This window comes from Enterobacter cloacae complex sp. IR53041 (assembly GCF_049238285.1).
Taxonomy (GTDB): Bacteria; Pseudomonadota; Gammaproteobacteria; order Enterobacterales; family Enterobacteriaceae; genus Enterobacter; species Enterobacter roggenkampii.
Genome location: NZ_JBMKHB010000010.1, coordinates 1 through 56442 on the forward strand (window position 1 = coordinate 1; position 56442 = coordinate 56442).

Sequence of the window (56442 nt, forward strand, 5' to 3'; positions counted from 1 at the left end):
TGAACAGGAGGGACAGCTGATAGAAACAGAAGCCACTGGCGCACCTCAAAAACACCATCATACACTAAATCAGTAAGTTGGCACCATTACCAGAAATGGTTATATACTAACTTCCAATATAGTGTCGTTATCTTCTGGTGTTTACGGGTATTTTAACGCTGTTGAAGATGCCTGTCGGAAAAATTTTCACATAACTAATTCATATCCATTGGTAAACATCTCAAACATTCGTTACTGTCACAAATGTATTGTTGAAGATATACACTCTAAAGGCATTGGTTATCTGCGTCATAGATGGTTGTTTGAATCTAAATGTGCAGTTCATAGTACCAGTTTATATGAGGTTTGTTTTGATAACTATTTGAATGCAGTGAAAGGACTTAGTGACTTAATTATAAGTGGAATAAATCCTCATGGTTATTGTTCCCTTGTGGTTGACGTTTCAAACCCTTTCAAAAATCCAGTGTATATATTACCATGTGCACGTAATAAAATTTTAAAATGGATTTTGGACAATAAAAATATGCTGATTTACTTTCTCTTTGATCTCTTCAAATGTAAGTCGCATTCAAGTTTATCTAAGGTTATCGAAGTCAAGATAATGCATGATAGATATATTTCTGCGGTGTTCAAGATGTTAAGTGAAGTTAATTTTTGTAATTTCAACTCATTTATTTCTGATATTTTTGAGGACGTAAGTTATGCCTCTATCGGACTTGATGATTATTCTGTTAATGTGCATTTTCTCAGGCTAAGGGCTGCAGATTGTAAATTTTGCCAGTTGAATGGTAAATATTTTTGCTCACTTTACAATGTAAAACTTCTTCGCTAATTTCACTTCATTTATAAAATACTAAGAAAGCTAGTTAGATAAGGTTTTATATTTTGACTGGGGCAGGAATAAATTATCACTCATAGAGTTTCCCTGGGGGTTACCACCTGTGTATGATGCCGGTTAGCAACAACGTCTAAAAGACCTGCGATCACGTGGGTCCCTCTCCAGCAAAGGGGCAAGGGGTGCTATATAACGGTGTACTGCTTACCCAATACGGCCTTGTATTTGAAAGATGCCGCATCTTGGCAGGATTCGTATTACAGCCTATAGTCTGTTAATGAGCATTACAGCCTATATGCTGTAAATCCCTGCGTTATGCTTGTTAACCCGTCGATACGGAAGGTCACTTATGAACACTCAATACGCTTTGAAGACTTTGAATCAGTTACGTCCTGTTTTAATCGGCTTTCGCAAAGCCAATGGACTGACGCAAAAAGATGTTTCTGAACGTTTGGGTATAACACAGCAAACTTATGCCCGACTAGAGGCCAACCCTGCAAGTGCGGGTTTTGAGCGTTTGTTTAGGGTGTTCAGCGTCCTTGGAGTGGAGATCGTACTTTCATCCAGGGAACCATTGTCAGATGCAAAGCCCGAATACGGAGCTATGCACAATTATTCTTCACTTCCAGCCAGGCGGGAGAAATGGTGACGCCTGGCGCTTCCCGGTCTAATTTTTCTTCAACAAGATTAACCCCTTAGCGGCCTGAAGTATCAGGTTGCGATAGAGCCTTTCATTTCTTCTGTTATGTTAAATACACCATTTTGAGCTATTTCGCTCGGCCTTAAATTATCTCTTCATTCTTCAGTGAAAATTTTATGTCGATCACATTATCGATGAATTTAGGAAATAATCCGTAAATGAAAATCTATCTTCTTTTAAATTCATCAGTGTCAGTAGCAAATATTACGCATAAAAGAATGGTTATTATTATCATTTAAATTATAAAGCTCATGAGTCAATTCCAAAAAATATAATAAGCATTGAAATCATTACCCGTGATTCTGGAGTTTTAACTTTGCCATGTAACCAACCACAAGTTAGTTTCCGGTGTTTTGAGGGGCAGTAAAGTTCTGAAAGCGCGACCAGATCATAATCCCGAAATGTCGTTAAGATATTCTGAATAACGGTTATCCCTGCTTGTTGGCAGGCATTTGAAAATATATTTTGTATTCAGGTTGCAGCAAAACGCTTTCTTACACACAGGACTTCATATGCGGCTCAGAAAATTAAAACTGAAAAACTTCAGAGGCTACAGAAACTCTACTGAAATCATTATTGATGAAAGCATGACGGGTATTGTCGGTCGTAATGACTTTGGGAAATCAACGCTTCTGGAAGCGCTGGCTATTTTTTTTGAAACAGAAGGAATGAAGGCTGACAAGAATGACATGAACTGTTTCAGCCTAAGAGAAGGGGACGGCCGTTTTGAAATAGCCTGTGAATTTGATGACCTGCCCGATTTTATCATGATCGACGACAGGGTGCAGACCACGCTCGCCTCAGAACATCTGCTGAATGAGGACGGCAATTTTGAAATCGTCAAAACGTTTAAAGCAACGACCTCAGGAAAACCGGAGCAGACCTGCATCCGCTGCATCCACCCGGATGAGGAGCCCCTGAGAAATTTACTGGGCATGAAAATTTCTGAGCTCAAGGCGGTGGGAAAAGAAGTTGAAAAAAATGTGGCGGATAAACGCACTGCATCGTTATGGCGTCAGGCCATCAGGGAAGCCGCAGCCCCCTATACCTGTTCGGAAATTATGCTGGATGTCGATAAAGAGTTCGGAACCGACACAAAATCATTATGGGGTAAGATCCTCGATTTGCTGCCCACGTATGCGATTTTCAAAGCCGACAGGGAAAGCAGCGACGGGGATTCCGAAGCTAAAAACCCCTTACAGCAGGCCGTAAAAGACGCTCAGGCTGCGCTGCAGGACAAAATTACAGCGCTGGAAAATGAGATTCAGGACAGCGTCCTGGATGTCGCACAGAGAACGCTGGATAAATTACGTGAAATGGCCCCCGAACTCGCCAGTGAACTGACTCCACGATTTAAGGAGAAACCCAAGTGGACCTTCAATTTCACCCTGGACGGGGAAAATGGCATCCCCATCAATAAGCGCGGCAGCGGGATAAGGAGGCTTATCCTGTTGAATTTTTTTCGGGCTGAGGCTGAAAAGAATGTCGCGGGGACGCCCAGAAATGTGATTTATGCCATAGAGGAGCCTGAAACGTCACAGCATCCGAACTATCAGATGATGCTGATGAAAGCGTTACTGACACTGGCAGGCCAGCCGCACCGTCAGATTATCGTCACCACCCATGTCCCGGCGCTGGCCGGATTAATCCCTGTCGAAGGCGTACGTTATGTTACCCGAAATGAGGCGGGTGAACCCGTAGTAAAAATGCCGGATGACGCAGTGCTGAAGGAAGCCACTGAAAGCCTGGGGGTGCTGCCAGAGACCGGTATGGAAAGGGCGCAGGGGATTGTTCTGGTAGAGGGAAAGTCGGATGTTACTTTCCTGAGGCATGCGGCCAGTTCATTAAAACAGTCAGGTGCGCTGCCAGCCTCTCTGGAGGACGTGAAAATAGTGCCAGTCCTCATAGGAGGGTGTGGTAGCGTCAAACACTGGGTTACATTGAATCTGGCCAAAGATCTGGGGCTTCCCTGGTGCGTATTTCTGGACTCCGATATTGGGGGAGACCCTGCACAGGTTCTGTCCATCCAGAAGCGTAAAAAAGAAGTAGAGGAGGCCGGTAAGGTATTTTTCGCTACGCGCAAACGTGAGATAGAAAACTATCTGTGCCCGGATCTTATCGAGGAAATTACTGGTGTAGCCGTCACGTTTACGGACACCTGTGACGCTAAAAAAATAATCGGCCGGGCTGTGGGAATGAAACCCGATAATGTACTAGATAAATTCTGGCCTCAGATGACATCAGAAAGAATCATCTCAAGATCAACCTATCATGACGGAACGCAGGAGAGAAGCGAGCTGGTTGAGATCCTGAGCGACATTGTATCCATGACGAGATAATGTATTAAATAAGCATCTCAGGTGCATATATTCCGGTCCTCAACAAAGGACCGGAGTACAGAGTAGTAAAAACCCGAAATTAATCGGGTTTGAATTATATAAAGATTAACCGACTCCCGCGCCCAGGAACGATGTAAAATCACGCTTGTCGTGACATTTCTACAATGTTTACTTTTGACTATCAAGCCATTTATTCATCTGCTCAATTTCACCTTTTTGAGCTTTAATGATGTCCTGCGCGAGCTTTCTCATTTTCGGATCTTTTCCGTATTTGAGCTCGGTCTCAGCCATTGCTATTGCCCCTTCATGGTGCGCTACCATGCCTTTCGCAAAAGCCTTGTCGGGATCGGACTCATTTACGGCAGCCATCATTTTGTCATGCATGTCTTTCATGCCAGCCATATATTCCTGTGACGAAGCCGAGGTAGACATATCAGTCATTTTCATTTCTGAATGTTCTGCTGAAATCGCTGGCAGGGATAACATTAATACTGCAAATAAAGTGTTTCTGGCTTTCATAAAAAATATCCTTTTAGCGTTGATGCCCGTTAACTGTAGCAGAATCTGATAAAAATGCCCCCTGTAGGGGGCAAAGATGTTGCCATATATCCGGTTACGGAAAAATCTATCAAGGAAATAAGGACAGCACAGATACTTCCCTCGCCGTCAGCCTGCACTGAGCATGCGACGATGCGCTTCGGCCATGGCCTGATGTGGGCCAGACTGACCGTTATTCATAAATTCATGGGCAACTGCAGCTCTTTCATGCTCATTCATTGCCGCTAATGACTTCGACGGCCCGGTAGGGGAAACGGTCTGACTTCCCATCATCCTCTGATGACTTTCCACCATTTTCTGGTGCGCATCCGCCGACCCGTTCGTCATGGTTTCATGAGCAATAATGGCCTGTTCATGCTGGTCCATACCGGCCATACGAGGTGCAGTCCCCTGGATCCCGACAGGAGCCGCAGCAGACTGCATCTGGTGAGCAGGTGCCTGTGCATTGTTGACCCGCTCATGGATATTCACGGTTTCAGTGGCCCAGGCCGAAGAAATTAAGCCAAAGCCCAGCAAGGATGCTAATACGATATTTTTCATGATAACTCTCCATTTCTTAATTAGTGATGTCCGGGGGAGTACAACCGGTGTTTTCAGTTCCATAACTGAAACAGGTTCGGAAGTGTTTATTTCTCCGGGAGGGGACTGGATATTCATTTCCTGGCGTCCACTGACGCCGGATATTGATAAAGCAATCCAGCCTTCCTGATAAGTTGCACTAATTATATCGAATGGCTTCTGTTTGCTGCATGACAGGCTAATGACATCTTTGTCATTTAAATCTTTATTCCCAGCACTGGGTGTCCGGAATCATTTTCTCCAGTCTGGGCACGGATAAGATAAAACGCGTTGAGTGTACGTCCGATTCCACCTGCACTCTTCCGTGATGTGCTTCCACGATTGACTTCACAATCGCAAGGCCGATGCCGCTGCCTTCTCCTTTTCGTTGTCTGGACGGATCCACCCGATAAAAACGGTCAAACAACCTTGATAAATGCTCTTCAGGGATTGGTTTCCCCGGATTTTCAATCACAAGGTCAAAAAAGCTCTCCTGCTCTCTTATTGAGACGGTGATTGCCTGTCCCTCTGGGGTATAACGCAGGGCGTTGGATAACAGATTATTGATCGCTCTTCTGAACATTTGTGGATCTCCCTCAACCAGGCAGGGCATCCCGTTAAATTTGAGCATAATATTGCGTTCTTCGGCCCAGGCTTCGAAAAACTCGAAGACTTTCATGACTTCTGCTCTGAGGTCAAACCGAACCCTGTCAGGTATCAGCTGATTATTGTCCGCCTGTGCCAGGAACAGCATGTCGCTGACCATTTTGGTCATCCGGTTATACTCTTCAAGGCTGGAATAGAGGACATCCTCAAGTTCCTTCTGCGTTCGATCCTGACTCAGAGCGATTTCAGTCTGCGTCACCAGATTGGTGATGGGTGTTCTGATCTCGTGCGCGATATCGGCAGAGAAATTGGCCTGGCGGGTAAAAACATCCTCAATCTTTCCAATCATATGATTGAACGAGATAACCAGCTGCTCCAGCTCAATGGGAACGCGTGTCGGTTCCAGCCGCGCATCAAGATTCTCGGAGGTGATGTTTTTAATGGCATTGCTGACATTACGAAGGGGCAGGTGCCCCTGACGGACAGCAATGCGAATGATCAGAACAATCAGCAGGCTTATCACGACGGCAATCGCAATCAGATTTTTTTTCAGCGCATCGAGGTAATGGAGATGGAAATTAATGGAGAGGCCAGTCAGCATGACATAGTTCTGCTGTTTGCCCTGAAATGTCGCCTGGCCAGAGGAGGCGATAATCCGGTACGTTTCCATCTTCATTCCGGACCCGGTATCCATCGCTCTCGCAGTATCCTCCACCGTCCAGAGAAAGACATCCCGTGCGCGGCTGTGCTCGCTAAAATCGGCTGAATTCACGGCCGGGCGTAGTGCTGCCCCCTGCGCAGAGCTGTACAGCACCTCACCCCGGGGATTGAGGAGCAAAAGGGCAACGTTGCGGTAGCTGGCGATCGATTCCTTTATTTTGCTTACTTTTTTTTCATCCGGATCTGCCGGGGACTGGAGTATACGGCTCAGTGTGGTGCTGATTTGTTGCAGATCGCTGACATCCTGCTCGGCAAAATGCTTTTCAACAGAATGCAGCATAAACCAGGTGAAGGCGATAAACGCCAGTATTGTGGACAGGCTGATAAAAAAGGTCAGCCGCAGAGCGAGTGAGAAAGGTCGTCTGGACGGTTTGCTATGCATCCGGGATCTCCAGCATGTAGCCCACGCCCCGCACTGTCTGGATCAGTTTTGTCCCGTAATCGTTGTCTATTTTAGCGCGGAGTCGCTTTACTGCGACATCAATCGCGTTAGTGTCGCTGTCAAAATTCATGTCCCAGACCTGAGAGGCAATCAGGGAGCGGGGAAGAACTTCTCCCTGATGGCGAATGAAGAATTCCAGCAGGCTGAACTCTTTACTGGTGAGCACAATGCGGTTCCCGGCGCGGCTGACTTTTCTGGATACGAGATCAACCGAGAGGTCAGCCACTTTAAGCTGGCTTTCCGTGATCATCGTGTTTCCCCGCCTGAGGAGGGTTCTTACCCGGGCGAGCAGTTCAGCAAACGCAAAGGGCTTCACCAGATAATCGTCCGCACCCAGCTCAAGTCCTTTGACCCTGTGTTCAATCGTGCCAAGGGCCGTCAGCAGTAATACCGGCATCCCCTTTCCGGCACTGCGCAGCATACGGATGATATCCCAGCCGTTTACATCAGGCAGCATGATATCCAGGATGGCTAAATCATACTCGGCTGTCATGGCAAGATGATATCCGGTCAGACCATTATCAGCGTGATCCACGACGAACCCCGCCTCTGTCAGCCCCTTGCTGAGATATTCACCTGTTTTAATTTCGTCTTCAACGATTAATATTTTCATCATGCTCCCCGGCTGGCTGCTAATGTCATTTTATTGCGCCCACGATCGTTATCAACGGATTACAGCAAAAATGACAACATTGTCATTATCCTGTCACCCGGCAAACAGAGAGCGTTCGGTAAAGTATCCCTATCAATACTCTGGACTTCGTTTGAACCATTTACCAGGTCTGCCTGTACGAGAAGCGTTATGTTCAAATTAAAATTACTCAGCATCAGTACCATATTCATCCTGGCTGGTTGTGTTTCTCTGGCACCTGAATATCAGCGTCCGCCAGCTCCGGTTCCCCAGCAGTTTTCATTGTCTAAAAACAGTCTGACGCCTCCGGTAAACAGCTATCAGGATACGGGCTGGCGAAACTTTTTTGTCGATCCCCAGGTCAGCAGGCTGATCGGTGAAGCCCTGAATAATAACCGTGATTTGAGAATGGCTGCCCTGAAGGTTGAAGAGGCCCGGGCCCAGTTCAACGTCACGGATGCAGATCGTTATCCCCAACTGAATGCCTCATCCGGGATCACATACAACGGTGGTCTGAAAGGTGACAAGCCGACCACACAGGAGTACGACGCGGGTCTGGAGCTCAGCTATGAGCTCGATTTTTTTGGCAAACTTAAGAACATGAGTGAGGCTGATCGCCAGAACTACTTTGCCAGCGAAGAAGCCCGTCGTGCCGTACACATCCTGCTGGTCTCCAACGTTTCACAGAGCTATTTCAGCCAGCAACTGGCGTACGAACAACTCCGTATTGCGCGGGAAACGCTGAAAAATTATCAACAGTCTTATGCATTCGTTGAGCAACAACTGGTGACCGGGAGTACGAACGTTCTGGCGCTTGAACAAGCCAGGGGGCAAATCGAAAGTACCCGCGCCGAAATAGCCAAACGAGAAGGCGATCTGGCTCAGGCAAACAATGCCCTGCAACTGGTGCTGGGAACGTACCGCGCAGTTCCGTCAGAAAAAGGGATTAAAGGTGGGGAGATCGCACCAGTAAAATTGCCACCAAATCTGTCGTCACAAATATTGCTGCAGCGTCCGGATATTATGGAAGCGGAATACCAGTTGAAAGCGGCTGATGCCAATATTGGCGCAGCGCGAGCGGCTTTTTTCCCGTCCATTACCCTGACCAGTGGTCTCTCCTCAAGCAGTACGGAGCTGTCCAGCCTCTTTACGTCAGGAAGTGGAATGTGGAATTTTATTCCTAAAATTGAAATTCCTATATTTAATGCTGGCAGGAACAAAGCCAATCTGAAGCTGGCTGAAATTCGCCAGCAACAGTCCGTGGTTAATTACGAACAAAAAATTCAGTCAGCCTTTAAGGATGTTTCCGACACGCTTGCGCTGCGCGACAGCCTTAGCCAGCAACTTGAGTCACAGCAGCGTTATCTTGATTCACTTCAGATAACTCTACAGCGTGCCAGAGGATTGTATGCAAGTGGTGCTGTCAGTTACATCGAAGTGCTGGATGCAGAACGTTCCCTCTTCGCGACGCAGCAAACCATTCTCGATCTTACCTATTCCCGACAGGTTAACGAAATTAATCTGTTTACCGCGCTGGGTGGCGGTTGGGTAGAGTAAATTTATTCAATTAATCAGGAAATTAAAATGCGTAATTCACTTAAAGCCGTTTTATTTGGTGCCTTCTCTGTCATGTTTTCTGCCGGTCTTCATGCTGAAACACATCAGCATGGCGATATGAATGCTGCCAGTGATGCTTCGGTACAGCAGGTTATCAAGGGCACCGGTATCGTTAAAGACATTGATATGAATAGTAAAAAGATTACCATTTCGCACGAAGCAATCCCGGCGGTGGGCTGGCCTGCAATGACCATGCGCTTCACTTTTGTTAATGCAGACGACGCTATCAATGCCCTGAAAACCGGCAACCATGTCGATTTCTCGTTTATTCAGCAGGGCAATATCTCCTTACTCAAAAGCATTAACGTTACGCAATCCTGATTAACAGTCCGGAGCGAATACATCCAGTGCGCCTGAACATTCATTATGGGATTACTGTGAATGAATAATCGTGCGCATATGCCAGGTGTTTTGATTTTTCAGCGAGAAATTGTATGGCTTCTTTAAAGATAAAATATGCTGCAATAATTATCAGCAGCCTCATAGCAGGGGGGCTGATATCGGTTACTGCCTGGCAGTATTTAAACTCATCACAAAAAACAGTACCAGCAGAACAAAAGGCACCGGAGAAAAAGGTACTTTTCTGGTATGACCCTATGAAACCGGATACCAAATTTGATAAACCCGGAAAATCGCCTTTTATGGATATGGACCTTGTGCCGAAATATGCTGATGAAAGTGGCGATAAAAGCAGTGGCGGGATCCGTATCGATCCAACTCAGGTTCAGAATCTGGGATTAAAAACGCAAAAAGTCACGCGAGGAATGCTGAATTATTCTCAGACAATCCCGGCTAATGTCAGTTACAACGAATATCAGTTTGTCATTGTGCAGGCGCGTTCTGACGGTTTCGTCGAAAAAGTGTATCCCCTGACGATTGGCGATCATGTGAAGAAAGGCACTCCGCTTATCGATATCACCATTCCTGAATGGGTTGAGGCACAAAGTGAGTTTCTGCTGTTATCCGGTACAGGCGGTACGCCAACCCAGATAAAAGGGGTTCTGGAGCGACTTCGTCTGGCTGGTATGCCGGAAGAGGATATTCAAAGGCTGCGTTCAACCCGCACAATCCAGACCCGTTTTACCATTAAAGCACCTATTGATGGTGTCATTACTGCATTTGACCTGCGCACCGGCATGAATATTTCCAAAGATAAGGTGGTGGCTCAGATTCAGGGGATGGACCCGGTCTGGATCAGCGCTGCAGTGCCAGAATCTATCGCCTATCTGCTGAAAGATACGTCGCAGTTTGAAATTTCGGTACCGGCTTATCCGGATAAAACATTCCATGTCGAAAAATGGAACATTCTTCCCAGCGTGGATCAGACAACCCGCACGCTTCAGGTCCGCCTCCAGGTTACTAACAAGGATGAGTTTCTCAAGCCGGGCATGAATGCCTATCTCAAACTGAATACCCAAAGTCAGGAGATGCTGCTGATACCAAGCCAGGCCGTTATCGATACCGGCAAAGAACAGCGCGTGATTACTGTTGATGATGAAGGCAAGTTTGTGCCGAAACAGATCCACGTTCTGCATGAATCACAGCAACAGTCCGGCATTGGCTCCGGTCTTAATGAAGGCGATACCGTGGTGGTCAGTGGCCTGTTCCTCATTGACTCCGAAGCCAATATTACGGGCGCGCTGGAACGTATGCGCCACCCTGAAAAAACAGAAAACAGTATGCCAGCAATGTCTGAGCAGCCTGTAAATATGCATTCAGGGCACTGAGGAGACGACGATGATTGAATGGATTATCCGGCGCTCTGTCGCCAACCGTTTCCTGGTCATGATGGGCGCACTGTTTCTCAGCATCTGGGGCACATGGACGATAATTAACACGCCGGTCGATGCGCTGCCTGACCTGTCAGATGTGCAGGTCATTATTAAAACCAGCTATCCCGGACAGGCTCCGCAGATTGTAGAAAACCAGGTCACCTATCCGCTTACCACCACCATGCTGTCCGTACCTGGCGCAAAAACCGTGCGTGGCTTTTCACAGTTCGGTGATTCGTATGTGTATGTCATTTTTGAAGACGGGACCGATCTGTACTGGGCCCGTTCGCGCGTGCTGGAATACCTGAATCAGGTTCAGGGCAAACTGCCTGCGGGTGTGAGCTCTGAAATCGGTCCGGACGCCACGGGAGTGGGCTGGATATTTGAATATGCCCTGGTCGATCGCAGCGGAAAACACGACCTTTCAGAACTGCGTTCTTTGCAGGACTGGTTTCTGAAATTTGAACTGAAGACCATCCCGAACGTGGCTGAGGTAGCCTCGGTTGGTGGCGTGGTGAAGCAGTACCAGATTCAGGTCAATCCGGTAAAACTGTCCCAGTATGGGATCAGCCTGCCCGAAGTGAAACAGGCTCTTGAATCGTCTAACCAGGAGGCCGGTGGTTCATCCGTTGAAATGGCCGAAGCGGAGTATATGGTCCGTGCCAGCGGTTATCTTCAGAGCATTGATGATTTTAATAACATCGTCCTGAAAACAGGTGAGAACGGCGTGCCGGTTTATCTGCGGGATGTTGCCCGCGTGCAGACCGGGCCCGAAATGAGGCGTGGTATTGCCGAGCTGAACGGCCAGGGAGAAGTCGCTGGCGGCGTGGTGATCCTGCGGTCGGGTAAAAATGCGCGCGACGTTATCACGGCAGTGAGGGATAAACTGGAGACGCTGAAGGCCAGCCTGCCGGAAGGCGTTGAAATCGTGACCACCTACGATCGCAGCCAGTTAATCGACCGGGCGATTGATAACCTCAGTTCCAAACTTCTGGAAGAGTTTATCGTGGTGGCCATCGTCTGTGCTCTGTTCCTGTGGCACGTACGTTCTGCCCTGGTGGCGATTATCTCTCTGCCGCTTGGCCTGTGTATCGCCTTTATCGTCATGCACTTCCAGGGACTGAACGCCAATATCATGTCGCTGGGAGGGATAGCGATTGCCGTCGGTGCGATGGTGGATGCCGCCATTGTGATGATTGAAAATGCGCACAAACGGCTTGAGGAGTGGGATCATCAGCATCCGGGTGAGCAGATTGACAACGCCACCCGCTGGAAGGTGATTACCGACGCCTCCGTGGAAGTGGGACCCGCGTTGTTCATTAGCCTGCTGATCATCACCCTGTCCTTTATTCCTATCTTTACCCTGGAAGGGCAGGAAGGTCGTCTGTTTGGCCCGCTGGCATTCACGAAAACGTACTCCATGGCGGGAGCGGCCGCACTGGCCATCATCGTCATTCCTATTCTGATGGGATTCTGGATCCGGGGGAAAATTCCTGCAGAGACCAGTAACCCCCTGAACCGGGTGCTGATCAAAGCGTATCATCCTTTGCTGCTGCGGGTCCTCCACTGGCCAAAAACAACCCTGCTGGTTGCGGCCTTGTCCATTTTCACGGTTATCTGGCCACTGAGTCAGGTGGGCGGTGAATTTCTGCCGAAGATTAACGAGGGCGATCTGCTGTATATGCCGTCGACCTTGCCTGGCGTCTCTCCGGCAGAAGCTGCAGCGCTCCTGCAGACAACAGACAAGTTAATCAAAAGCGTTCCTGAAGTGGCTTCTGTATTTGGCAAGACCGGTAAAGCAGAGACCGCAACGGATTCCGCGCCGCTCGAAATGGTGGAAACCACGATCCAGCTCAAACCTGAGGATCAGTGGCGTCCCGGCATGACAATTGACAAGATTATTGATGAACTCGACAGGACAGTCCGTTTACCGGGTCTGGCAAACCTCTGGGTGCCGCCTATCCGTAACCGTATTGATATGCTCTCAACCGGGATCAAAAGCCCGATAGGTATCAAAGTGTCCGGGACTGTTCTGTCCGATATCGACGCGACGGCGCAGAGTATCGAGGCGGTAGCCAAAACCGTGCCTGGCGTGGTGTCTGTCCTGGCTGAGCGACTTGAGGGCGGGCGCTACATCGATATCGATATCAACCGGGAGAAAGCCTCCCGCTACGGGATGACGGTAGGTGATGTCCAGCTGTTCGTCTCTTCAGCAATCGGAGGTGCTATGGTGGGTGAGACAGTTGAAGGGGTGGCCCGGTACCCTATTAACATTCGCTACCCGCAGGATTACCGGAACAGTCCGCAGGCGCTGAAACAGATGCCGATCCTGACCCCGATGAAGCAGCAGATCACGCTGGACGATGTCGCGGATATTAACGTCGTTTCTGGACCAACCATGCTGAAAACCGAAAATGCCCGGCCAGCCAGCTGGATTTATGTTGATGCCCGCGGCAGGGACATGGTGTCGGTGGTTAACGACATTAAGACGGCCATCAGCGAGAAAGTGAAACTGAGACCGGGAACCAGTGTGGCATTCTCCGGACAGTTTGAACTGCTTGAGCATGCCAACAAGAAACTGAAGCTGATGGTGCCGATGACGGTGATGATCATTTTCATCCTGTTGTATCTGGCATTCCGCCGGGTTGACGAAGCCCTGCTGATCCTGATGAGCCTGCCGTTCGCCCTGGTTGGCGGAATATGGTTCCTGTACTGGCAGGGCTTCCATATGTCAGTGGCGACCGGAACCGGGTTTATCGCCCTGGCCGGGGTGGCAGCAGAGTTTGGCGTGGTCATGCTGATGTATCTGCGTCATGCCATTGAAGTGCACCCGGAATTGTCCCGTAAAGAGACGTTCACACCGGAAGGTCTTGATGAAGCCCTTTATCATGGTGCCGTGCTGCGTGTCCGGCCGAAAGCCATGACCGTGGCGGTGATCATCGCGGGTCTGCTGCCGATACTCTGGGGAACCGGCGCAGGTTCAGAAGTCATGAGCCGTATTGCGGCCCCCATGATTGGCGGGATGATCACAGCTCCGCTGCTGTCCCTGTTCATTATTCCTGCCGCCTATAAACTCATCTGGCTGCGCAGACATAAAAAGAGCGTGTCATAACCCTGAAAGGACACCCCTGCGGGTGTCCTTTTGCATAAATTCACCCTGACGTCAGGGTTTACATCGATAACATACAGAGGTGAGTATGAAAAAAATAATTTTAATGGCCCTGGCTTTTGGCCTTTCACTTCCGGCAATGGCAGGTGAAAAAGTAATAGACATGTACAAGTCTGAAAACTGTGGTTGCTGTTCCCTGTGGGGCAAGGCGATGGAAAAGGACGGGTTTGAGGTACGGACCCACGTCATGAATGATCAGGCTCTGTCAGCCCTGAAAGAAAAATATGCTGTTCCTGCTGAGCTGAGAAGCTGTCATACCGCAGTTACTGGTAATTTGATCATTGAAGGTCATGTGCCTGCCACAACGATACATAAGGCAATGCAGTCTGGTTCAGGGATTTATGGCCTTGCCACCCCCGGTATGCCTGCGGGAAGCCCGGGAATGGAGATGGGGGCCCGTAAAGAGGCTTACGATGTTATCGCATTCTCTCCGGAGGGCAGTAAAAAGATCTTCCAGCGAATCGAATAGTCAGCGGAACGGCTGATAACGGGACGTCGGCAGCAGGCACTCCTGTGCCGGCGACATTCGTGGTAATCGCATCCATGACATACCCTGAAGACAGAAAATGCTTCAGGCATGCATAAGGAGAGTTATTGTGAAAAATGACAATGTAGTGCAACACAACAACCAGACTGCTTCTGAACAGACATTATCCCCGGACGAGAGCCACGTATTGCATAAGGTGAGAGATCCCGTGTGCGGGATGGCATTCCTGCCCGACAAGGCGCACAGCAGCATTCGATACCAGGACCATCAGCTTTATTTCTGCTCTGCCAGCTGTGAGAGTAAATTTACAGCCCATCCCGACCGTTATCTTACCGAAGATGCCAGTGAACATTCCCACCACCACCACCACGATCACCACGAAGTCAGCCCAGACCAGATAAAACAGCCTCACCATCAGGCGGAGAAAGATATTTCTGAAGGTGTGTGGACATGTCCGATGCACCCGGAGATACGCCGCAGTGGTCCCGGAAGCTGTCCTGTCTGTGGAATGGCACTGGAACCGCTCGTAGCCACGGCATCGACGGGGCCGAGTGATGAACTTCGCGACATGACAAGACGCTTCTGGCTGGGGTTGTTGCTGGCGTTTCCGGTTCTGATACTCGAAATGGGATCTCATCTGTTTCCCGCCTTGAGGAATACAGTACCGCCACAATACAACACATGGCTGCAACTGCTTCTGGCCTCTCCAGTCGTGTTGTACTGCGGCTGGCCATTCTTCGCCCGGGCCGGAATGTCGTTGCGTAACCGCTCCCTGAATATGTTTACCCTTGTTGCAATGGGGACCGGCGTAGCCTGGGTTTACAGCGTCATTGCAACCGTCTTCCCCTCCTGGTTTCCTGCATCGTTCAGAAACATGGATGGCCTGGTGGCCGTTTATTTTGAAGCCGCAGCAGTAATTACGGTGCTTGTTCTGCTGGGACAGGTTCTTGAACTGCGGGCACGGGAACAAACCTCAGGTGCCATTACTGCGCTTCTGAACCTTGCCCCCAAAACAGCCAGGCGGCTGGATCATGACGGTCATGAAACGGATATTAATGCAGAAGATGTCCTGCCTGGCGATAAGCTCCGCATCAGACCTGGAGAGAGTATTCCGGTCGACGGTATCGTGGTCGAAGGCAAAACAACTGTTGATGAATCGATGGTGACCGGGGAGTCTATGCCGGTTACCAAAAAAGAGGGTGAACCTGTCATTGGGGGGACGATTAATCAGACAGGTAGTCTTATCATCCGAGCAGAGAAAGTCGGTGATGAAACGATGCTCTCACGAATTGTTCAGATGGTCGCTGATGCACAGCGTTCGCGAGCCCCCATCCAGAGAATGGCTGACAGCGTTTCAGGCTGGTTTGTTCCTCTGGTGATACTTATCGCGGTTGTTGCTTTCGTGATCTGGTCTGTCTGGGGGCCCGAGCCCAGGATGGCGCACGGTCTGATTGCGGCTGTGTCGGTCCTGATTATTGCCTGTCCCTGCGCGCTGGGGCTGGCCACGCCGATGTCGATAATGGTGGGGGTGGGCAAAGGAGCCCAGGCCGGGGTGTTAATCAAAAATGCCGAAGCCCTTGAGCGTCTTGAAAAAGTGGACACGCTGGTTGTCGACAAAACAGGCACGCTCACGGAAGGTTCGCCTACGGTGACAGGAATTATCAGTCTCAGTCCGGGTGGGGAAGCCTCTCTTTTGCGTGTAACGGCCGCAGTGGAAAAAGGCTCGCAGCATCCGCTGGGTATGGCAGTCGTCAGAGCAGCACAGGAAAAGGGGATCGCAATACCCGCAGTCACTCATTTCGATGCGCCGTCGGGTAAAGGTGTCACAGGCGATGTCGAAGGTCAACGGATTGTTATTGGTAATGAACTGGTTATGCAGGAAAACAGTATCGTTGTTGATAATCAAAAGGCCGTTGCGGATACGTTGCGGATGGAAGGCGCTACCGTTATCTATGTGGCCACGGACGGGGACCTTGCAGGCCTGATAGCTATTTCGGATCCCGTGAAAGCAACCACGCCGGATGCACTTAAAGCGTTGCGTCAGGCGGGGATCCGCATCGTTATGCTCACCGGGGATAACCAGCTTACCGCTGAAGCAGTCGCACGGAAACTGGGAATAGATGAGGTTGAAGCCGGGATTCTGCCGGATGGCAAAAAAGCAGTGATAACCCGACTGAAAGCGTCTGGCCATGTGGTTGCGATGGCCGGAGACGGTGTGAATGATGCCCCGGCGCTGGCAGCGGCTGACGTGGGAATAGCCATGGGAACGGGTACAGATGTGGCAATTGAAAGTGCCGGAGTCACCCTTCTCAAAGGCGACCTGATGATACTGAACAGGGCCCGTCATCTGTCAGAGATCACCATGAAAAATATCCGACAGAATCTGTTTTTTGCATTTATCTACAACGCACTTGGTGTGCCGGTGGCTGCAGGCCTGCTTTATCCTGTGTATGGAATACTGCTGTCGCCAGTTATTGCGGCGGCGGCCATGGCTCTTTCTTCCGTCAGCGTCATTGTGAATGCGTTGCGTCTGAAAAGTGTCAGGCTCGGGAAATAACACTGAGTGAAGGGTCTGTTATGAACAGAAGGAGTCCAGTATGAAAAGTACCACCTATGCGCTTATTGCTGTCGCCGCGATCGCGGCATTTGCCCTCCTGCGAGAACACTGGTCACATGTGGCAGGTTACTGGCCATATCTGTTATTGCTGGTCTGCCCGCTAATGCATCTTTTCCACGGCCACGGAGGGCATGGGGATCACCAACATCACGGAAGTGAAAACAATAAAAAAAATTAATCCGGCAAACGGGGCCGCGTCGCGGTCCCGTTATCAGTCCAGGTATCGTTCGTAGTCTCTGGCATGCGCAAAGGCATGCTGTTCGAGTTTGTTATCAGCGGGTGCCGATGCCCGGAACGCCAGTGAATTAACAGGATTGTTATTGATGACCAGCTCGTAATGTAAATGAGGACCGGATGAACGTCCGCTGTTACCGGATAACGCAATAGCACCTCCCCGGGTAACTCTGGCCCCTTTAGTAACGAGTATTTTATTGAGGTGGAGATAGCGAGTTTTAACACCGGCTTTTCCCGTTACTTCAACAAAATATCCCATGGTACTGTTGTATTCGGCCCGGGTGATTTTTCCGTCGATGACGCTGACTATTTTCGTGTTCATGGGCATGGAATAATCAATGCCATTATGGGGACTCACTTTTCCCGATACCGGGTTAAGTCTTGCAGGATTGAAAGGTGAACTGAGTCTTGCTGTGGCTGGTAACGGATAATCGAGACTGCCTTTCCCGGAAGTATCGGAAAGATTATAGAACTTTTTGTCTGATATACGATACGCCGTGTAATTAAATGAGCCGGACGTAAATTTATAAGCCACTACACGTGATTTTCCCGCTTTCTTTTGCAGTACGAGTTTTAATGATTCATTTTTTTTCAAATGCCGAAGATTAAAGCGGGAAGGCAAAGAGCGCTGAAGGATAGCGATCTCGTTCGATTCCAGCCCCGAGCGGGTGGCTGAAAGGTAAGCATTTTCTTTTACGACATCGGTAGAATACATTTACTGGAATTCGCCGTTAGCATGAACACTGCGGCGTATGCTAGGGGTTTTCAGGAGGCGTGTCATCTGCCAGTTAATCGGGAGCACCGTTGATGGTCGTCATTTTTGTAACATATCTTGTTTCCCGTTTGCTCCTGAAGATCTGGGAACTGTATGACCAGCCTGACGGTGATGATTAACGGGACTGAAACAGGTTACGGCAGAGCAATATGGGGCTCATGTCCTGCTACGTAACCCGTCAGTAAAGCCCTGCTAAGCACTAACCCGCCTGCAGTTACCTGGAGGAATACAGGCCGCGAAGCTTTCTTGCCTGTGTCTGATGAGCTTCCGCACCGGCATTATTGACCTGCTCATGCACGAGGGCGGCTTTCTCTCCGGCATTCAGTTCGTTAAAAGAAGAAGAGGAGGTCTTTGAATTTGCACCACTGTCGGACAGCATTTTTTTATGTTCCTCAATCATTTTCTGATGTGCATAGGACGCGCTGTTGTTCATAAATGAATGAGCAACAATGGCCCTTTCATGTTCATTCATTTCAGAGAATGAGGGCGTGTTGTTTTTATTAACCCTGTCCGGTAAGTTTTCATGCGTCGAGGAATTCACATGACTGACGGCTGAGGCATTATTAACAAATCGATGTGCTTCATGGGCAATATCACTGGACTGAGCAAAAGCTGCCCCACAAAATAAAGCTGTAAACGCAGTGGCCGTGATTAATATATTCATGTGTAATTACCTTCTGAGGTACATAAAAGATGTCCTTATGATCATATATAAAAATAATCAACCTGTGGGGAAGATGACGTAAATGTAATACAGCTATGTACATTACACGATTGTAATGAATTTGTTTCTTAAGGTGTGCTAGATTCATTTCATTGTAAGTGGATGAACCAGTAATTTAATTTAAATCGGTTCTCGAATTCTGTCAGTAACCATACTTTAAATAAGGGAATGCGCATGCTGTTGAAAACGTCTCGACGAACTTTCCTGAAGGGGTTAACCCTCTCTGGCGTAGCCGGAAGTCTTGGCGTATGGAGTTTCAATGCGCGTTCCAGTCTGAGCCTGCCAGTTGCCGCATCCCTGCAGGGTACTCAGTTTGACCTGACCATTGGTGAAACGGCCGTCAATATCACGGGCAGTGAGCGTCAGGCCAAAACAATCAATGGAGGCCTGCCGGGGCCCGTTCTTCGCTGGAAAGAAGGTGACACCATTACCCTGAAGGTCAAAAACCGTCTTAATGAACAGACGTCCATTCACTGGCACGGCATTATTCTTCCGGCCAATATGGATGGTGTTCCGGGGCTGAGTTTTATGGGCATAGAGCCTGATGATACCTACGTTTACACCTTTAAGGTTAAGCAGAACGGGACTTACTGGTACCACAGCCATTCCGGTCTGCAGGAACAGGAGGGGGTATACGGTGCCATTATCATCGATGCCAGGGAGCCAGAACCGTTTGCTTACGATCGTGAGCATGTGGTCATGTTGTCTGACTGGACCGATGAAAATCCTCACAGCCTGCTGAAAAAATTAAAAAAACAGTCGGATTACTACAATTTCAATAAACCAACCGTTGGCTCTTTTTTCCGCGACGTGAATACCAGGGGGCTGTCAGCCACCATTGCCGATCGGAAAATGTGGGCTGAAATGAAAATGAATCCGACTGACCTCGCGGATGTCAGTGGCTACACCTACACCTATCTCATGAACGGGCAGGCCCCGCTGAAAAACTGGACCGGACTGTTCCGTCCCGGTGAAAAGATACGCTTACGGTTTATCAACGGCTCGGCAATGACCTATTTCGATATCCGTATCCCCGGGCTGAAAATGACGGTCGTGGCTGCAGATGGCCAGTATGTAAACCCGGTTACCGTTGACGAATTCAGGATTGCCGTTGCCGAAACCTATGATGTCATTGTGGAGCCTCAGGGTGAGGCCTATACCATCTTCGCACAATCCATGGACAGGACCGGTTACGCTCGAGGGACACTGGCCACGAGAGAGGGGTTAAGTGCTGCCGTTCCCCCCCTCGATCCCCGTCCTCTGTTGACCATGGAAGATATGGGTATGGGGGGAATGGGACATGATATGGCAGGAATGGACCACAGCCAGATGGGAGGCATGGATAACAGCGGAGAGATGATGTCTATGGACGGTGCTGACCTTCCGGATAGCGGGACATCCTCCGCGCCCATGGATCACAGCAGCATGGCCGGTATGGATCATTCCCGGATGGCCGGAATGCCGGGTATGCAAAGTCATCCTGCGTCAGAAACGGATAACCCACTGGTTGATATGCAGGCGATGAGCGTCTCTCCGAAATTAAATGATCCGGGTATTGGTCTTCGAAATAACGGAAGAAAGGTTCTCACGTACGCGGATTTGAAAAGCCGCTTTGAGGATCCTGACGGACGTGAACCTGGCCGTACCATAGAACTGCATTTAACCGGCCACATGGAAAAGTTTGCCTGGTCATTTAACGGAATCAAGTTTTCAGATGCCGCACCGGTGCTGCTGAAATACGGTGAGCGGCTCAGGATCACGCTGATCAACGATACCATGATGACTCACCCCATTCACCTGCATGGTATGTGGAGCGATCTGGAAGATGAAAACGGTAATTTCATGGTTCGTAAACACACAATAGATGTTCCCCCTGGTACAAAACGCAGTTACAGAGTGACAGCAGATGCGCTTGGCCGCTGGGCGTATCACTGCCATTTGCTCTATCACATGGAAATGGGAATGTTTCGTGAAGTCCGGGTGGAGGAATGATGCGAATGAAGAGAAATTTGAAGGCCATACCTGTTCTGGTCGCCGGTTTGTTTACCTCACAGCTTTCTATTGCGGCGGGCTCCGTCTCTGCAGATCCCCACGCCGGGCACGACATGTCTGCCATGCAGATGCCAGCAGATGAGAATTTCACTGAGATGACGTCAATGGAGCCCATTGTAACTGAGAGCAGAACGCCAATTCCGCCTGTTACCGATGCCGACCGGAAGGCTGCATTCGGCAATTTACAGGGGCATGCGATTCACGACAGTGCGATTAATTATCTGGTTCTGCTGGATCAACTGGAATGGCAACGGTCGGATAACACCAACAATTTCAGCTGGAGTGTTAACAGCTGGATTGGAGGCGACACAGATCGGATTTGGCTAAAGAGTGAAGGTGAACGAAGCAATGGGGAAACGGAGGCGGCTGAAGCGCAGTTACTCTGGGGACATGCGGTTGGCCCATGGTGGGATTTGGTTGCGGGTGTCAGGCAGGATTTCAGACCTGCTTCTGCCCGGACCTGGGCTGCTGTCGGTTTTCAGGGGCTGGCACTCTATAATTTTGAGTCTGAAATTACGGGTTTTGTCAGTAATGGCGGAAAAGCAGCCCTTCGTCTGGGAGGAGAATACGACGTTTTACTGACTAACCGGCTCATACTCCAGCCATCCTATGAGGTGAATTTCTACAGTCAGGATGATGAATCGCGGGGTCGCGGCAGGGGACTGACTGACACAGAGCTGGGGCTCCGGCTGCGCTATGAAATACGCCGTGAGTTTGCACCCTATATAGGCGTTTCCTGGAATCAACTTTACGGGAAAACATCCGATATGGCGAAAAGAGAAGGTGAGAAAGACCATCAGGTAGTATTCCTGGCGGGAGCCAGAATCTGGTTTTAACGCACTGATATAAAACACTCAACTAAACAGGTAAATAAAATGTCGATTTTAAATAAAGCCATTCTTACAGGTGGCCTCGTTATGGGCGTTGCTTTCTCTGCTATGGCCCATCCGGAATTAAAAAACTCTGTGCCACAGGCTGATTCAGCCGTAGCGGCCCCGGAAAAGATTCAGCTTAATTTCTCGGAAAATCTGACCGTGAAATTCTCAGGTGCAAAATTAACGATGACGGGTATGAAAGGCATGTCATCACATTCTCCGATGCCGGTCGCGGCAAAAGTGGCGCCAGGCGCTGACCCTAAATCGATGGTCATTATTCCGCGAGAGCCTTTACCCGCTGGCACTTATCGTGTTGACTGGCGCGCGGTTTCTTCAGATACGCACCCTATTACCGGTAATTACACCTTTACAGTGAAGTAATATTATGAACGACCTGATTATGATTGTTATTCGTTTTCTTCTTTATCTGGATTTGATGGTAATATTTGGATTGCCATTTTTTCAGATATATGGAATAAGCGGTGTCAGACATGAAACCTATAACCTGACTAATTTCAGGTCGTTTATAACCTTTGCTGTTGTTACAGGCATCATTCTTACTGGCATTAATATGCTCCTGGTATCTAATGCCATGAGTGGAGTAACTGACCTCAGAGAATTATCCATCCATGTTATCGAGATGGTGATAGAAGAAACTGATGTGGGTATTAGCTGGATTGTCAGGCTCTGTGCCCTGTTTACCACACTCGGTGCTTTGTTCCTTTACACTAATAAGAGAGTATTGTCCTGCCTGCTGATGACGATGAGTGGGGGCGTGGCGCTGGCTACACTTGCCTGGGGAGGACACGCCGTTATGCATGACGGTCTGCATTACTATCTCCATTTACTGAGCGATCTGACCCATCTCGGCGCTGCAGGTGCCTGGACAGGTGCTCTGGTTGCATTTGCTATCCTGCTGATGCGCAGAAACGAGCATAATGCACAGAGCGTCATTGTGATATCTGACTCCCTGGCAAAATTTGCCACGGCAGGAACGGTGATTGTTGTAGCCCTGATCCTGAGTGCGCTGGTCAACTATCTGTATATTGCTGAGGGTAACTTAACTCCCTTATTCAACAGTTCCTGGGGGAGGATATTGCTTGCCAAGACGGCTCTGTTTGTTCTGATGCTTCTTCTGGCTGCAGCAAACCGGTTTCACCTGGGTCCCCGGCTTGAAGTTATGGTCAGGGAAGGGAATTATGATCGCAGCGTTGCCCTGATGCGAAACAGCATCCTGACAGAATTCGTTGTTGCGATTATCATTCTGGGCGCCGTAGCGTGGCTCGGAATGCTTGCTCCGTCTCAGGTCAGCTAGGGGACAGCCAAAGCTCATGCGTGAGATTTTTACTTTCATATCAGCGAGTTGACCATGCAGCGTATTTTAATCGTTGAAGACGAACAAAAAACAGGTCGTTACCTGCAGCAGGGACTGGTTGAGGAAGGCTATCAGGCCGATCTCTTTAATAATGGCCGCGATGGTCTCGGGGCCGCGTCGAAGGGACAGTATGATTTGATAATACTGGACGTGATGCTGCCTTTCCTCGACGGGTGGCAAATCATCAGCGCACTGAGGGAGTCTGGGCACGAAGAACCGGTCCTGTTTTTAACCGCAAAGGACAACGTGCGGGACAAAGTGAAAGGACTGGAGCTTGGCGCAGATGACTACCTGATTAAGCCCTTTGATTTTACGGAGCTGGTTGCACGTGTAAGAACCCTACTGCGCCGGGCACGCTCGCAGGCCGCAACAGTCTGCACCATCGCCGATATGACCGTTGATATGGTGCGCCGGACCGTGATCCGTTCGGGGAAGAAGATCCATCTCACCAGTAAAGAATACGTTCTGCTTGAGTTGCTGCTGCAACGCACCGGAGAAGTGTTACCCAGGAGTCTTATCTCGTCCCTGGTCTGGAACATGAATTTTGACAGTGATACGAATGTGATTGATGTCGCCGTGAGACGTCTGAGAAGTAAAATTGATGATGACTTTGAGCCAAAACTGATCCATACCGTTCGCGGTGCCGGATATGTCCTGGAGATCAGAGAAGAGTGAGGTTCAAAATTTCCCTGACCACACGCCTGAGCCTGATTTTTTCTGCGGTGATGCTTACGGTATGGTGGTTATCAAGTTTTATCCTGATTAGCACCCTTAATGGCTATTTCGATAATCAGGACCGCGATTTTCTGACAGGTAAACTTCAGCTCACCGAAGAGTTTCTTAAAACAGAGACGTTCAGGAACAAAACGGATATTAAGTCATTATCAGAAAAAATAAACGATGCGATGGTGGGGCACAATGGCTTATTCATTTCTATAAAAAACATGGAAAATGAAAAAATTGTTGAACTCTATGCCAAAAATTCTGTTGTTCCAGCGGTCCTGCTTAATAAGTCGGGTGATATTCTCGACTATATGATCCAGACGGAAGAAAATAACACCGTGTACCGCAGTATCTCGCGGCGGGTTGCCGTGACGCCGGAACAGGGTAAAAGCAAACATGTCATCATTACGGTTGCCACGGATACTGGGTATCACACCCTGTTTATGGACAAACTCAGTACCTGGCTGTTCTGGTTCAATATCGGTCTGGTCTTTATTTCTGTTTTTCTGGGCTGGCTGACCACACGTATTGGTCTGAAACCGCTACGGGAAATGACCAGTCTGGCTTCCTCCATGACCGTACACAGCCTGGATCAGCGTCTAAATCCCGATCTGGCTCCGCCGGAAATCTCTGAGACCATGCAGGAGTTCAATAATATGTTTGATCGCCTGGAGGGGGCATTCCGGAAACTGTCAGATTTCTCGTCTGACATCGCGCATGAGCTGCGCACACCAGTCAGTAATCTGATGATGCAGACGCAGTTTGCACTGGCTAAGGAAAGGGATGTTTCGCATTACCGCGAAATTTTATTCGCTAACCTGGAAGAACTGAAAAGGTTGTCACGAATGACCAGTGACATGCTTTTTCTGGCACGTTCAGAGCATGGTCTGCTGCGGCTGGATAAACATGATGTGGATCTGGCAGCCGAACTGAATGAATTACGTGAGTTGTTCGAGCCCCTGGCAGACGAAACAGGAAAGACAATCACGGTTGAAGGAGAGGGCGTTGTTGCCGGAGACAGCGATATGCTCCGACGTGCTTTCAGTAACCTGCTTTCCAATGCAATCAAGTATTCTCCCGATAACACCTGTACAGCGATACACCTTGAGCGTGACAGTGACTGTGTGAACGTGATGATTACGAATACGATGTCCGGCCAGGTTCCCGCTAATCTGGAACGTTTGTTTGACCGGTTCTATCGCGCAGACTCATCAAGGTTCTACAACACGGAAGGCGCGGGGCTGGGATTATCAATTACAAGGTCGATCATTCATGCTCACGGCGGCGAGCTGTCAGCAGAACAGCAGGGGCGTGAAATTGTGTTCAAAGTGCGCCTGTTAATGGATTAATCCCGTTGTTCAGGAGAAACCTGGAAGGTGACAAAATTGTCATCATTCAGTCACGCGATAAACAGAGGCGGTTTTTTATAATTATTCATAAATCAGGAGCAGCGTGATAACACAATCACCTGGTTCCTGGAGTGATGATTAACCCGCCCTGAGATCAACTGCTTTCTCTGTTATAAGCCATTGATTGTTTGGGTATGTAAACACCGGAGACCCAACCATGAAAAAGATTCTCGTATCATTTGTTGCCATTATGGCTGCCGCTTCATCTGCCATGGCTGCAGAGACAATGAACATGCATGACCAGGTAAATAATGCACAGGCACCTGCCCACCAGATGCAGTCATCTGCTGAAAAAAGTGCAATTCAGGGAGACAGCATGACAATGATGGATATGAGCAGTCACGATCAGGCCGCAATGTCCCATGACATGATGCAAAACAGCAATTCTGCTGCCCACCAGGACATGGCTGAAATGCATAAAAAAATGATGAAAGCTAAACCCGGAGCTACCAACGAAACAGCAAAGTCATTTTCTGAAATGAGCGAGCATGAGAAGGCCGCAGCTGTACATGAGAAGGCGAATAATGGTCAGTCTTCCGTTGTTCACCAGCAGCAGGCTGATAAGCATCGCAGTCAGATCACCCAGAATTAACCCGCAGCTCCACTTGTTAGACCCTCATTTGACGCCGAAGTCACTGGCTTACGCTCCCGTCCGGGAGCGTTTTTTTTTCCCATATATCAAACTTTAACTCTGAAGAGGTGGAAGTATCTGACCAACACTGTCACGTAACGCCAGATAACTACAAAAACACCTTTTTCCTCCTGTAAATTGCAGTTCCTGCAAGAACATCAAGGCATAATGTTGGAACAGCGTGTGATACACACTTAGCATCATGTTTTGTATGTGTTTTTTTTAAAACTTTACAACTTTAAAGTCTTTTTCAGGTTAAAGGATACAACTTTAATGTCTCTACACAGCAGAAGACAAGTGACACCAGCGCGCTGCCACTCATCGCGCTTGGCTTTACGAGCTGACGGTGGTGGCGTCCGTCACGGCCAGAATATTGCCCGCGGCCACGGTCCCCATCTTGATGTATGACGCGGCGGTAACGCCGCCAATATGCGGTGAAATCACCACGTTTTCTACGGACTGCCAGAGGTGCGGCGCCGTCAGCGGCTCCTGGGTAAAGCTGTCCAGCGCTGCGCTGTGCAGCGTGCCATCCCGGAGCGCCGCCAGTAACGATTCACTGTGGATCAGTCCACCGCGTGCCGTATTGACCAGAATGGCGTTCCGTTTGCAGTGTGCGAGCGCCTCGCTATTGATCATTCCCCGATTCTCATCGGTTAGCGGACAGTGCAAAGAGATGACATCGGAACGGGAAAGAAGTCCGGTCAGCGTCTCTGCACGTTCGCACAGGGCAGGCATCGATTTAGCATAGGGATCGTAAGCCAGCACCTTCATGCCGAAGGCATGACCAATAGTTGCCACGCGCGAGCCGATAGCGCCCAATCCGATTAGCCCCAGGGTTAATCCTTCCAGCTCAATGGATTTATGCGTTGCCTTATCCCAGTGCCCGTCCCGCAGCCGCTTGTCCAGAGGCACCACGGACTTTGCGCAGGCGAGGATCAGCGCCCAGGTATGTTCAGCCACTGCCGCCGCGTTTGCGCCTGGGGCAGCGCGGACGGCGATATTGCGCTCGGCCGCTGCCGTCTGGTCTATCACATCGATCCCGCTTCCGTGCTTGGAAATAACCTGCAGAGCCGGGGCGGCATCCATGACTTTCGCGGTGATCCGGCCGTAACGAACCAGAATCGCCACGGGATTGTGTCGTTCACACAGCGCGATCAGGTCATCTTCTGTCGGCTGGCGGCCCGCAAACACCACCTCAAAGCCCTGCAGCATCACCATGGCCTGCTCCGCCAGGTCGCTTCCGGTAACCAGAATTACGTCTTTGCCCCCCATCACAGCATCTCCCCGTCAGCTAACATACCTGCCTTACGAAGCGCGTCATCAAGCCAGTGTGGACGCAAATCGCCTTCACGGATGGCGGCAAGACGCCGGGTCTCCATCTCCAGCTTTTCTTTTGCCAGCGCGATAACCTGCTGAACCTCATCGCGCGGGATGACGACCACGCCGTCGATATCCGCGACAACCAGATCCCCTGCCTGAACCGTCGCCCCGGCGACTGAAATGGGATGATTAACCCGGCCAGAAATTAACTTTGTCGGGCCGCAGGGGTTCAGACCGGCAGAAAAGACAGGGTAGTGGCCTTTGCTCAGGGAATCGGCGTCACGTACAGCGCCGTCAATGATGATGCCCGCAATGCCGCTCGCCTGAGCCTGGGTGGCCATGATTTCGCCCAGCAGCGCGCAGCTCAGGTCGCCTTTGCCATCGACGACCAGGACATCGCCGGGTTGCGCAACCGCCATCGCGGCATGAATCGCCAGATTATCACCCGGACGGACTTCCACGGTGATGGCCGGACCCGCAACGGACATGTGAGGAGCCAGTGGTTTGATGCGGCCGTGAAGCGTACCGCGGCGACCGGCCACGTCGGCCAGAATGGCTGCCTGATACTCGGCAGCCCGACGAACGTCCTCGGCAGAAACGCGTTCGAACTGGCGATTAATCGCTTTTTTTTCAGAAACGGACATGAATGCCTCCATATTGTTTTACTAAGTACAACGCAGGTGTACAGAGCAAAACAACTATAGCGGTGTTGCTTTCCTTTTAGCCAGACCCGAGGTGGCGTTTGTGATGTAAACACGAAGTGACTCACAAAATTTGAGGTACACTCACTGCCGGGCTAACAAGGAGATAATGATGGGGAATGAAGGCGTTGTAGCGGTTGAAAAAGCGCTGGCTTTACTGGATTGCTTCCGTCCTGGGGATGAGAGCCTGACGCTGACCGCGCTGGCACAGCTGTCGGGTTATCACAAAACCACGGTTTACCGCTTGATGAATTCTCTTGAACGGATGAATTACGTCGTCAGGCATGAAGACGGCAATTATGCGCTTGGCCCACGTCTGCTTTACCTCGGCAAGCTGTATGAACAATCTTTCCATCTTTCGCGGGTGGTTCAGCCAGAGCTTCAGGCCTTATCCCTGGCGTCTCAGGAGAGCGCCAGCTGGTATGTGCTGGAGGGCGGGCAGCGCCTTTGCCTGTTTCGCGCGGAAGCGTCGCACGGCCTGCGACACAGCAATCTTCCCGGCAGCCAGTTCCCGCTCGATAATTCGGCCATCAGTAATGTCTTGCGCCACTGGGGGCTCAATGAGAGCCTGCCGGAGGGCGACGCTGAACTCCCTTTCTACACGTCAGGCGCACGCGATCCCCACACCGCGGCGTTTGCGATGCCTGTCTTCGGCGTTCACGACAAGCTGGTTGCGGCGTTAGCCCTGACCGGCCCCATCTCACGGCTGACGGAAGATCGTCGTGAGAAGGAGATAGGCCCGTTGATGAAGGCGGCGGCCAGCCGTCTGTCGCAGAAAATGGGAGCCAGTAAGCCCTTCTGTCAGCAGTTCTTTGGTGAAACGAGCGACGCGGCGGAAGAAAATCTTTAAACGCAGAAGCGGGACATGTGTCCCGCTTCTGTCATCATGAATGTGTGACCTGTTTTTCGTGTAGCTGAGCGTTGCGGGCCTGCCGTCCCATAATGAGTACCGCGATACCCCCGGCCAGGCACAGCACGGCCAGCGGAAGCATAGCCAGCGTGTAGCTGCCCGTTTGCTCGCTGATCATGCCGTAGGCATTTACCATGACCGCCCCGCCAATCAGGTTCGCGATGGCGCCAATCGCGGCCAGCCCTGCCGCCGCCGAGGAGCTGCTCATCCAGCCGGACGCCAGCGCCCAGAAAGGCCCTTTCATCGAATACGCGCCCGTCAGGATAATGCTCAGGATCGCGAGAGTGGCAAAGAGCGAGACGCTGACAAAGGCAGCGAACACGCCGGCGGCAATCATGAACAGCGTCAGCGCAGTATGCCAGCGGCGTTCATTGGTGCGATCGGAGTGTCGTCCCCAGACAATCATCAGAACCGATGCCAGACCGTAAGGAATGGCGTTAAACAGACCGGTTTGAAGATTATCAAGATGGAAGGATTTCAGCAGCTGAGGAGACCAGACGCTAATAGTGGTGCCCGCGGACGATGCGCCCGCGTAAATCAGCGCCATCAGCCAGATTTGACGATGCTTCAGCAACTGCCACGTCGTCTGGTGTCCAATGTTCTTTTGCTGGCTACGCTCGGTCTCAAGGGTGGTTTCCAGCCACTTTTTCTGTTCATCGCTGAGCCATTTCGCCTGATGAGGGCGATCCCGGAGAATAAACCAGGCCGCAATACCCAGCAGCACCGCAGGTAAGCCTTCAATAATGAACAGCAGATGCCAGCCGCGAAGACCCAGCCAGCCATCCAGCGACAGTATCAATCCGGAAAGCGGGGAGCCGATGAAGTTAGCGAGCGGGATGGCGACCATAAAGGACGCAATAATGCGCGCGCGGTAGCGGGCAGGGATCCACCAGGTCAGATACAGCACGACGCCGGGGAAGAAGCCTGCTTCCGCTGCTCCGAGAAGAAAACGGACGATATAGAGCGACGTGGTATTTTGAACCAGCGCCATGCCCATGGAGACGATGCCCCAGCTGATCATAATGCGCGGGATCCACAGCCGGGCGCCGACTTTCTGCATGGCCAGGTTGCTCGGCACCTCAAACAGGAAATAGGCCACGAAGTAGAGGCTGCTGGCGAAGCCAAACGCCGCTTTGCTGAGGCCAAGGTCCTCATTCATCTGCAGCGAAGCCATGCCGATATTCCCGCGATCGATAATCGAGACCAGGTAACTGACAATCAGAAACGGGAGAATACGCCAGATCACCTTCCGCATCGTCTCTCTTTCTATGTCCTCGGTGGCGGTCGCGCCGTTACGTAAATGTTCTGTCATTGTATCCTCGCAGGGTGTGTTCTTTGTTTTATTAGGTACAACTTAGTTTTATTAAACAAGACCACTATAGCGACGGTGCGTTCTTTTTATCCAGTTAATGGAAGGTTTAAATGATGTAAATAAGAGGTGACTCACAGATAGTGCGCTGCGGATATCGCTCAAGGCTGCTGACCAGCCGCAAGCAGGACGTGCCGGCAGAGAAATAATCACGTAACGCAATTATTGCACCAACTTTTCCTCTCCCTTCGACTAAGCTTCGACCAGATGCCCCGCCGCGCTCGCGGGGCCATATCCCTTTTGGTCAGAGCACGTACCATGCAGCTACTCAGCATTATTATTTTGCTTACCCTAACCGTGGTCATTCATTCGCTGTGGATGTTTGGCGTTTTAAAATTCATCACGTTAGACGTCGATTCTGCGGTACGCATTGTTTTACGCAATGTCGGTATCGTGATCTCTATGATTTTCGCCCATCTTCTGGAGGCCGGGCTGTTTGCTGCCTTTTATTTTGTCATCGACGCGTTTAATGACTGGAACACCAGCTTCTACTTTTCGCTGGTGAGCTATGCGACGGTAGGGTACGGCGACGTCACGTTACCCCAGCACTGGCGGCTCATCGGCGGGGTGGAAGGACTGGTGGGCGCGTTGATGGTAGGCTGGTCTGTGGCGGTTCTGGTCGCAGTGCTGCAGCGTTTGCGTGGCATGAGCGCCTAAACGGTAGATGTGCAATCCCCATCTGGTAAGGTAAAGTACACCCCTTACGCGGCCGTCACGCTGCGGTTTTGAGGGGGGATGTGATAAACAGCCCACCCTTTTTCTCTGCTGGTTTACGCCAGCCTGCATGGTGCTGTGCTTTGCCTCTATAAAAGGGTTTTGTATGTCTGCTGCTCATCTCGGTTTCCCGACGGAAACCGTTGTTGTCTTTGTAGTGATGGCCGTTGGGGCGATGTTTATCGACCTCTTTATGCACCGTCACGATAAACCGATCTCGCTGAAAAGCGCCGCAATGTGGTCCCTCTTCTGGGTCATGATGGCGATGGCCTTCGCCGGGTTCCTGTACGTTCACCACGGCGCCGAGATGGCGAGCCTGTTCCTCACCGGTTATGCGCTGGAGGAGGTGCTCTCCGTCGATAACCTGTTTGTGATGATGGCGATCTTCGCCTGGTTCGGCGTGCCGGATAAGTACCGTCACCGCGTGCTCTACTGGGGCGTGCTGGGGGCGATTGTCTTCCGCGGTATTTTCGTGGCTATCGGCACCAGCCTGTTAAGTCTGGGGCCTTACGTCGAGGTGATTTTCGCGCTGGTCGTCGGCTGGACGGCGGTAATGATGCTCCGACGCAATGAAGAGAGTGACGAAGTGGAAGATTACTCGGGTCATCTCGCCTATCGCCTGGTGAAACGCTTCTATCCGGTCTGGCCGAAAATCAGCAGCAACGCCTTTATTCTGACGCAGAAAGAGGTGGATGCGGAGCTTGAAAAGCCGGAAAACCAGGACGTGATGGTTGGGCGCGTGAAGAAGGCGAAGCGCTATGCGACCCCGCTGCTGCTCTGCGTGGCGGTGGTGGAACTCTCAGACGTGATGTTCGCGTTTGACTCCGTGCCGGCCATTATCGCCGTCAGCCGCGAGCCGCTGATTATCTACAGCGCCATGATGTTCGCTATTCTCGGCCTGCGTACCCTTTACTTCGTGCTGGAAGCGCTGAAGCAGTATCTGGTGCATCTCGAGAAAGCGGTGGTGCTGCTGCTGTTCTTCGTGGCGTTCAAGCTGGGGTTAAATGCCACCGATCACTTCTGGCATCACGGTTACAGCATTGGCGCGACCGCCAGCCTGTTTGTGGTATTGGGCGTGCTGGCGCTGGGAATTATTGCGAGCGTGATGTTCCCGGGTAAACAAGAAGCCTGATGTACCGCCCGGTGGCGCTTTCGAATGTAGGCCGGGTAAGGCGCAGCCGCCACCCGGCAAAAAGGCTACTTGATGGGTGAATTCCGGCGCTTGCGCGGCGGGTGGAAGTGCCGCCAGTGCGGATCCTGCGCCGCCGCCAGCAGCTCGTGGTCGCCGCGGGTGTCCCCCCAGGCGCGCAGGTGATAGGCGTTCAGATCGCCATACACTTTTTCCAGCCTGGCCACCTTCTGGGCGCAGCGGCAGTTATGGCCCGTGATGCGCCCCGTCAGCTTGCCGTCTTTCACTTCCAGCTGCGTGCCAATCAGCTTAATGCCCAGTTTGTCAGCCCACGGCTGGAGCACCAGCGCCGGAGACGCGGAACAGATGGTCACCTCCGCACCGGAATTCACCTCGGCCGCCACGGCCAGAACCCCTTCGGGGCGCATCAGCTTGCTCCAGTATTTTTCGCAAAACGCTTCCGCCTGCTGGCGCAACCAGTGTTCATCCACGCCCGTCAGGAACGTTTTGATCAGCACTTCCTTTAGCTCATCGCGCGTCAGCTTGCGACGCACGCAGTGGAGCGTAGGCAGCGCCATACGCACCAGACGGCCCGCGAAGTAGCGTTTCCCGAAGGCAAAGCGCAGGAAAGGAATAAAGCTGTCGTGGTGTGTTAACGTCCCATCAAAGTCAAAGACAGAGAGCACGCTGGATTTCGCCACCGTCTCGTCGGCAATCATATTGGTCATAAATACGTCTTAGCTGAAATACACATTCTGTGGATCAGTTTACCTGCTTTACCAGGACAGTCCTTACATCACCACCATTTTTTTCTCGATCTTGCGATCTCAAAGTGAGTCCATTTTTGGCCTCGATAAGAATTGGTGAAAAAACGATCTGTCTATATTATCGCCACATCGCACGATATTCAGGGGAACCCTTTGGCCCCACAGGTAAGGAAAAACTCACTCACTACTGCTTTCTTGATATGACTCTTAGATCGTTTATTTCAATCCTGACGTTAAGTTTTGCGTCGTTTTCTGCATTCAGTTTTCAACTCCCCGCGTCGATGCTATCGATGAACAGTAACCTGGCCGTCTCGCCAGCGAAATCTGCACTGATGCAACAGGATACGGGCCCGCTGCGCGCACGCATCCTTGATCAATACCAAAAGTGGAAGGGGACCCAGTATCAGTGGGGCGGAACCACGCGCCGCGGCGTGGACTGCTCCGCGCTCATGCAGCACCTTTTCAGCGATGTGGCGCATCTTAACTTACCGCGCACGACCGGCGAGCAGATCCACCGCGGGGTGCAGGTGACGCAATACCGCCTGAGGCCCGGAGATCTGGTGTTCTTCCAGACGGGTCCGAACCGCAGGCATGTCGGCGTGTATATTGGCAATAGCCAGTTTATTCATGCCTCAAGCAGCCAGGGCGTCACGGTCTCAACCCTGACGGATACTTACTGGCAGGCGCACTACATTACTGCCCGTCGGGTTGCAGGCAGTGCGGCCTGACAGCCTCAGATGATGTCATCTACCACGCCGCCATCGACGCGCAGCGCCGCGCCCGAGGTGGCGGAAGCCTGGGGTGAACAGACATAAATCACCATATTGGCCACCTCTTCAACCGTGGCCGCGCGCTGGATCACCGAGCTGGGGCGGTTGGCCATCACAAACTCTTTCGCCAGCTGCTCCAGCGATTTACCGGTTTTTTCGATTTCATCCTTCATCATCTCTGCGAAACCGTCCGACATCGTTGGCCCCGGCAGTACGCTGTTGACCGTCACGCCGCTTCCCGCCATGAACTTCGCCAGCCCGCGCGCCAGGGAGAGCTGCGCCGTTTTGGTCACGCCGTAGTGGATCATATCCGCCGGGATATTGCAGGCCGACTCGGAGGAGATAAACACCACCCGTCCCCAGCCCTTTTGCACCATGCCCGGCAGGAGGGCGCGGGAAAGACGCACGCCGGACATCACGTTGGTCTGCCAGTAACGCTCCCAGGTCTCATCGTCGGTGGCATAGAAATCCTGCGGGCCGTAAATCCCGGCGTTGTTAACCAGAATATCGACGTTATTCGCCACCTTCAGCAGCGACTCGACCCCTTCCGCCGTGCTGAGATCGGCAATCGCGGCGCGCACCTGCACGCCCGGCACCACCTGCTGCAGCTGCTGAATGCCTTTATTCACCGATTCCGTGCTGCGGCCATTGACGATCACCTCGGCACCGCTTTCTGCCAGCCCTCTGGCAATGGCGAACCCGATCCCGCCGGTTGAGGCGGTCACCAGCGCCACTTTCCCCGTAAAGTCGATTTTCATCATCTGCTCCTTATCGTTTTAACGTTCGGACCTTAAAGCGTAGCAGGTGAGGATGACGGCTCCTGGCTAAAAAGGCGCAGCAGCGTCTCCACCTGCTCGTCAAGCGGGGCGAGGGAGCGCTTAACAATCAGGTGAAGCGGCGTCGCTCTGCGTGCACCGTGGCTCAGCGGCAGGCGTTTCAGGATGCCTTGATCCAGCTGGGTCTGGATGCGTTCCTCCGGCAGCCAGCCATAGCCGACCTGAGAGAGGACGGCCTCAATGGCGGCATCGATGGTGGAGAAGGTCCATGACTCACCGGCCGCGCGCGCGGCGGGCTGGCTGTCCGCAATCTGAATGAGCGGCCACGGGCGTAGCATGTCGTCGTTAAGCGGCGCGTCGAGGTGAAAGAGAGGATGCTGATGGTGGGCCACGGCAACAAAGTCGATATTCATCAGCCATTCGCCGAGCCCGGTCATGTCCTGGCGGCGGGTGAGGACCATCACATCGGCTTCGTCGTTAATGGCATCGTCCCGGGTGTTTTCCAGCACCTCGGTGAGGCGTACCTGGGTTTGCGGATACTGCTGCTGGAACTGGCGCAGAATGGCAAACAGGCGGCGGCGGGGGAAAATGGAATCCACCACCAGATCCAGCCGCGTGCGCATTCCGTTGCGAAGGGTCGCTGCGCGCGTCTCAACGTACGAAAAGGCTTTCAGCAGCGGTTTAACCTGGTTGAGCAGCAGTTCTCCTGCCGGCGTTAACACCGCCCGTCGTCCTTCCGGCACCAGGAGGGCCACGCCCAGCCGCTCCTGCAGCAGCGACAGGTTATAGCTCACCGAAGACTGGCTGCGGTGGGTTTCTTCTGCGGCTTTGGCAAAGCTGCCCGCCTCGACCACTCTTTCCAGTAAAGACCATTGTTCCAGCGTCGTCTTATGCATAATTTATCTAAAATTTGGATGAATTTGATTAAAACATAGCGTTATTCATTCAATTTTTGAAGGGGTACGATCGTCTCATCAAAACAAAGGAGACATCTTATGAACACCTTCGACAAACACGACTTAAGCGGCTTCGTTGGCAAACACCTTGTTTACACATACGACAACGGCTGGAACTACGAGATTTACGTCAAAAACGAGACGACCCTGGATTACCGTATTCACAGCGGTCTGGTGGCCAACCGTTGGGTGAAAGATCAGCAGGCTTACATCGTGCGGGTAGGGGAGAGCATCTATAAAATTTCCTGGACCGAGCCAACCGGCACCGACGTCAGCCTGATTGTGAACCTGGGCGACAAACTGTTCCACGGCACCATCTTCTTCCCGCGCTGGGTCATGAACAACCCGGAAAAAACCGTCTGCTTCCAGAACGATCATATTCCGCTGATGAACAGCTACCGTGATGCGGGCCCGGCGTATCCAACCGAAGTGATTGATGAATTTGCCACAATTACCTTTGTACGCGACTGTGGTGCCAATAACGAAAGCGTGATCGCCTGTGCGGCCAGTGAATTGCCGAAAAACTTTCCAGATAACCTGTAATAAGCGCGACAATTAACTAAATAGAAAAGTTCCCGGCTATTTCATATTATTTTGAAATAGCCGGGATTTTTTTTGTTTGTTGAGGATTGGTTTAAATGTTTCCATTTCAAAATGTTGCGGAAGATCACATCAAAAATATTTAATATAAAATTAACTTGTTGTTTTTCAATTGGCTGCTAGTTGTCTTATAACGTTGTAAACGTTGTCTTAATTTTTCCCTAAGGAAAGAGAGCTACTTTGATATGAGTTTATGGTTCGTTGAAATAAGCGGGCTGGCATTTGGTTAATATCAAAAACATGCCATTTTGATTGCAAGGAAATTAATAATGAGTGATTTTCTGCCTTTTTCGCGGCCGTCGATGGGCGCTGAGGAAATTGCGGCGCTTCAGGACGTTTTGATGTCGGGCTGGATCACCACAGGGCCTAAGAATCAGCAACTTGAAGAGGCATTCTGTCAACTTACCGGGAATCAGCATGCGATTGCCGTCTGTTCCGCCACCGCGGGCATGCACGTTACGCTGATGGCGTTGGATATTGGCCCGGGCGATGAAGTTATTACCCCTTCCCAGACCTGGGTCTCCACGCTGAATATGATCGTATTGCTGGGCGCCACGCCGGTCATGATTGATGTGGACAAAGATACATTAATGGTGACGCCAGAAGCCGTTGAAGCCGCTATTACCCCGCGCACTAAAGCCATTATTCCCGTTCACTATGCCGGCGCGCCGTGTGATATCGACGCAATTCATGCCATCGGTGAACGTCACGGTATTCCGGTGATTGAAGATGCGGCCCATGCCGCCGGAACGTATTACAAAAACCGTCACGTGGGCTGGAAAGGAACGGCAATTTTCTCCTTCCACGCCATTAAAAACATGACCTGCGCGGAAGGCGGCCTGGTGGTCACGGATAATGCCCAGCTGGCACAGCGGATCCGCAGTCTGAAATTCCATGGCCTCGGCGTAGACGCCTATGATCGCCAGACGCACGGCCGCGCGCCGCAGGCGGAAGTGATCGCGCCGGGCTATAAATACAACCTGGCGGACATCAACGCCGCGCTGGCGCTGGTGCAGTTAGGCAAACTGAAAGAGGCCAACAAACGCCGCCAGGAAATCGCTGAACGCTACCTGCGGGAGCTTGCCGATACGCCGTTCCAGCCGCTCACTATTCCGTCATGGCCGCACGTGCACGCCTGGCACCTGTTTATTATTCGCGTGGATGAAGCGCGCTGCGGGATCTCACGCGACAACCTGATGGCGGCGTTGAAAGAGAAAGGCATCGGTACCGGCCTCCATTTCCGCGCGGCCCACACGCAAAAATACTACCGCGAGCGTTTTCCTGATGTATCGCTCCCGAATTCTGAATGGAATAGCGCGCGTATTTGTTCTCTCCCTCTTTTCCCGGACATGACTCATGACGACACAACCCGCGTCATTACCGCACTCCATCAGCTTGCAGGACATTGATATGTTCAGTGCACCGCCTGTACAAAAAGTATCCGTGGTCATCCCGGTTTATAACGAGCAGGAGAGCCTGCCCGAACTGATCCGCCGTACAACGGCCGCCTGCGACACGATGGGCAAGGCCTACGAAATTCTGCTGGTGGATGACGGCAGTAGCGATAATTCCGCGCTGATGATGACCGAAGCCGCGCAGGCTGAAGGCAGCCACATCGTTGCCGTGCTGCTCAACCGTAACTACGGCCAGCACTCGGCGATTATGGCGGGGTTTAGCCACGTCACGGGCGATCTGATTATCACCCTGGACGCGGACCTGCAAAACCCGCCGGAAGAGATCCCGCGCCTGGTGGCCAAAGCCGACGAAGGCTATGACGTGGTCGGCACGGTCCGTCAGAACCGTCAGGACAGCCTGTTCCGCAAGCTGGCCTCGCGCACCATCAACCGTCTGATCCAGCGCACGACCGGTAAAGCGATGGGTGATTACGGCTGCATGCTGCGCGCCTACCGCCGCCATATCGTCGACGCCATGCTGCATTGCCACGAGCGCAGCACCTTCATTCCGATTCTGGCGAATACCTTTGCCCGTAAGGCAACGGAAATCCCGGTTCTGCACGCTGAGCGCGAGCACGGGGAGTCGAAGTACAGCTTTATGCGCCTCATCAACCTGATGTACGACCTCATCACCTGCCTGACCACCACGCCGCTGCGTCTGCTGAGCGTGTTCGGCAGCATCATCGCCGTGGCCGGTTTTGCGCTGTCCGTTCTGCTGGTGGTGCTGCGACTGGTCTTTGGCCCGCAGTGGGCGGCGGAAGGGGTCTTCATGCTCTTTGCCGTGCTGTTTATGTTCATCGGCGCCCAGTTTGTCGGGATGGGGCTCCTCGGTGAATACATTGGCCGTATCTATAACGACGTTCGCGCGCGTCCGCGCTACTTTATTCAACGTGTTGTCCGTCAGGAACACAAAGCATCTCAAGAGGAAATTCACCCATGAAAGCTGTTGTATTTGCCTATCACGATATGGGGTGCACGGGCACGCAGGCCCTGCTGGAAGCGGGCTATGACATTGCGGCAATCTTTACCCATCCGGACACGGCTGGAGAGAATAACTTTTTCGGCTCCGTGGCGCGTATCGCCGCCGAGCGTGGTATTCCGGTTTATGCGCCAGACGACGTCAACCACCCGCTGTGGGTGGAGCGCATCCGCGCCCTCGCGCCTGACGTCATCTTCTCGTTTTACTATCGCAACCTGCTCTCCGACGAGATCTTAGGCCTGGCTGCAAAAGGCGCCTTTAATCTTCATGGTTCTCTGCTGCCTGCCTACCGTGGCCGCGCCCCGCTGAACTGGGTGCTGGTGAACGGTGAAACGGAAACGGGCGTGACGCTGCACCGCATGGTACGCCGTGCGGATGCGGGCGCTATCGTGGCGCAGCAGAAGGTCGCTATTGATGCGGACGATACCGCGCTGCAGCTGCATCAAAAGCTGAACGCGACGGCACAGACGCTGCTGCGCGATGCGCTGCCGGGCATCCTTAACGGCACCTTCAGCGAAACCGCACAGGACGAGAGCAAGGCAAGCTGCTTTGGCCGCCGCGCGCCGGAAGATGGTCGTCTGGACTGGAACAAACCGGCCCGCCAGCTGCACAACCTGGTGCGCGCCGTGACCGACCCGTGGCCGGGCGCCTACAGCTTTGCGGGCGTCAGCAAGTTCATCGTCTGGAAATCCCGCGTGCGTGACGACATTCCGGCGGCAAAACCGGGCACCGTCGTCTCCGTCTCCCCGCTGATTGTGAGCTGCGGCGAGCAGGCCCTGGAGATCGTTACCGGCCAAACCGACAACGGCCTGTACGTTCAGGGCACCCAGCTGGCGCAGTCGCTGGGGCTGGTGGCCGGGGCGCTGATCACCAGCGCGCCGGTGGTGGCCATCAAACGCCGCACCCGCGTGCTGATCCTCGGCGTGAACGGTTTTATCGGTAACCACCTGACCGAACGTCTGCTCAAAGACGATAACTACGAAATCTACGGCCTGGATATTGGCGCGGATGCGATCAGCCGTTTCCTCGACAACCCGCGCTTCCACTTCGTGGAAGGGGACATCAGCATCCACTCCGAGTGGATTGAATACCACATTAAGAAATGCGACGTGGTGCTGCCGCTGGTCGCTATTGCCACGCCAATCGAGTACACCCGTAACCCGCTGCGCGTGTTCGAGCTGGACTTCGAAGAGAACCTGAAGATCATCCGCGACTGCGTGAAATACGACAAGCGCATCATCTTCCCGTCCACCTCTGAAGTGTACGGCATGTGTACCGATAAGAACTTCGATGAAGACACCTCCAACCTGGTGGTCGGGCCGATCAACAAACAGCGCTGGATTTACTCCGTCTCCAAACAGCTGCTGGACCGCGTGATTTGGGCCTACGGTGAGAAAGAGGGCCTGCGCTTTACCCTGTTCCGTCCGTTCAACTGGATGGGTCCGCGTCTGGATAACCTGAACGCAGCGCGTATCGGCAGCTCCCGTGCGATCACCCAGCTGATCCTGAACCTGGTGGAAGGCTCGCCAATCAAGCTTATCGAAGGCGGGAAACAGAAACGCTGCTTTACGGATATCAGCGACGGTATCGAAGCGCTGTTCCGCATCATCGAAAACAAAGATAATCGCTGCAACGGTGAAATCATCAACATCGGCAACCCGGACAACGAAGCGAGCATTCGCGAACTGGCCGAGATGCTGCTGGCCAGCTTTGAGCGCCACCCGCTGCGCGATAAATTCCCGCCGTTTGCCGGCTTCCGCGAAGTGGAAAGCAGCAGCTACTACGGTAAAGGGTATCAGGACGTTGAGCACCGTAAGCCAAGCATTCGCAATGCGAAGCGCTGCCTGAACTGGACGCCGACGGTGAAGATGGAACAAACCATTGATGAAACGCTTGATTTCTTCCTGCGCACCGTGGAGCTGTCGGAACAGGTCTCATGAAAAAAGTCGGTTTACGCATTGATGTCGACACCTTCAGGGGAACGCGTGACGGCGTACCCAAACTGCTGGAACTGCTGAGCAAGCATGGCGTGCGCTCCAGCATTTTCTTCAGCGTGGGGCCTGACAACATGGGACGCCATTTATGGCGTCTGGTTAAACCGGCATTTCTGTTCAAAATGCTGCGCTCGCGCGCAGCATCCCTCTACGGCTGGGATATTTTGCTGGCCGGCACCGCCTGGCCCGGCAGACGCATTGGCGCGGGTAATGAAGCGGTTATCCGTGAGGCGGCACAGCATCATGAGGTGGGTCTGCACGCCTGGGATCACCATGCCTGGCAAGCCTGGGCGGGCGTCTGGGATATCCCGCGCCTGTCCCGTGAGGTCGAGCGTGGGATGCTGGAACTGGAGGCCATTATCGGTCAGCCCGTGTGCTGCTCCGCCGTGGCGGGATGGCGTGCGGATCAGCGCGTCGTGAAGGCCAAAGAAGCCTTTGCGTTTCGCTACAACAGCGATTGCCGCGGAACCGGGCCCTTTTTGCCGCTGTTGGGCGAAAATCGCTACGGTACGGTGCAAATTCCGGTCACGCTTCCCACCTGGGATGAAGTGGTCGGGCGCGAGGTGAAAGCTGATGAGTTCAATCGCTACATCCTGGACCGCATTCATCGTGACGCCGGTACGCCGGTGTATACCATCCATGCCGAAGTGGAAGGGATTGCGTATCAGCATGATTTCGACGAACTGCTGACGATGGCCGCTCAGGAGGGCATTGCGTTTTGCCCGTTAAGCGAGCTGCTGCCAGACGACCTCAGCACCCTGCCCGTGGGCAAAGTGGTCCGCAATGAACTGGCTGGCCGGGAAGGCTGGCTTGGCTATCAACAAACCGTGAGTCCGGTCCAATGAAAACAGCCCGTTATGGCTTAGCGCTTCTCGCACTGTTTATCGTTTACTACCTCATCCCGGTTGATATCCGCCTGCTTTGGCAGCCTGATGAAACGCGCTATGCGGAAATCAGCCGCGAAATGCTGGCCTCCGGAGACTGGGTTGTCCCGCATTTTTTGGGGCTGCGTTACTTTGAAAAGCCGATTGCTGGCTACTGGATCAACAGCATCGGGCAGATGCTGTTCGGGCACACGAACCTCGCCGTGCGCGCCGGGTCTATCTTCTCCACCGGTTTAGCGGCGCTGCTGGTCATCTGGATGGCCTGGCGTCTCTGGCGGGATAAGCGGACAGCCATTTTCTCCGGCCTGATCTTCCTGACCCTGTTCCTGGTGTATGGCATCGGCACGTATGCGGTACTGGATCCCATCATCACTCTGTGGCTGGTGGCGGCGATGTGCAGCTTCTGGCTGGCGTCACAGGCCCAAACTGTTGCCGGAAAAGCGGGGGGCTATGTGCTGCTTGGGCTGGCCTGCGGGATGGGGGTGATGACCAAAGGCTTCCTGGCGCTGGCGGTACCGGTGATTGGCGTGCTGCCGTGGGTGATCGCCCAGAAGCGCTGGAAAGAGGTGCTGATTTTTGGCTGGCTCGCGATCCTGAGCTGCGTGCTGATTGTTCTGCCATGGGGGCTGGCGATTGCGCAGCGTGAGCCTGACTTCTGGCGTTACTTCTTCTGGGTTGAGCATATTCAGCGTTTCGCCCAGAGCGACGCGCAGCACAAAGCCCCGTTCTGGTACTACGTGCCGTTCCTGATCGCGGGTAGTCTGCCGTGGCTGGCGCTGCTGCCCGGCGCGTTTCGTCTCGGCTGGCATGACAGACAAAACGCGGGCGGCGGGTTCTATCTGCTGGGTTGGGTGGTGATGCCGCTGCTGTTCTTCAGCATCGCCAAAGGCAAGTTGCCGACCTATATCCTGCCGTGCTTTGCCCCGCTGGCGATCCTGATGGCGCGCTATGCCTGCCTCGCGGCGGAGAAGGGTGCCAGAGCGTTACGCATTAACGGCGGGATCAACCTGGCGTTTGGCGTTATTGGCATGGTGGCGGCGCTGGTGGTCTCTCCGTGGGGGCTGGCTAAGCATCCGGTCTGGTCCTCGGTTGAACTGTATAAAGTGTTCTGCGCGGTGGTCGCGTTCCTCATCTGGGCCGCGGTCGGCTGGTTTACGTTCAGGCAGAGTCAGCAGCGCTGGTGGCTTGCGGCGCTCTGCCCTGCGGGCCTGGCGCTGCTGATCGGTTTTGCCATTCCTAACCTGGTGGTGGATTCCAAACAGCCGCAGTCGCTGGTCGACACCGTGCGCGAGCCGCTTCAGGACAGCCGATTTGTCTTGGCCAATAACGTGGGCCTGGCCGCTGGCCTGGCGTGGGAGCTGAAGCGCAATGACATCACGCTGTTTGGCCAGAGTGGCGAACTGCGCTACGGGCTGGATTATCCTGATGTGAAAGATCGTTTTGTCGGTAAAGGTGACTTCGCGCAGTGGCTGGCTGAGCACCGCCAGCAGGGACGCGTATCGCTGGTGATTCTGCTGTCAAAACGCGATGACCTTTCGCGGGCGAATCTGCCAGAACCGGACAGCCTGTATATCCAGGGCCGTCTGGCCTACCTGCAGTATCTGCCGAAGTGATGACCTGGATCTGGCTGATACTGGCAAGCCTGCTCAGCTGTGCGGGACAGCTGTGCCAGAAACAGGCTACCCGTCCGGCGAAAGCCGGGCGGCGTGGCGTGCATATCGCGCTGTGGCTTGGCCTGGCTCTGCTGGCGCTGGGCAGCGGGATGCTGGTCTGGCTGGTGGTGCTGCAGCGCCTGCCTGTCGGCATTGCCTACCCCATGCTGAGCCTCAATTTTGTCTGGGTGACGCTGGCGGCGAAGGTATTCTGGCGTGAAAACGTCGCCTTGCATCACTGGCTGGGGGTGGGGTTGATCATCATTGGGATTGTTATCCTGGGAGGGAGCCTGTGAAAGGGGCGTTCTGGGCCTTATGCAGCGTGCTGTTAGTCAGCGCCGCGCAGCTGCTGCTGCGCGAGGCCATGCAGGCTCTGCCTCCGGTCAGCGAGATTCTGACGTTTATTTCCGCGCTGTGGCACGTCTCGTCCGGCACGGGCGCGCTGCTGCTGGGGTTGATGGGGTATGTGGCTTCTATGGGCTGCTGGTACCTGGCGCTGCATCGCATGGCGCTCAGCAAAGCGTATGCCTTGCTGAGTCTTAGCTATATCCTGGTGTGGGGCGCCGCGATCCTGCTGCCGGGCTGGGGAGAAAGCTTCTCCTGGCACGGGCTGGTCGGCGTCGTGTTTATTATGTTGGGTGTACTGGTGATTTTCCTGCCCCGACGTGGATAATCGACTCGGTGGTCAGGGTGTAAGGGGTCGACGTACAAACGGCTAGGCTGAGTGAGCCGATCTGCACCTGGCTGACCGAGTGCGACGGCGCCGTGCTGTCGATGCTGACAATCTGCCATGCGCTACCGCCACGCTGTTTGATGATTGCCTCTTTTCGCGTCCAGATACGCCAGAAGGCGGCAAGCCGTTCCTCTGGCGCTTCGCGCTCAAGCTCATCATGCTCCGTCATGCTGAAGACGGCATTCGCTAACGCCTGCCAGTTCTTCCTGGGGCGAATCACTTCGATATCACAGCCGACTTCGCCTTCATCGCTCATCAGCAAGGCGATATCGTCACCGCTGTGGCTCAGGTTGAACCACAGCGGATGGCCCTCCGCAAAGGCCGGTTTCCCCTGCTCGCCGTAAATAATGTCGGGGAGCGGATGAGGGGATAACGCTCTGGCGAGCAGCATCCTGCCAGCCAGCCATGAGGCATTGCGAGCACCCTGAGGTGCGCTGTCTGCGAGCGTTGACGCCAGCGGGTCCGCGCAAAGGGTGGATATTTTTCCCAGTACAAACTGGTACATAGTTACGCCCAGCGTTTAATGATAATCGAGGTGTTGATGCCGCCAAACGCGAAGTTATTGCTCTGCAGATACTCGCAATCGATCTGGCGGGCTTCTCCCATAATATAATCTAAAGCACCACATTGCTCATCCGGTTGCCTTAAATTGAGTGTCGGGGCAAACCAGCCTTCACGCATCATCTGTAAACTCATCCATGCTTCCAGCGCGCCGCAGGCTCCGAGCGTGTGGCCAAAATAGCTCTTCAGCGATGAAATCGGCACGTTGTCACCATAGATAGCGGCAGTGGCCTGGCTTTCAGCAATATCACCGCGATCGGTGGCAGTACCGTGTGCGGAGATATACCCCATATCCAGGGCGCTTAATCCCGCCATGGCCAGCGACTGCTCCATACAAATCTGCATGGTTTCACGCTGAGGCTGGGTGATATGGGCCGCATCACAGTTAGTGGCAAAGCCCACGATTTCGCCGTAGATAGTGGCCCCGCGCGCTTTGGCATGCTCCAGCTCTTCGAGTATAAGGGTGCCCGCGCCTTCCCCAATCACCAGACCATCGCGCTGCGTATCAAATGGCGAAGGGGTGGTTTTGGGTTCATCGTTACGCTGGCTGGTGGCAAACAGCGTGTCAAACACCGCCGCTTCAGACGGGCACAGCTCCTCAGCGCCCCCCGCAACCATAACGGTCTGATAGCCGTGGCGAATCGCCTCCCAGGCGTAGCCAATTGCCTGGCTGCCGGACGTACAGGCGCTTGAGGTCGGGATGACGCGGCCACGTAATCCGAAGAACAGTCCGGTATTCACCGCGGTGGTGTGCGGCATCATCTGCACGTAGGTTGTGCCGGTGATGTTATTGGTGTGCTTTTCGGTGAGCATAGTGGCGAATTCGCTGACGGGCCCGGTACTGCCTGTGGATGAGCCATACGCGATACCCGTTTGCCCATTGGTGAGCACCTCCTCGCCAATCAGCCCCGCCTGCTCCAGCGCCAGCTCGGTGGCGCGGGTCGACATCAACGACACGCGGCCCATGGCGCGGATCCGTTTGCGGGTATAATGTTCCGGCAGCGTGAAGTCATCAATCGGCGCGCCCAGCAGGGTGTGCAGGCCATCATAGATCTGCCACTCCGGCATTTTACGCACCGCGTTTTCATACGCCAGCAGCCTGCTGGACACGGATTGCCAGTTTTCGCCAAAGGCGGTCACGCCGCCCATGCCCGTAATCACCACGCGACGCGTCATAGCATTCCTCCGTTAATGGAAATGACCTGGCGGGTGACGTAACCCGCAATATCTGACATCAGATAGCTTGCCAGCCCGGCGACCTCCTCAGCCTGGCCCATGCGTTTCATTGGAATGATGGACATCGCTTCTTTCAGCGCGGCCTCTTCCATTTCAATCATTCCGGTATCAATCAGCCCCGGCGCAATGCAGTTCACGGTGATTTTGCGTTTTGCCAGCTCAATCGCCAGCGCTTTGGTGGCACCGATAATGCCCGCTTTTGCCGCGCTGTAGTTCACCTGCCCGCGGTTACCCATCACGCCGGACACGGACGATAAGGTGATAATGCGTCCCCCTTTACGGGTGCCAATCATCGGCATAATGCAGGGGTGAATGACGTTATAAAAACTGTCGAGATTGGTGTGGATCACGCTGTCCCAGTCGTCTTCACTCAATGCCGGAAAGGCGCCATCGCGGGTGATACCCGCGTTGCTGACCACGCCATACCATGCGCCATGGGCTTCAATGTCCTGTTCCAGCACCTCGCGGCACTGTTCGCGGTTGCCCACATCAAACGAGAGTAAACGGCCGTTGCCGCCCGCCTGCGTGATGGCGTCCAGCGTCTCCTGCGCGCCTGCGGCATCACGATGGTAATGCACGCCTACGGTAAACCCGTCGGCGGCAAGCTGGCGGGCGATGGCGCGCCCTATGCCTTTGCTGGCCCCGGTGACCAGTACGGAACGACTCATGCGTTAGATCCCTGATTAAAAAGCGAGGTTAATTCTTCTGCGCTTGGCTGGAAGGTGTTGACCCGGCCCGTGGCCAGCGTCTCTTTATTAGCGGAAATTGCGCATTCAAAACTGCCGAAGCGTTCGTCCTGCATCAGCAGCTTAACGGTGATGTCCAGCGTCAAGCCTGCGGCGAAACGCCCGCTGGCGCAGATCAGTTCACGCGCGCCGAGCACCATGCCCAGCGCAATATGCTCCTGCCCCTGCTGCTGGCGATGCCAGCCGGACCAGACGCCGACGGTCTGCGCCATCAGCTCGAGCGCGTACCAGCCCGGCAGGTCGCCATCGGCATTCAGAAAGGGTGCCAGCACGCTTTGTCTGTCTATCGCGACGCGGCATACCGCCATGTCGTCCGTCACATTCTCAACGGACTCCAGCAGCATCATGGGCGCATCGTGCGGCAAATAGGCTTCGGGTGATAAGTAGCTCATGACGCTCTCCCCAGCAGAATGCTGGCGTTGTTGCCGCCAAACGCGAACGAGTTAGACAGAATGACCGGCTTTGTCAGCGCGGTGCGCTGGTGCAGCAGACCGCACGGCGCCAGCGTGTCGTCCGGTGCGTAGCGGGCGAAGTCCTGCGGCGGTAAGGGCAGATCCCGCGTCAGAATCAGCCAGCTCAGGGCCGCTTCGGTGATACCGGCAGCGCCCAGCGTATGGCCGGTAAGGTGTTTGGTAGAACTACAGGGCACGCTTTCCCCAAAGAGATCGTGTACCACCTGCGATTCAATCTGATCGTTAAGCGGCGTGGCCGTGCCGTGCAGGTTGATGTAGCCGATATCTCCGGGCTGCATACCCGCTTCGTTGAGCGCCTGCGTGATGGCTCTGATCGCCCCTTCGCCCTGCGGATGCGGAGCGGAGATATGGTACGCATCGCTGGATTCCCCCGTCCCGAGCAGCGCCACGTCCGCGGGCTCACGGCTAAGCACCATCAGCGCGGCGGCTTCACCGATGGTGATCCCCCGACGGTCGCGACCAAAAGGCTCGCAGAGCGTAGGGGAGAAGGATTCAAGGCTGTTAAACCCGTTGACGGGCATCCGGCTCAGGGTATCTGCTCCGCCAACAATGGCGATGTCCACCAGCCCGGCTTCAATCAGACGTTTGCCGCCGATCATCGCTCGCGCGCTGGAAGAGCAGGCTGTCGAGATCGTATAGGCCGGGCCTTCGAGCTGAAGCCAGTTGGCGAGGAAGCGGGACGGATCGCCGAGCTCCTGCTGCGGGTACTGCCAGTGCGTGCTCGCTGCGCCATGGGTCATGCGCTGCACGTGCTCATCGCCTTCATCCAGCCCAGAGGTGCTGGTCCCCAGCACCACGGCCACCCGATCGCGGCCGACGCGGGCGATAGCCTCGTCGATGGTCGGCTGAATCTGCGCCAGCGCGGCCAGCAGAAGCTGGTTGTTGCGGGTGCGGTGTGCGGACAGCGTTTCCGGGATGGGCGGCAGTTCGCCTTCCACACCGCCCAGCACGGCGTCGGGTGAACCCTGTAACCAGCCGGTTCGGGCATGCATACCCGGCGCTACGCCCGTCACCAGGTTAGCAGCGATTTCATCATGCGAGTTGCCCAGCGCGTTGACCATGCCAACAGCGGAAATATAAATCATCTCAGTCACCCAGATATTGAATGGTGATGTGGTATTTAAAAACGTGTTGCTCGATGCTGATCGGCTCGCGCTTGCCTTTACGCTGCAGGTAGACAATCTCCGTCACCAGCTTGCCGCTGGCGTTACGCAGTTCGCGCCGATCGCCCGTGTCAGTCAGCGTCCAGCCCTTCGGCAACTGCGGCTGCCAGGCGCTAATCGGCCAGTGGCTGAGCATCACGTCGGCCAGCACCTGGCTGGCGGGCGGCAACTGCGGCACAACGATCGACTGCTCGGTATGAATACCGGTCTCATCGTACGTCGCCAGGAACAGACGAATGCCCACGGAAGAGAGCCCGGCCAGCGTCACTTTATGCGCATCCGCGTTGAGCATCACCAGCAGGGACTGCGTTTGCCCGTTAAAGCTGCCGGTCAGCAGCTGCTGGGAGCTTACCGCCGGGCTAATGCCGGGCGGTGGGAGCGTAACGCGGGTTCCCGGCTGGAGCCAGGCCTGGGGACGCGTCTCTTGGGTATCGGTCGAATGGCTGCAGCCTGCCAGCAGCAGCGCCGCGGTTAGCGCGACGGCGCGGTAAAAAGCGTTCATTTACGTTTTCTCTCTTTCTTATCCGGCATCGCCAGCGGCGCCAGCAGGAAGGCGGTAAAAATACCGCTCACCAGCACGATACCAAAGCTGCTAATGGCCTGCGTGGCGCTGAAGACGAGCATGCCCAGCGTCAGCAGCGTGGTCATCATCGCCAGCGTAATCGCCAGCATCGAGGTCAGCGGCGTGCCGCGCGGGTTGCTGAAAAACAGCGTGTAGTTAATGCCAATGCCGAGCACCAGCACCAGCGCCAGCAGTGAAAACAGGTTTACCGGGTGGCCCGTTGCGGCCAGTACCGCCAGCCCGCAGCTCAGCGACAGCACGGACGGCACCAGGCTTATCAGCCCCTTACGCCAGCCGAGGCGCACCATCGCCCCGCAGGCAATCACCGCCAGCGCGGCAAACAGGAGCCCCGTCAGCAGCGCGCGGTAGAGGGCAAACAGGGTGTCAAAACTGGCTTTGCGATCGACCCAGACGACACCGTCATGGCGCGCGGCCAGCTCGCCGAGGGCCGCGCTGTTTTTTGCGCCGTCCACCGGTACGAGCACGCCGCTTTGACCGTCGGGCAGGGTCAGCCAGAGCAGACGCCAGCCTTCGCTGGCCGGGCTTTTAAGCCACGCGTCCACGCTGACCGGCATGGCGTCCAGATTCGGGGAGACGGCGTTGAGCCCTGCGCTTTTCAGCACGTTCGTTACCGCAGGCGCGGCGTTTTGCAGCAGCGTAAGATCGCTTTTCTGGCGGGCCAGCGAGTTCAGCGGCAGGGTGCGCCAGCGGGTAATTTCTCCCGCTTTCTGCGCCTCTGCCAGCGCCGGGGTAAAGGCTTCCAGCCGCTCCAGCGTTTGCTGAGGCGAAGCGCCATGAACCACAAACCATTTCTGATCCACGCTCTGTCCGGTCAGGGCGGTAATGGCCTTCTCCTGCGCCAGAATATCTTTCGGCAGCGCCTGCAGCTGGGCAATGTCGTCGTCCACCTTCAGCGTGCTTATTCCCACGGCGGAGAGCAGCGCCAGCGCGACGGGAAGACCAATTGACAGTTTTTTACTGCGTCGCCAGGCGGCCAGCCAGCGCAACATCAGGACCATAAAGGGAACCGGGCGCACCGGTAACCCGCAGCACAACCACGGATGCCAGAAAATCACCGTCAGGCAGGAGGCGCTCAGCCCCACGGCAGCGAATACCGCCATCTGGCGGATCCCGGGGAAGGGGGCCAGCATCATAATCAGGTAGGCGGCGACGGTCGTCAGCAGCGCCAGCAGCAGCGCATTGCGAACTTTGGCCAGGCTTTGCCAGGGAGAATGCTCCGCGCCGTGTACCATCCGTTCGGTCAGGTAGTAAAGCGTGTAGTCTGCCGAAATTCCGATGATGCTCATGCTCATCACCAGCGTCATCAGGTGCAGCTCGCCAAAGAGCAGCAGCGTCACCACCGTCCCCGCCAGCGCGCCGATGGCAATGGAGAGCACGCTCAGCAGCAGCGGGCGCAGAGAGCGGAACACCGCCACGATGAGCAGGAACACGCCAAGCAGGGTGGCGATACCCAGCGTCGAAACATCACGTTTGGCCTGCTGGCTGGCGTAATCGCTGTAGAACACGGTCCCGCGGGAAAGCAGCTGTGCCTGAGGGTAGCGGGCTTTCAGCGTCTCCTGCAGCGCGTTAAGCGTCGTCACGAGCCGGTGGGTCTGCTGCATATCAAATGATGAGCCCGCCAGCTCGCCGTGGAGCAGATACCAGTAGTTTCCCGCCTCATCTTTTGCGACCAGCCAGTCGTCCATCAGCTGCAGCTTCTGGCCGTTTTGCGCCAGAGCGAGCTGCGAGCCGCGCATCAGCATCAGGGGATCGTTTTGCAGCTCTTTGCCGCTGACGCCGGAAAAGGCCGAGTAGAGCTGAGATAAAATCCACTGCGCCTGCGCTTCTCCGCCGTTTTGCAGGCGGGCGCGGGTGGCGGGGTCAATCAGGCCATTTCGGTGCTGCCAGAAGAACTCTCCCCAGGCCTTTTGCCCGGCGGCGTCCATCGGGCCTTTGACCTCGCTGAGCGAATCAGTGCTTTGCAGCAGCGCCAGCCACTGCTGTGCCACGCGCGGATCCGGCTCTTTGCCGGGGCTGACCAGCCAGACCAGCTGGCGGTCGAGACGCTGCATAAACCCGTCGTTGAGCGCCGGCGGGATAGCCCCCAGCGTCTGCTTCGGCAGCATGGCCAGCACGCTGCTGTTCAGTCGCGCGCCGGGCAGCAGCGACAGCAACACGCCCAGCAGAATCAGGCATAGCGTGGCCCACAGCAGCGCCGGGCGCAGGGATTTACGGTGCGGCAAAGCGTTGGCGTTCGTCATCGGTCAGGCTGGCGGGCGTCAGTTGGTGGCGAGAAAGGGCGATATCGGTACGGTCGCCCTGTTTGTCGTTGAGGCGAATCGTTTCCAGATAGGTCGCGCCGCCCAGATCGAGGGTGGCGAAAATCTTGTCCAGCGGCGTCGTTTTTGGCGTAAGCACCAGCGACCAGCGGCCCGCTCCCAGGTCTTTAAAATCGATGCGGAAGTTCTCTTCCAGCACCGTGCGGTCCGCCTGGAACAGGGCGCGCAGAAGATGGTTGAACTGGAACATCTGCGGATTATTGTCGGCAGTGATGGTTTGCGGCGGCTGGCCGTTAATCGCCTGAACCATCCGCTTGTCGTCCAGCAGGAGCGTCATCGGAAACGGCGCTTTTTGATCCCACAGCAGGCCGCTGTCGCGGGCGATCAGCATTTCGCCCTGCGAGCGCAGCGGCTGCGGCATATCTTTTATCGTGCGAACCTGTTCGAAGTGCGCGCGCACCACGGGCTGCTCGGTGAAGCGCTGCTGCAGCTCATCCAGCGTCACGGCGCTGACCAGCGGGCTGACGATCAGCGCCAGTAAAGGCAACCATTTCATGGTGTTACTCCCATACGTTCAAACAGTATTGCCGGGCTCACAAAGCACATTTCGCGGGTCGCTTCTTCCACCGCCACCTGAATGGTGTAACCGGTGGTCGTGCGTTTGCCGGTCTGCGCATCGAAAATTTGATAGGCAATGCGCAGGCGGTTTTCATACTCTTCAATGTGCGCGCGGACGCGAATACGCTGCTCAAAGGTCACCGCATCGCGGTATTTCACCCGGGTGTCGACGACGGGCCAGACGTAGCCGGAGGCCTTCATCTGGCGATAGCCATAATCAAACTGATTGAGCAGCGCCTCGCGGGCGATCTCAAAGTAGCGGAAATAGTTACCGTGCCAGACCACGCCCATCATATCGACGTCGTGGAACGGAACGGTGATCTCGACTTCAGTCGTAAAGCGGGGATCGGTCAGCACCCTTTACTCCTTCTCACTGGACTCTGGCAGATGCCAGAAATCGAAAAAATTAAACCAGTCGAGCGGCGACATGAGGGCGTAATGTTCCAGCCGCTGCGCATAGCGATCGACGGTATCTTGCAGTGCCTGCTGGCGTTCACCGCGCGGCAGGCGCAGCGGGTCGGCAAACGGCTCGCAGTGCAGGACGAGCTTACCCTGCTGGCGCAGGGCGAAAATCAGCACCACCGGGCAGCGGAGGATGGAGGCCAGGATAAACGGCCCCTGTGGGAACGGTGCAGGCTGGCCCATGAATCGGCTCCAGATCACGCGCCATTCGCCGCCGCGCTGCGGATTCACCGCGATGCGATCCCCCACAATCGCGACCCATTCACCGCGCTCAAGCTTCTCTTTGATGGCAATGGCGGTGTCCGGGCCGATGTCGGTGACCGACATCAAATTCACGCCAGCTTCGGGCGCCATTTCGCTCATGATTTGCTTAAAGCGCTGGGCGTTCTCGCTGAAAACCAGGGCGTTGATGATTTTACTGCCTTCCAGCTGAGCCAGGGCCCGGCAGGCCTCTACGTCGCCAAGGTGCGAGGCCAGCAGCAGTTTGCCCTGTGGAGCCGCGATGTTTAACGCTTCGCTCGCGCCATGGGCAAAGACAATATCGCGATGAAGCTTCAGCTCGCCGCGCCAGCTGGCGACTTTATCCAGCATCGCGTTGCCGAAGCGCATGAAATGGAAAAAGCTGTTAAGCCGTGAGGGAACAGGCATGCTCCGCTGACGCAGTTCTTGCTTCACTCTCGCCATCCACTGCCGCGAGGCCTGCCGCGCCGGACGCGCGATAAGCCAGTACACGCCGATAACCGGCCACAACAGCACGGTAAAGGCCCGCCGACCCAGTAGTTCCCAGACGCGCAGCATCAGGCGCATCCCCCACAGACCCTTGACCTCGTCCTGCTGCGCCCAGTGCTGGCGGCGTCGACGGAAAAGCAGGCCGGGCATGCGGGGCAGCATGCCGAAGAAGAGCCGGGTATGCATCAGGGAGATCCGCACGTTATCTTTTAGCGCGTCGAAGTGGGACAAACCGTCCTGCGGATAGGTCACGCGCGTGGGCAGAAAGACGCTGGTGTTGCCCTGCCAGTAGAGACGAACCATCACTTCGGTGTCAAAGTCCATCCGCTTGCCGAGCGGTTCGCGCGCTGCCAGTCGCAGCGTGGGGGAAACCGGATAGACCCGAAAGCCGCACATGCTGTCTTTAAGCTGCAGCGATAAGGTTTCAATCCACACCCAAACGTGGGTGATCCAGCGTCCGTAAAGTCGGGAGCGCGGAATAGAGTCATCGTAAATGGGCTGGCCGGAAATCAGCGCGTCCGGGTGGCGCTCCGCCAGCGCCAGCAGTTTGGGGATATCTTCAATGGCGTGTTGACCATCCGCATCCACCTGCACGGCGTGGGTGTAACCCGTCCGCGCGCACTCCTCCAGCCCTCTGATGACCGCGGCACCTTTTCCGGCGTTTTGCGCCAGACGAACCAGCGTCATCTGCGGCTGCTCCGCCGCCAGGCGCTCAAGCTCCCGACGGGTGACTGCGTCGCTGCCGTCATCCACCACCAGGCACGGCAGGCCGAACGGCGCGAGACGTGACAATACGCTGGCAATCATCGCGCCGTGGTTGTAGCACGGGATCAGCACGCAGGGACGAAAGATTACTGACATAGACGAATTTTCCCGCTGCTGGCGGTGTGGCGCTCAGCCCCGGCATGGCGTTGATAGCTGAAGGTCAGCATCTGACGTTCGGCATGCCACTCAAGCATCAGCGTCACCGTGGTTTCCGGCAGCAGTGGTGCCTGAAACTTCACGTTTTGAATGCTGTGAAAGCGATAGCCCGGTGCCAGTAACGTCGTGGCGTAGTGCATCACCCAGTCAAGCTGCGCAACGCCGGGCAGCAGCGGTTGTACGGCGAAATGGCCCTGAAACCAGAACAGCGTTGCGTCGAGATGCAAAACGATCTCCAGCTTCTCCGGCTGTGTCTGGTGGCGCTCAATTTCATGAATTTTCATGAAATAACTCCTCTAACTGCGCATAGACACGCTTGTTCATACTGTTTACCGGCATTTCATCAACGATGCGCCAGTAGCGCGGCACCGCGACAGGTTCAAGCCACGGCAGCAGGGCGCGACGCCAGGCGAACTCCTGCGCTTTTTTATCCTGCACATACCCGCGCTGACGGGCCGTTTCATCCAGAACCAGCAGGGCGCCAATCCCCTGACGACCCCCGCGCGTGACCGGCAGTGCGGCCGCTTCGCAAATACCGTCGAGCTCCAGCAGGCGGCGTTCGATCTCGTTAAGCGAGATGCGTTTTTCTTCAATTTTGACCACCCGCCCGCGGCGACCGGCGATGCTGAAAAGCCCCTCGCTGTCGAAGTGCAGGATATCGTCGAGCTGGAGCCCTTCTGGCTTATGGATCAGTGGCGACGTAACGCGACAGGCGTCATCTTCCTGATGGAAGATCACGCCGGGGAACGGTAGCCAGGGCACGTTATCCTCCTGACGATGGCGCCAGGCGAGGATCCCGGTTTCGGTACTGCCATAAATTTCATCCGGCCAAAGGTTAAGCCAGCCGGAGGTGGTCGAGACGTCACGCCAGGGCAGCATTCCACCTGCTGAAATCAGCATCCTGACGGGCGGCGCGGCAAGCTCGGTATCCAGGCGCTTCAGGAACGCCGGGCTGCTGATGAACAGGTATTGCCTGTCAGGAGGCAGGGCGGCCAGTTGTTCTGCGTAATAGAGCATCGCGGCATGCAGCGGCAGGCCCAGCGCCATCGGCAAGACGATACGGAATGTCAGGCCATACAGATGTTGCGGTACGACCGAGGCCACAATGCTGCATCCGGCCAGACGCTCACCAAAGCGGTTAGCCAGCAGGCGGGCTTCGCGATCCAGACTGACGATGTGCTTAACCACCCGGCGCGGCGTGCCCGTGGAGCCTGAGGTGAACAGTTCAACGAAGCGGTTTTCGTCAATGGGCGGCAGAGGCACCCAGTGGCTGGCTGTCTGGTGGCTGGAGGCAACCACAATCTGTTTCCCATGAAAACCAAGAGTCCGATCGCTCAGAACGCCGCTAAACAAAGATTGCTGTTCTTCAAGCTGCGAGACGCGGCTATGGCCGGGAATGACCGGTGTTTTACCGGCGTGCAGCGAGGCCAGCAGCGCAACAATAAACAGGTAGCTGTTTTCAAAGCACAGCGCCCAGCGCTCGCCTTCCTGCTGACGCAGGGTCTCGACCAGTAAGGTTACATCGTGGCGCAACTGGCCCAGCGTCCAGGTACGATCGTCAAGCCATGCAACAGGCGTGTCGTCAGGGCGCGGCGCATTTAACCACTGGCCCAGCGGAAGGGGGTTAGTCATTGTGCATCTCTTTTTTTATCACCCGCTGGCGCACCAGCCACTCTGCTGCCATCAGCATCCCCATCAGGATGTAAGCCACCATACCGTTCCATAGCGTCCACAGATGCATGTCGCCGTGGAGGACGGTAAACAGCGCCATCGTGCCGTTGCCGACGAAAAAACCGCACCAGACGAGGGTCACCTTACGGGTATAGCGCACGCCCTCCGGGGGCAAGTTCGGCTCGCGCAAGCGCGCCAGTCGTTCGACAAGCGGCATCGCTGTCCACAGCGAACCGCCAAACACGGCCAGCATGACAAGGTTGACGACCACCGGGTAGAGCAGCAGCCACTGGTGGGCTTTCAGCAGGTAGCTTGCCGTGCAGAGGGCGATCCCCGCCAGCGCCACGCACTGCACCACATACCGCATCGGGCTTGTGTTCCGCTGCGCCTGACGCAGCCGCAGCAGTAACACCAGAGCCATCACGGGTAATAGCCACTGCAGGCTGTTATGCGCCAGCCCAAATCCAATCAGGAAGGGCCACGCCAGCAGCATCAACCCCGTCAGAAGTGGGATGATCGGGAATGTCCGTCCGCCGCGCACGACGTCTTACTCTTCGCGCAGAAGCTGTTCGACGGCGTCTACCACATCCTGAACGGTACGAACCGATTTGAAGGTTTCCGGCTTGATTTTCTTGCCCGTTTTCTTCTGCAGATGAACAATCATGTCCACCGCATCAATGCTGTCCAGCTCCAGGTCTTCGTAAAGACGGGCTTCAGGGGTAATATCCTGCGGGTCGATTTCAAACAGTCGGGTCAGAAGGCCACAGACTTCCTGATAAATGGTTTCTTGTTCGGTCATCGTGATCACATCTCAGGCGCGTTGAGCGTTGATAAAGGACGCCAGCGTGGCGACGGAAAAGAAGTGCTGGCGCATCTCTTCGCTTTCAGCAGAAAGCACCACGCCATACTGGTTTTTCACGGCCAGACCCAGTTCCAGCGCGTCGATAGAGTCGAGACCCAGCCCATCGCCAAACAGCGCGGCATCGGTATCAATATCCTCTGCGGTAAGCTCGTCCAGATTCAGCGTGGTGATAATGAGATTCTTAATTTCAAGATAAAGCGCTTGCATCATTAATTCCTGACAAAGATTGAAGGCCTGATGTTAATCGATGCTGTAGATGCCGGTTTAACTGCCTTGCCGCCAGCGCCGGTTCTTGTTCATTTGCATCGTAAAATTCGTCGATGTTCACGCGGTCGCGGACATCCACGGTGAAGACAGGTTTTTCTGGCGGCACATCATACCAGCGACTTTTTTTATCCAGCAGATGTTCGCTACAGTGGATCAGCACCACCCGCAGATCGCTGTTACAGCGCACGGCGATATTTGCTGCGCCGCGCTGGAGGGAAATAGCTTCACCAGACCGGGTACGTGTGCCTTCCGGGAAGATTAACAGCGTGTCGCCCTGAGCCAGACGCTGCTGGCTTGCAGCCAGCAGAGGCTCGGCTTCGCTGTTAATGAGGTAA

57 protein-coding genes (1 of these 57 only partly in view) are annotated in these 56442 nt (G+C 54.2%); 29 read left to right on the forward strand and 28 right to left on the reverse strand.

What is annotated here, in order from left to right:
* Window positions 1–85 precede the first annotated feature (85 nt).
* From ACOTXF_RS09260 to ACOTXF_RS09270, 3 genes are all read left to right on the forward strand, one after another.
* On the forward strand, window positions 86–832 hold the full coding sequence (locus tag ACOTXF_RS09260) for a hypothetical protein (protein WP_234115198.1): 747 nt from the start codon (window positions 86–88) through the stop codon (window positions 830–832).
* A 352-nt stretch (window positions 833–1184) separates the two neighbouring features.
* Window positions 1185–1484, forward strand: a complete 300-nt coding sequence (locus ACOTXF_RS09265; protein ID WP_001097216.1) for a helix-turn-helix domain-containing protein — start codon at window positions 1185–1187, stop codon at window positions 1482–1484.
* Window positions 1485–2047: 563 nt separating this feature from the next.
* Complete coding sequence (locus ACOTXF_RS09270) at window positions 2048–3874, forward strand: AAA family ATPase (protein ID WP_001239421.1); 1827 nt, start codon at window positions 2048–2050, stop codon at window positions 3872–3874.
* Window positions 3875–4042: 168 nt separating this feature from the next.
* Here the strand turns inward: ACOTXF_RS09270 and copM are convergent, their stop codons facing one another.
* From copM to silR, 4 genes are all read right to left on the reverse strand, one after another.
* Entirely contained in the window at window positions 4043–4393 is a 351-nt protein-coding gene (gene copM / locus ACOTXF_RS09275) for a CopM family metallochaperone (RefSeq protein WP_000647571.1), read from the reverse strand.
* Between the two features lie 147 nt (window positions 4394–4540).
* Window positions 4541–4972, reverse strand: coding sequence for a silver-binding protein SilE (gene silE, locus ACOTXF_RS09280; RefSeq protein ID WP_000790485.1), 432 nt, complete (start codon window positions 4970–4972; stop codon window positions 4541–4543).
* Window positions 4973–5216: 244 nt separating this feature from the next.
* Window positions 5217–6698, reverse strand: coding sequence for a copper/silver sensor histidine kinase SilS (silS, locus tag ACOTXF_RS09285; protein WP_000555733.1), 1482 nt, complete (start codon window positions 6696–6698; stop codon window positions 5217–5219).
* Complete coding sequence (silR, locus tag ACOTXF_RS09290; protein WP_000697966.1) at window positions 6691–7371, reverse strand: copper/silver response regulator transcription factor SilR; 681 nt, start codon at window positions 7369–7371, stop codon at window positions 6691–6693. The genes silS and silR overlap by 8 nt, the downstream gene beginning before the upstream one ends.
* A 189-nt stretch (window positions 7372–7560) precedes the next feature.
* On the opposite strand from silR, the gene silC reads away from it, so the two are divergent.
* From silC to ACOTXF_RS09325, 7 genes are all read left to right on the forward strand, one after another.
* Window positions 7561–8946 carry a Cu(+)/Ag(+) efflux RND transporter outer membrane channel SilC gene (silC, locus tag ACOTXF_RS09295; RefSeq protein WP_232926881.1) on the forward strand — a complete coding sequence of 462 codons (1386 nt, stop codon included), beginning with the start codon at window positions 7561–7563 and terminating at the stop codon, window positions 8944–8946.
* Window positions 8947–8973: 27 nt separating this feature from the next.
* A complete protein-coding gene (locus tag ACOTXF_RS09300; RefSeq protein ID WP_001246152.1) occupies window positions 8974–9327 on the forward strand; it encodes a Cu(+)/Ag(+) efflux RND transporter periplasmic metallochaperone SilF in 354 nt (117 codons plus the stop codon).
* Window positions 9328–9440: 113 nt separating this feature from the next.
* The gene (gene silB / locus ACOTXF_RS09305) at window positions 9441–10733 is read left to right on the forward strand and encodes a Cu(+)/Ag(+) efflux RND transporter periplasmic adaptor subunit SilB (RefSeq protein ID WP_001446341.1); all 1293 of its coding nucleotides are present in this window, start codon (window positions 9441–9443) and stop codon (window positions 10731–10733) included.
* A 10-nt stretch (window positions 10734–10743) separates the two neighbouring features.
* Window positions 10744–13890 (forward strand): Cu(+)/Ag(+) efflux RND transporter permease subunit SilA, encoded by a 3147-nt coding sequence (silA, locus tag ACOTXF_RS09310; RefSeq protein ID WP_000574027.1) that lies wholly within the window; start codon window positions 10744–10746, stop codon window positions 13888–13890.
* Between the two features lie 85 nt (window positions 13891–13975).
* Window positions 13976–14416, forward strand: coding sequence for a DUF411 domain-containing protein (locus tag ACOTXF_RS09315; RefSeq protein WP_000720618.1), 441 nt, complete (start codon window positions 13976–13978; stop codon window positions 14414–14416).
* Between the two features lie 97 nt (window positions 14417–14513).
* On the forward strand, window positions 14514–16991 hold the full coding sequence (gene silP, locus ACOTXF_RS09320; RefSeq protein ID WP_131775143.1) for an Ag(+)-translocating P-type ATPase SilP: 2478 nt from the start codon (window positions 14514–14516) through the stop codon (window positions 16989–16991).
* Between the two features lie 40 nt (window positions 16992–17031).
* Window positions 17032–17229 (forward strand): DUF2933 domain-containing protein, encoded by a 198-nt coding sequence (locus ACOTXF_RS09325; protein WP_000843496.1) that lies wholly within the window; start codon window positions 17032–17034, stop codon window positions 17227–17229.
* A gap of 33 nt (window positions 17230–17262) precedes the next feature.
* Here ACOTXF_RS09325 and ACOTXF_RS09330 read toward each other — a convergent pair whose 3' ends face one another.
* Both ACOTXF_RS09330 and ACOTXF_RS09335 read right to left on the reverse strand, forming a co-directional pair.
* Window positions 17263–18000: a peptidoglycan DD-metalloendopeptidase family protein gene (locus tag ACOTXF_RS09330; protein WP_000287499.1), complete on the reverse strand. Its 738-nt coding sequence runs from the start codon at window positions 17998–18000 to the stop codon at window positions 17263–17265.
* A 274-nt stretch (window positions 18001–18274) separates the two neighbouring features.
* On the reverse strand, window positions 18275–18724 hold the full coding sequence (locus ACOTXF_RS09335) for a hypothetical protein (protein WP_001023231.1): 450 nt from the start codon (window positions 18722–18724) through the stop codon (window positions 18275–18277).
* Window positions 18725–18958: 234 nt separating this feature from the next.
* Here ACOTXF_RS09335 and pcoA point away from each other — a divergent pair, with 234 nt between their 5' ends.
* The 7 genes from pcoA (at window position 18959) to pcoE (ending at window position 25810) form a co-directional block, all read left to right on the forward strand.
* Window positions 18959–20776, forward strand: a complete 1818-nt coding sequence (gene pcoA / locus ACOTXF_RS09340; protein WP_000925242.1) for a multicopper oxidase PcoA — start codon at window positions 18959–18961, stop codon at window positions 20774–20776.
* A gap of 5 nt (window positions 20777–20781) precedes the next feature.
* Window positions 20782–21672 carry a copper resistance outer membrane transporter PcoB gene (gene pcoB / locus ACOTXF_RS09345; protein WP_001378118.1) on the forward strand — a complete coding sequence of 297 codons (891 nt, stop codon included), beginning with the start codon at window positions 20782–20784 and terminating at the stop codon, window positions 21670–21672.
* 39 nt (window positions 21673–21711) lie between these two features.
* Window positions 21712–22092 carry a copper resistance system metallochaperone PcoC gene (pcoC, locus tag ACOTXF_RS09350; RefSeq protein WP_032675606.1) on the forward strand — a complete coding sequence of 127 codons (381 nt, stop codon included), beginning with the start codon at window positions 21712–21714 and terminating at the stop codon, window positions 22090–22092.
* A 55-nt stretch (window positions 22093–22147) separates the two neighbouring features.
* Complete coding sequence (pcoD, locus tag ACOTXF_RS09355) at window positions 22148–23026, forward strand: copper resistance inner membrane protein PcoD (RefSeq protein WP_229692861.1); 879 nt, start codon at window positions 22148–22150, stop codon at window positions 23024–23026.
* A 54-nt stretch (window positions 23027–23080) separates the two neighbouring features.
* Entirely contained in the window at window positions 23081–23761 is a 681-nt protein-coding gene (gene pcoR, locus ACOTXF_RS09360; protein WP_001188932.1) for a copper response regulator transcription factor PcoR, read from the forward strand.
* Window positions 23758–25158 (forward strand): copper resistance membrane spanning protein PcoS, encoded by a 1401-nt coding sequence (gene pcoS / locus ACOTXF_RS09365; protein WP_001211180.1) that lies wholly within the window; start codon window positions 23758–23760, stop codon window positions 25156–25158. Before pcoR ends, pcoS begins: the two co-directional genes overlap by 4 nt.
* A gap of 217 nt (window positions 25159–25375) precedes the next feature.
* The gene (pcoE, locus tag ACOTXF_RS09370; RefSeq protein ID WP_000723069.1) at window positions 25376–25810 is read left to right on the forward strand and encodes a copper resistance system metallochaperone PcoE; all 435 of its coding nucleotides are present in this window, start codon (window positions 25376–25378) and stop codon (window positions 25808–25810) included.
* 372 nt (window positions 25811–26182) lie between these two features.
* On the opposite strand, the gene ACOTXF_RS09375 is transcribed toward pcoE, so the two are convergent.
* Entirely contained in the window at window positions 26183–27121 is a 939-nt protein-coding gene (locus ACOTXF_RS09375; protein ID WP_008503114.1) for an NAD(P)-dependent oxidoreductase, read from the reverse strand.
* The gene (locus tag ACOTXF_RS09380; RefSeq protein WP_232926884.1) at window positions 27121–27813 is read right to left on the reverse strand and encodes an RraA family protein; all 693 of its coding nucleotides are present in this window, start codon (window positions 27811–27813) and stop codon (window positions 27121–27123) included. The genes ACOTXF_RS09375 and ACOTXF_RS09380 overlap by 1 nt, the downstream gene beginning before the upstream one ends.
* A 169-nt stretch (window positions 27814–27982) precedes the next feature.
* On the opposite strand from ACOTXF_RS09380, the gene ACOTXF_RS09385 reads away from it, so the two are divergent.
* Entirely contained in the window at window positions 27983–28720 is a 738-nt protein-coding gene (locus ACOTXF_RS09385; RefSeq protein ID WP_047745207.1) for an IclR family transcriptional regulator, read from the forward strand.
* A gap of 34 nt (window positions 28721–28754) precedes the next feature.
* Here ACOTXF_RS09385 and ACOTXF_RS09390 read toward each other — a convergent pair whose 3' ends face one another.
* On the reverse strand, window positions 28755–30092 hold the full coding sequence (locus ACOTXF_RS09390; RefSeq protein ID WP_008503111.1) for an MFS transporter: 1338 nt from the start codon (window positions 30090–30092) through the stop codon (window positions 28755–28757).
* A 315-nt stretch (window positions 30093–30407) separates the two neighbouring features.
* Here ACOTXF_RS09390 and ACOTXF_RS09395 point away from each other — a divergent pair, with 315 nt between their 5' ends.
* Together ACOTXF_RS09395 and ACOTXF_RS09400 are read left to right on the forward strand one after the other, a co-directional pair.
* Complete coding sequence (locus ACOTXF_RS09395; RefSeq protein WP_008503110.1) at window positions 30408–30806, forward strand: potassium channel family protein; 399 nt, start codon at window positions 30408–30410, stop codon at window positions 30804–30806.
* A gap of 163 nt (window positions 30807–30969) precedes the next feature.
* Complete coding sequence (locus ACOTXF_RS09400) at window positions 30970–31995, forward strand: TerC/Alx family metal homeostasis membrane protein (RefSeq protein WP_048963139.1); 1026 nt, start codon at window positions 30970–30972, stop codon at window positions 31993–31995.
* Between the two features lie 65 nt (window positions 31996–32060).
* Here the strand turns inward: ACOTXF_RS09400 and ACOTXF_RS09405 are convergent, their stop codons facing one another.
* On the reverse strand, window positions 32061–32720 hold the full coding sequence (locus ACOTXF_RS09405) for an HAD family hydrolase (RefSeq protein WP_008503107.1): 660 nt from the start codon (window positions 32718–32720) through the stop codon (window positions 32061–32063).
* Between the two features lie 320 nt (window positions 32721–33040).
* Between ACOTXF_RS09405 and ACOTXF_RS09410 the strand changes: the two genes are divergently transcribed.
* A complete protein-coding gene (locus ACOTXF_RS09410; protein ID WP_181519356.1) occupies window positions 33041–33487 on the forward strand; it encodes an NlpC/P60 family protein in 447 nt (148 codons plus the stop codon).
* Between the two features lie 5 nt (window positions 33488–33492).
* Here ACOTXF_RS09410 and ACOTXF_RS09415 read toward each other — a convergent pair whose 3' ends face one another.
* Together ACOTXF_RS09415 and ACOTXF_RS09420 are read right to left on the reverse strand one after the other, a co-directional pair.
* Window positions 33493–34287 carry an SDR family NAD(P)-dependent oxidoreductase gene (locus ACOTXF_RS09415; protein WP_045416981.1) on the reverse strand — a complete coding sequence of 265 codons (795 nt, stop codon included), beginning with the start codon at window positions 34285–34287 and terminating at the stop codon, window positions 33493–33495.
* A gap of 32 nt (window positions 34288–34319) precedes the next feature.
* Complete coding sequence (locus tag ACOTXF_RS09420; RefSeq protein ID WP_023345056.1) at window positions 34320–35201, reverse strand: LysR family transcriptional regulator; 882 nt, start codon at window positions 35199–35201, stop codon at window positions 34320–34322.
* A gap of 99 nt (window positions 35202–35300) precedes the next feature.
* On the opposite strand from ACOTXF_RS09420, the gene ACOTXF_RS09425 reads away from it, so the two are divergent.
* From ACOTXF_RS09425 to arnF, 8 genes are all read left to right on the forward strand, one after another.
* On the forward strand, window positions 35301–35804 hold the full coding sequence (locus tag ACOTXF_RS09425; protein ID WP_008503103.1) for a phenolic acid decarboxylase: 504 nt from the start codon (window positions 35301–35303) through the stop codon (window positions 35802–35804).
* Between the two features lie 326 nt (window positions 35805–36130).
* On the forward strand, window positions 36131–37270 hold the full coding sequence (arnB, locus tag ACOTXF_RS09430) for a UDP-4-amino-4-deoxy-L-arabinose aminotransferase (protein ID WP_045416978.1): 1140 nt from the start codon (window positions 36131–36133) through the stop codon (window positions 37268–37270).
* A 1-nt stretch (window position 37271) separates the two neighbouring features.
* Entirely contained in the window at window positions 37272–38255 is a 984-nt protein-coding gene (gene arnC, locus ACOTXF_RS09435; protein WP_008503101.1) for an undecaprenyl-phosphate 4-deoxy-4-formamido-L-arabinose transferase, read from the forward strand.
* A complete protein-coding gene (gene arnA / locus ACOTXF_RS09440; protein ID WP_008503100.1) occupies window positions 38252–40234 on the forward strand; it encodes a bifunctional UDP-4-amino-4-deoxy-L-arabinose formyltransferase/UDP-glucuronic acid oxidase ArnA in 1983 nt (660 codons plus the stop codon). Before arnC ends, arnA begins: the two co-directional genes overlap by 4 nt.
* Window positions 40231–41133, forward strand: coding sequence for a 4-deoxy-4-formamido-L-arabinose-phosphoundecaprenol deformylase (gene arnD / locus ACOTXF_RS09445; RefSeq protein WP_008503099.1), 903 nt, complete (start codon window positions 40231–40233; stop codon window positions 41131–41133). The genes arnA and arnD overlap by 4 nt, the downstream gene beginning before the upstream one ends.
* Window positions 41130–42785, forward strand: coding sequence for a lipid IV(A) 4-amino-4-deoxy-L-arabinosyltransferase (gene arnT / locus ACOTXF_RS09450; RefSeq protein WP_047745209.1), 1656 nt, complete (start codon window positions 41130–41132; stop codon window positions 42783–42785). The genes arnD and arnT overlap by 4 nt, the downstream gene beginning before the upstream one ends.
* Entirely contained in the window at window positions 42785–43120 is a 336-nt protein-coding gene (gene arnE, locus ACOTXF_RS09455) for a 4-amino-4-deoxy-L-arabinose-phosphoundecaprenol flippase subunit ArnE (protein WP_023294741.1), read from the forward strand. The genes arnT and arnE overlap by 1 nt, the downstream gene beginning before the upstream one ends.
* Window positions 43117–43497, forward strand: a complete 381-nt coding sequence (gene arnF, locus ACOTXF_RS09460) for a 4-amino-4-deoxy-L-arabinose-phosphoundecaprenol flippase subunit ArnF (RefSeq protein ID WP_032675597.1) — start codon at window positions 43117–43119, stop codon at window positions 43495–43497. Before arnE ends, arnF begins: the two co-directional genes overlap by 4 nt.
* On the opposite strand, the gene acpT is transcribed toward arnF, so the two are convergent.
* The 16 genes in view from acpT to ACOTXF_RS09540 are tightly spaced (at most 54 nt apart) and all read right to left on the reverse strand, a layout consistent with a single transcriptional unit that may run on beyond the window.
* The gene (acpT, locus tag ACOTXF_RS09465; RefSeq protein WP_023326249.1) at window positions 43454–44062 is read right to left on the reverse strand and encodes a 4'-phosphopantetheinyl transferase AcpT; all 609 of its coding nucleotides are present in this window, start codon (window positions 44060–44062) and stop codon (window positions 43454–43456) included. The genes arnF and acpT overlap by 44 nt on opposite strands.
* Before the next feature lie 2 nt (window positions 44063–44064).
* On the reverse strand, window positions 44065–45294 hold the full coding sequence (locus ACOTXF_RS09470; protein ID WP_047745210.1) for a beta-ketoacyl-ACP synthase: 1230 nt from the start codon (window positions 45292–45294) through the stop codon (window positions 44065–44067).
* Window positions 45291–46022: a 3-ketoacyl-ACP reductase FabG2 gene (locus ACOTXF_RS09475; RefSeq protein ID WP_008503093.1), complete on the reverse strand. Its 732-nt coding sequence runs from the start codon at window positions 46020–46022 to the stop codon at window positions 45291–45293. Before ACOTXF_RS09475 ends, ACOTXF_RS09470 begins: the two co-directional genes overlap by 4 nt.
* Window positions 46019–46492 (reverse strand): 3-hydroxy-fatty acyl-ACP dehydratase, encoded by a 474-nt coding sequence (locus ACOTXF_RS09480; RefSeq protein ID WP_047745211.1) that lies wholly within the window; start codon window positions 46490–46492, stop codon window positions 46019–46021. The genes ACOTXF_RS09475 and ACOTXF_RS09480 overlap by 4 nt, the downstream gene beginning before the upstream one ends.
* Window positions 46489–47658, reverse strand: a complete 1170-nt coding sequence (locus tag ACOTXF_RS09485) for a beta-ketoacyl-[acyl-carrier-protein] synthase family protein (RefSeq protein WP_047745212.1) — start codon at window positions 47656–47658, stop codon at window positions 46489–46491. The genes ACOTXF_RS09480 and ACOTXF_RS09485 overlap by 4 nt, the downstream gene beginning before the upstream one ends.
* 1 nt (window position 47659) lies before the next feature.
* Complete coding sequence (locus ACOTXF_RS09490; RefSeq protein WP_008503090.1) at window positions 47660–48238, reverse strand: DUF3261 domain-containing protein; 579 nt, start codon at window positions 48236–48238, stop codon at window positions 47660–47662.
* The gene (locus tag ACOTXF_RS09495) at window positions 48235–50559 is read right to left on the reverse strand and encodes an MMPL family transporter (protein WP_047745213.1); all 2325 of its coding nucleotides are present in this window, start codon (window positions 50557–50559) and stop codon (window positions 48235–48237) included. The genes ACOTXF_RS09490 and ACOTXF_RS09495 overlap by 4 nt, the downstream gene beginning before the upstream one ends.
* Window positions 50528–51133 carry an outer membrane lipoprotein carrier protein LolA gene (locus ACOTXF_RS09500; protein ID WP_047745214.1) on the reverse strand — a complete coding sequence of 202 codons (606 nt, stop codon included), beginning with the start codon at window positions 51131–51133 and terminating at the stop codon, window positions 50528–50530. The genes ACOTXF_RS09495 and ACOTXF_RS09500 overlap by 32 nt, the downstream gene beginning before the upstream one ends.
* Entirely contained in the window at window positions 51130–51552 is a 423-nt protein-coding gene (locus tag ACOTXF_RS09505) for an acyl-CoA thioesterase (RefSeq protein WP_008503087.1), read from the reverse strand. The genes ACOTXF_RS09500 and ACOTXF_RS09505 overlap by 4 nt, the downstream gene beginning before the upstream one ends.
* Before the next feature lie 3 nt (window positions 51553–51555).
* A complete protein-coding gene (locus ACOTXF_RS09510) occupies window positions 51556–53247 on the reverse strand; it encodes a glycosyltransferase family 2 protein (protein WP_047745215.1) in 1692 nt (563 codons plus the stop codon).
* The gene (locus ACOTXF_RS09515; RefSeq protein WP_008503085.1) at window positions 53238–53591 is read right to left on the reverse strand and encodes a hydroxymyristoyl-ACP dehydratase; all 354 of its coding nucleotides are present in this window, start codon (window positions 53589–53591) and stop codon (window positions 53238–53240) included. The genes ACOTXF_RS09510 and ACOTXF_RS09515 overlap by 10 nt, the downstream gene beginning before the upstream one ends.
* Window positions 53578–54939: an acyl-CoA synthetase gene (locus ACOTXF_RS09520; protein WP_048963132.1), complete on the reverse strand. Its 1362-nt coding sequence runs from the start codon at window positions 54937–54939 to the stop codon at window positions 53578–53580. Before ACOTXF_RS09520 ends, ACOTXF_RS09515 begins: the two co-directional genes overlap by 14 nt.
* Complete coding sequence (locus tag ACOTXF_RS09525; RefSeq protein WP_023294735.1) at window positions 54932–55471, reverse strand: hypothetical protein; 540 nt, start codon at window positions 55469–55471, stop codon at window positions 54932–54934. Before ACOTXF_RS09525 ends, ACOTXF_RS09520 begins: the two co-directional genes overlap by 8 nt.
* A 54-nt stretch (window positions 55472–55525) precedes the next feature.
* Window positions 55526–55777 carry an acyl carrier protein gene (locus ACOTXF_RS09530; RefSeq protein ID WP_008503082.1) on the reverse strand — a complete coding sequence of 84 codons (252 nt, stop codon included), beginning with the start codon at window positions 55775–55777 and terminating at the stop codon, window positions 55526–55528.
* A gap of 12 nt (window positions 55778–55789) precedes the next feature.
* Window positions 55790–56047, reverse strand: a complete 258-nt coding sequence (locus ACOTXF_RS09535; protein ID WP_008503081.1) for a phosphopantetheine-binding protein — start codon at window positions 56045–56047, stop codon at window positions 55790–55792.
* A protein-coding gene (locus ACOTXF_RS09540) for a lysophospholipid acyltransferase family protein (protein WP_008503080.1) crosses the window boundary here: on the reverse strand, window positions 56028–56442 show its 3' portion. 401 nt of this gene lie beyond the right edge of the window; only the last 415 of its 816 coding nucleotides appear in the window; the start codon falls outside the window, past its right edge; it ends in the stop codon at window positions 56028–56030. The genes ACOTXF_RS09535 and ACOTXF_RS09540 overlap by 20 nt, the downstream gene beginning before the upstream one ends.

Coding starts and splice junctions, on each gene's coding strand:
- ACOTXF_RS09265 (WP_001097216.1), top strand. CDS start 1,185: ATGAACACTCAATACGCTTTGAAGACTTTGAATCAGTTACGTCCTGTT.
- ACOTXF_RS09270 (WP_001239421.1), top strand. CDS start 2,048: ATGCGGCTCAGAAAATTAAAACTGAAAAACTTCAGAGGCTACAGAAAC.
- copM (WP_000647571.1), bottom strand. CDS start 4,393: ATGAAAGCCAGAAACACTTTATTTGCAGTATTAATGTTATCCCTGCCA.
- silE (WP_000790485.1), bottom strand. CDS start 4,972: ATGAAAAATATCGTATTAGCATCCTTGCTGGGCTTTGGCTTAATTTCT.
- silS (WP_000555733.1), bottom strand. CDS start 6,698: ATGCATAGCAAACCGTCCAGACGACCTTTCTCACTCGCTCTGCGGCTG.
- silR (WP_000697966.1), bottom strand. CDS start 7,371: ATGAAAATATTAATCGTTGAAGACGAAATTAAAACAGGTGAATATCTC.
- silC (WP_232926881.1), top strand. CDS start 7,561: ATGTTCAAATTAAAATTACTCAGCATCAGTACCATATTCATCCTGGCT.
- ACOTXF_RS09300 (WP_001246152.1), top strand. CDS start 8,974: ATGCGTAATTCACTTAAAGCCGTTTTATTTGGTGCCTTCTCTGTCATG.
- silB (WP_001446341.1), top strand. CDS start 9,441: ATGGCTTCTTTAAAGATAAAATATGCTGCAATAATTATCAGCAGCCTC.
- silA (WP_000574027.1), top strand. CDS start 10,744: ATGATTGAATGGATTATCCGGCGCTCTGTCGCCAACCGTTTCCTGGTC.
- ACOTXF_RS09315 (WP_000720618.1), top strand. CDS start 13,976: ATGAAAAAAATAATTTTAATGGCCCTGGCTTTTGGCCTTTCACTTCCG.
- silP (WP_131775143.1), top strand. CDS start 14,514: ATGCTTCAGGCATGCATAAGGAGAGTTATTGTGAAAAATGACAATGTA.
- ACOTXF_RS09325 (WP_000843496.1), top strand. CDS start 17,032: ATGAAAAGTACCACCTATGCGCTTATTGCTGTCGCCGCGATCGCGGCA.
- ACOTXF_RS09330 (WP_000287499.1), bottom strand. CDS start 18,000: ATGTATTCTACCGATGTCGTAAAAGAAAATGCTTACCTTTCAGCCACC.
- ACOTXF_RS09335 (WP_001023231.1), bottom strand. CDS start 18,724: ATGAATATATTAATCACGGCCACTGCGTTTACAGCTTTATTTTGTGGG.
- pcoA (WP_000925242.1), top strand. CDS start 18,959: ATGCTGTTGAAAACGTCTCGACGAACTTTCCTGAAGGGGTTAACCCTC.
- pcoB (WP_001378118.1), top strand. CDS start 20,782: ATGAAGAGAAATTTGAAGGCCATACCTGTTCTGGTCGCCGGTTTGTTT.
- pcoC (WP_032675606.1), top strand. CDS start 21,712: ATGTCGATTTTAAATAAAGCCATTCTTACAGGTGGCCTCGTTATGGGC.
- pcoD (WP_229692861.1), top strand. CDS start 22,148: ATGGTAATATTTGGATTGCCATTTTTTCAGATATATGGAATAAGCGGT.
- pcoR (WP_001188932.1), top strand. CDS start 23,081: ATGCAGCGTATTTTAATCGTTGAAGACGAACAAAAAACAGGTCGTTAC.
- pcoE (WP_000723069.1), top strand. CDS start 25,376: ATGAAAAAGATTCTCGTATCATTTGTTGCCATTATGGCTGCCGCTTCA.
- ACOTXF_RS09375 (WP_008503114.1), bottom strand. CDS start 27,121: ATGGGGGGCAAAGACGTAATTCTGGTTACCGGAAGCGACCTGGCGGAG.
- ACOTXF_RS09380 (WP_232926884.1), bottom strand. CDS start 27,813: ATGTCCGTTTCTGAAAAAAAAGCGATTAATCGCCAGTTCGAACGCGTT.
- ACOTXF_RS09385 (WP_047745207.1), top strand. CDS start 27,983: ATGGGGAATGAAGGCGTTGTAGCGGTTGAAAAAGCGCTGGCTTTACTG.
- ACOTXF_RS09390 (WP_008503111.1), bottom strand. CDS start 30,092: ATGACAGAACATTTACGTAACGGCGCGACCGCCACCGAGGACATAGAA.
- ACOTXF_RS09395 (WP_008503110.1), top strand. CDS start 30,408: ATGCAGCTACTCAGCATTATTATTTTGCTTACCCTAACCGTGGTCATT.
- ACOTXF_RS09400 (WP_048963139.1), top strand. CDS start 30,970: ATGTCTGCTGCTCATCTCGGTTTCCCGACGGAAACCGTTGTTGTCTTT.
- ACOTXF_RS09405 (WP_008503107.1), bottom strand. CDS start 32,720: ATGACCAATATGATTGCCGACGAGACGGTGGCGAAATCCAGCGTGCTC.
- ACOTXF_RS09410 (WP_181519356.1), top strand. CDS start 33,041: ATGCTATCGATGAACAGTAACCTGGCCGTCTCGCCAGCGAAATCTGCA.
- ACOTXF_RS09415 (WP_045416981.1), bottom strand. CDS start 34,287: ATGAAAATCGACTTTACGGGGAAAGTGGCGCTGGTGACCGCCTCAACC.
- ACOTXF_RS09420 (WP_023345056.1), bottom strand. CDS start 35,201: ATGCATAAGACGACGCTGGAACAATGGTCTTTACTGGAAAGAGTGGTC.
- ACOTXF_RS09425 (WP_008503103.1), top strand. CDS start 35,301: ATGAACACCTTCGACAAACACGACTTAAGCGGCTTCGTTGGCAAACAC.
- arnB (WP_045416978.1), top strand. CDS start 36,131: ATGAGTGATTTTCTGCCTTTTTCGCGGCCGTCGATGGGCGCTGAGGAA.
- arnC (WP_008503101.1), top strand. CDS start 37,272: ATGTTCAGTGCACCGCCTGTACAAAAAGTATCCGTGGTCATCCCGGTT.
- arnA (WP_008503100.1), top strand. CDS start 38,252: ATGAAAGCTGTTGTATTTGCCTATCACGATATGGGGTGCACGGGCACG.
- arnD (WP_008503099.1), top strand. CDS start 40,231: ATGAAAAAAGTCGGTTTACGCATTGATGTCGACACCTTCAGGGGAACG.
- arnT (WP_047745209.1), top strand. CDS start 41,130: ATGAAAACAGCCCGTTATGGCTTAGCGCTTCTCGCACTGTTTATCGTT.
- arnE (WP_023294741.1), top strand. CDS start 42,785: ATGACCTGGATCTGGCTGATACTGGCAAGCCTGCTCAGCTGTGCGGGA.
- acpT (WP_023326249.1), bottom strand. CDS start 44,062: ATGTACCAGTTTGTACTGGGAAAAATATCCACCCTTTGCGCGGACCCG.
- ACOTXF_RS09470 (WP_047745210.1), bottom strand. CDS start 45,294: ATGACGCGTCGCGTGGTGATTACGGGCATGGGCGGCGTGACCGCCTTT.
- ACOTXF_RS09475 (WP_008503093.1), bottom strand. CDS start 46,022: ATGAGTCGTTCCGTACTGGTCACCGGGGCCAGCAAAGGCATAGGGCGC.
- ACOTXF_RS09480 (WP_047745211.1), bottom strand. CDS start 46,492: ATGAGCTACTTATCACCCGAAGCCTATTTGCCGCACGATGCGCCCATG.
- ACOTXF_RS09485 (WP_047745212.1), bottom strand. CDS start 47,658: ATGATTTATATTTCCGCTGTTGGCATGGTCAACGCGCTGGGCAACTCG.
- ACOTXF_RS09490 (WP_008503090.1), bottom strand. CDS start 48,238: ATGAACGCTTTTTACCGCGCCGTCGCGCTAACCGCGGCGCTGCTGCTG.
- ACOTXF_RS09495 (WP_047745213.1), bottom strand. CDS start 50,559: ATGACGAACGCCAACGCTTTGCCGCACCGTAAATCCCTGCGCCCGGCG.
- ACOTXF_RS09500 (WP_047745214.1), bottom strand. CDS start 51,133: ATGAAATGGTTGCCTTTACTGGCGCTGATCGTCAGCCCGCTGGTCAGC.
- ACOTXF_RS09510 (WP_047745215.1), bottom strand. CDS start 53,247: ATGTCAGTAATCTTTCGTCCCTGCGTGCTGATCCCGTGCTACAACCAC.
- ACOTXF_RS09515 (WP_008503085.1), bottom strand. CDS start 53,591: ATGAAAATTCATGAAATTGAGCGCCACCAGACACAGCCGGAGAAGCTG.
- ACOTXF_RS09520 (WP_048963132.1), bottom strand. CDS start 54,939: ATGACTAACCCCCTTCCGCTGGGCCAGTGGTTAAATGCGCCGCGCCCT.
- ACOTXF_RS09525 (WP_023294735.1), bottom strand. CDS start 55,471: ATGCTGCTGGCGTGGCCCTTCCTGATTGGATTTGGGCTGGCGCATAAC.
- ACOTXF_RS09530 (WP_008503082.1), bottom strand. CDS start 55,777: ATGACCGAACAAGAAACCATTTATCAGGAAGTCTGTGGCCTTCTGACC.
- ACOTXF_RS09535 (WP_008503081.1), bottom strand. CDS start 56,047: ATGCAAGCGCTTTATCTTGAAATTAAGAATCTCATTATCACCACGCTG.